The organism is Carnobacterium sp., from assembly GCF_040274945.1.
GTDB lineage: Bacteria > Bacillota > Bacilli > Lactobacillales > Carnobacteriaceae > Carnobacterium_B.
Window position 1 is genome coordinate 115,344 of the sequence record NZ_JBEMAR010000002.1, and the last position, 57,671, is coordinate 173,014.

Consider the following 57,671-nt stretch of genomic DNA (forward strand, 5'->3'; position numbering starts at 1 on the left):
AATAAAACAGTCGTCACTCATCAAATGGATATGATTTTTACTCACTTTGGTATTTCAGGTCCAGCAGTCTTACGTTGCTCTATGTTTGTTCATCAAACGATGAAACGCGATAAAACAGAGGAAGTTACCATGAGTCTAGACGCCCTTCCAAATGTATCAAAAGGTGAATTAACGCAACAAATTCAGAAATTGATAAAAAATGATGGCGATAAAAGTGCAAAAAATGCTTTGAAAGGCCTTGTACCTGAACGTTATTTGCTATTCGCATTTGCCAAAGCTGGTTTGGATGAAAATGCTCCCTTAAAACAAGCTGCACCAGACAAAATAACTCAGTTTATTGAGTTCATTAAAGATTTTCAATTTACAGCCAATGGTACTCAGCCCATTGAAAAAGCCTTTGTTACTGGAGGTGGAATCCACACGAAAGAAGTAAATCCAAAAACGATGGAAAGCAAATTCACTCAGGGTCTTTACTTCACAGGTGAAATATTGGATTACAATGGCTATACAGGTGGCTACAATATTACGGGTGCTTTTATCACAGGTCGGATTGCAGGGATGCATGCTGCTGAGCTGGCTTTATCAAAATAAAGAATTTTTCAACATGAAAGGATGTTTTTTGTGAAAAAGAAAATTGCGATTGATATGGATCAAGTTATTGCGGATATGGAAATTAGTTTTATTGAATTATTCAAAAAGGAATACCAGGTCTCTTTTGAGTCTATTGAAGAGTATTTACAGGAAAATCCAAACTTTGATTTGGTTACAACGATTAAAGAACTCTATCCTATCATCAATACGTATGCCTTTTTCAGGAATATTCCAGTCATGAAAGATAGCCAAATGGTCTTACGTGAGTTGGCCGAAGAGTATGATTTGTATATTGCAACAGCGGCTATGGATGTACCTAAAACATTCACTGCCAAGTATGAATGGCTACAAGAACATTTTGATTTTATTGATCCTCAGCATTATATTTTTTGCGGCGATAAGAGCATTGTTCATACAGATTATTTGATTGATGATTCTATTCGTCAATTAGAACGCTTTTCTGGAACAGGCATCCTGTTTGTCAATTCATTAAATGAATCCGAAGATCGTTACATTCGTGCGAATAATTGGAAAGACATCCGCGATTACTTTTTGTCTATAAAAGATGAACTATAATTTATTTACTATTTTAACTTCCAACAAGAGGCTGGGACAAAATCCCAGCCTCTTTTCTGTATACGAATGTTTACTCTAAAACGTGCTTCAAAAAGCAGACCCGACGTCCACTTCACGAATAATGCTCGATGGTCGATGACCATACTGCGCTTATTCGTTCCAGTGATTCGGGTCTAAACGCTTTTTGTCCCACTCTCTTGTTTTTTGCCATCCATTCGTTTTCTAATATCACTCATGCATTAGGAAATAACTTGGTTGCATTTATTCTATTATCTAATCGTAGGTTGTAGCATAAACTACTTCTACAGACTGATTTTTATTATAAAAAAGTATAGTATGCTTTTATTATCTTACATATGAAAGAGGGTTTTAAACATGCAGATGACTTTGTCAGGCTTTATTCTAATTCCATTTTTTCTTTTAACGGTAGTCTATATCATGAGGAAGACGAGAAACAAATCTTTTACAATTTATCAAAAAATCACGATTTATTCTTTTGCTTTTTATTGTTTTGCCGTTCTATATTTGACTTTTTTCCCTTTCCAAATACAAACGGGGATGTATGCAAACCAAACTCCTTGGTTGAGTCGGATTAATTTTGATCCTGTTCTTGATTTGTCCGCTTTACCCAACTTGCTTATGTTGGCTCCTTTATCTGTTTATTATTATTTATTGAAAAAAAACTCCACCTTTTTTAGAGCAGTTCTCATAGGTTTCTCTATCAGTTTTGGTATTGAATTTGTTCAATTTTTAACCAACTACTTTTTAGGCGGCTGGCGTGGTGCTGATATTGCTGATATTGTAGTAAATACAATGGGAGCTGCTTTAGGGTATCTATTAGTTAAAATTGTATTTACTAATGAAACTTCTTCTTTCTTTCAAAAATTCAAACTCTATTCTTAAACATACAAAACCTCTTATCATTCAAAAGCAATGATAAGAGGTTTTGTACTCATTTTACTAGAGGTCTTCAGCCTTATAAGATTTTTTTAACATTAGCACCTTAAAATCCGTATTCTTCATCTTTCTTTTTACGCATTTCTTCAAATACATCATTGAACATAATTGTATCTTCAACCAATCGTTCAATCCGGAAAATAACGTCTTCATTGATGATTTCATTTCTATAAAAATCTTTTTCTTCAATAAACACATAGGTTGGAACAATCGTTGCCTTCATGTAAGCTAAAATGGGTTTTAGCTGTTGCTCCAGCATTAGAAAATGTTTAGGGGTTCCTGCAGTACCCACCATACTCACTACTTTGTCGCGAAATGCATTAACCGGCAATAGATCAAATACATTTTTTAAAGAAGCTGGAATAGACGCTTGAAAAGTCGGCGTTCCAATAATAAGAGCATCTGCAGCCATAATTTTTTCAGAAACGTATTTTGTATCTCCTTCATATTCCCAATAGTTTCTTCCATCACTAAAAATCATTTCATACTCTGCTAGATCGATTAATTCAAACTCTACCTCTAAATACTTCTCTTTTAAATTCGTTTCCACATAATTCATTGCTGTTCTTGTTTTCGTTCCTACAGTCGAACCCGAAATACCTACTATTTTCATTTATACTCACCTCTTTCTTAAACATTCGCTAGTTATTATGTGATTTCCTGTTTTTACTGTATGTCTTTCAGGGGTGTTCAGCATCCTTTATTTAGTTGTATATTTTTTTATGGCTGGGAGGATTTGGGTGGCAATAAGTTCGATATTTTTTTGAATTTTATCATAAGGAACTCCTCCGAAATCAATTTGGGCCATGAAGCGTTGTTGGCCGTATAGCTCGTATTGGTAAATCATCTTTTCAATGATTTGTTGTGGGCTGCCTACCATTAAAGCATCTCTGTAATCGGTGGATTGGGCAAATTGTTGTTTTGGATATCCTGCTCCATTGATAGCTTGCATACCATAATTTATGTGCGGATAATATTCTCGAAGGGCATCCTGAGAATTTTCAGATGTATAAAAAAGACTTGTTGTACCAATTGGTAAGGTATTCGGGTCAAATCCACTTCTTTGAGCAGCTTCACGGTAAACATCAACCGATACTTTAAAACTTGATGCTGGTCCTCCTAGGGTTGTCAACATCATTGGTACACCGGCGTATCCAGCTTTTATCGCACTAGCTGGCGGTCCACCTACAGCACGCCAAATAGGTAATTTCCCATTTTTAGGTTGCGGTAGAATCTGTGCATTTTTTAGTGGTGCACGATATTGACCTTCCCATGTTACGCTTTCTTTATTATTGATTTGCATTAATAACTCTAATTTTTCTTCAAATAATTCTTCGTAATCTCGAACATCATATCCTAATAAGCTATATGCTCCTAAACGCGACCCTCTACCGGCAACGATTTCTGCTCTTCCATGAGAAATTAAGTCTAAGGTAGCAAAATCTTCGTACACACGCACAGGATCAGAAACGCTTAAGACTGTTGAGGAACTAGCTATTTTGATTTTGCTGGTAGCTTGAGCTATTGCACCTAAAATGACTGTATGAGCTTGCGAGGTAAAATGTTCTTGGTGGCTTTCACCAAGTGCAAAAACATCTAGCCCAGCTTGCTCGGATAACTTAGCAGCTTCAATAAAATTTTCTATTCGTTGCTCGGCAGATATCATTTTTCCAGTATGGGGATTTCCCATATGATCTCCAAGAGAGTACAATCCAAATTCCATTCCTTTTGTTTCATCGATACGATATTCTTTCATCTCTGATTTCTCCTTTTTGATTGACTAGTCAAGTGATGGTTTAAAAAAATTATTCTGGTGGCAATTTTTTTCTTTCATTATTCTTATACAATCGGGTCAACATAGTATAAAGATTTTTCAGTTCTTCTTTAGTTAATGTATCTTCAAATAAAGATGTTTGAAAATCTAACTGCTCGGGCATTGCTTTCTCTAATACTTGTGATCCTTTTGACGAAAGACTGATGGTCTTTTGTTTCCATTCTTGCGTCCTCATAACATATCCTTCTTTTTCCAATCGAAATAACATTCTGGAAATGCCACCTTGAGTAACCGTAACTCTTTGAGCTAGTTCCGTTTGAGTCAAAGGTTGATAAACTTGAATTTGGACGAGCACATCAAATTGAGCACTTGTTAATTTAAAACGTTTCAAAAATTCATTGGATAACTGATTGTTTTGATTAGCGAAACGTATGAGTCTTAGCCAAGTTAGTGAAGCTAGCGTATTATTTTTCATACTGTCCCCCCTTTAGTCATTCTTTCACTTTACATGTCAAGTGACGGAAAGTCAACTTACTTTTTAAAAGTTTCCCACAAAAAAAGAACTCTGAACCAAGATTTTTCATCTTTGGTCTGGAGTTCAATTCTATTCTTGTATTTAATTTTAATTCGCTTCAATGGATGCAAATTCAGCTTTTATCAATTTTTGTAACTCATTAGGATTCACTTCAATCTGCATGCCCCTTTTCCCTGCTGAAACAATGATTTGTTCCATCGTTTTAGCTTGGATAGAGATAAAGGTTGGAAAAGATTTCTTCATTCCAATGGGTGAACAGCCTCCACGAACGTAACCTGTTGTTTTTTCTAGATCCGTTAAGGGAAGTAACTCTACTTTTTTGTTCCCGCTAACTTTAGCTAGTGCTTTCAAATCAAGTTCACTAGTGCCCGGTATACAAGCAACGATCACGCCTGTTTTGTCACCTAAAATAACTAAAGTTTTGTAAATTTGATCCCTCGCTACGTTTAACTGCTCAAAGACCGCATCTGCTCCTAATTGATCCTCGCTCCAAGGAAACTCATATACTTGATAAGGAATGCCACTGCTTTCCAATCGCCGAATAGCATTTGTTTTTTGTACTTTACTTTTTTTCATTTGTATCAAACTTTCTATTCAAAGTAGGTTGAATAAGATTAATATCCTTTTTGTATTACATAAACTTTCAAATAATCACTTTGTGGGTAATGAGGATTGATTTTGAAATCTTCTGGTAAAGTATGTTTTTCCAAAATTTCATAAGAAATCCCTTTATGATCAAATGCTGTTTCAATAAACTGCTCAAACTTTTCCGTTGATACATTTGCTGCATTTGTAGAAGCAATGATCACGCCATCTTCATTCGTAATATCAATGATATCTTCCAGTAATGCAGTGTAGTCTTTAGAAACACTAAATGTTCTTTTTTTCGAGCGTGCAAAGCTTGGCGGATCAACAATTACGGTATCAAATTTTAACTGTTTACGAATAGCATATCTAAAGTAATCAAACACATCCATTACTCGTATCGTTTGAAGTTCTGGATCTAATCCATTTACTTCAAATTGTTCTTTTGTCTTTTCTAGGCTACGATTGGCTAGATCCACACTTGTTGTATGGCTAGCGCCTCCCATTGCAGCAGCTACTGAAAAAGCTCCTGTGTAGCTGAACGTGTTTAAGACAGTTTTGTCCATAGAGTAATGTTCCAGAATACTGCGACGAACATTGCGTTGGTCTAAGAAAATCCCAGTCATTAATCCATCATTTAAATAAGTAGCAAAAGTTATGCCATTTTCTTTGATCAATAACGGTTCCGGTGCTTCTTCACCGTAAACGTGATTCGTTTCAGGCTTTGTTTTAGTTTGGTATCTTATTTTTTCGTATACCCCTTTGACATCTGAAACAACTGCAAGAAACGCTTTTAAAATCGTTTGTTGATGCTTGTAGATTCCTGCACTGTACCATGAGAAGACATAATAATCAGCATAGACATCAATTGTCAATCCACCAAGTCCATCACCTTCTCCATTGAAAAATCGGTAAGCATTCGTTTGGTCATTTGACTTAAGATTCGCACGTTCAGTCAATGCTTGATTGAATAAGTGTTCAAAAAAAGTTTGATCGATTTTTTCATTTTCATTCATGGTTAAGATCCAACCGTCTCCCTTATTTTGTTTAGCAAGATATGCCCGTGCAACAAATTTTTTGTTGTCGTCGAGTAATTCAACAATCGTTCCTTCAGATTCAATCGGCTCTTTCACAAAATCTTCTTTCAATAATACCGGGTATCCATCTCTAACCATTTGAGTTGCTCGTCTTTTTAATTTGTATTTTTCCACTATTTATAAACTCCTTTTTCCTTTTTATTTTATCTAGTATACCATAAGTTCAGTCTAATTAAGCTGTGAGAGCAATAAGAAAACCACTTGATTATGACTTTCAAGTGGTTTTCTTATTTTGCCATTTTTTATACAGCCATTGACTTATTTCAAACAGAACAATTCCAATCATTGTTCCAATAGTATTAAAGATTAAGTCATCAATATCCGACACGCCTGTAAAGAAAAGAAATTGCATCGTTTCAATTAAAAATGAAACAGCTATTCCAATACCTAAAGAGGGTAAAAACGTATACTTTCTTTTCATTAAATAAGCTGCACCAAACCCCATTGGAACAAACCAAAGAATATTCCCATATAAGTTATAATAGTAGTCAAACAACGATGTTCCCTGAGTTAATTTTGCTGTTTCTACAAACGGTATCCAATTGATCTCACTTAAGGGACGCATAACAATGGACACATTCATAATGGAATTATCTTCGCGAAAGACCGTTAAGTGAATCAAGAGAAGGATATAAAAAATAAACACATTTAAAACAATTTCTCTGCGCCATTTTATTGGCTGTTTCTTCTTTTTTTTGACAGCTAGAAAGACTCCACGTCCGATAAGCCAAAAAATAAAATAAACGAGGGTTTGGTCAATACTGTGAAAAATTAATTCTACTAATGGAAAGTGATTGATTGATTCGCCAAACCTCGATTCAATCCAATCAAAGAGGGGTTGCAAAAATACCATTAAAAAATCCTCCTCATTTGTCATTACGAATCAAGTATACATTATTATTAAGGGATAGTTTATTCGAAGTACCTAAATTTTACTTAAACTTTACTTTTTGAAACCTATCCCTGATACAATAGACATTCGATTAAATTATTCAACTATTTTAAAGCGAGTAAAATTGACTATAATGTAAATAAATTGTAAAATGTGTTATGATGCAGGATTATCGCAGGTTTCATCTAAAATTGAAATTTTCAAATTAAACTATCTATACTGTGGTCATTTATTTAAGGAGGATTCAACAGTGAACAACACAAAAAAATTACTACAAACGAGGCTGGGATTTTTTTCTTTAGTGGTTATCGTTTTTTGGATTAAAACTTATATAGGGTACCAAGCAGAGTTCTCTCTCGGTGTAGAAGGAATTATGCAACAATTTATTTTATTGATTAATCCAGTTGCGACAACGATTATCTTATTTTCAATTGCTCTTTATTTTAAGAGCTCAAAAAAGGCCTATATTGCCTTAATAACGGTCTACACATTAATGACCATTTTATTCTTTGCGAATATCCTCTACTATAGAGAATTTTCAGATTTCCTATCGGTCAGTACCATCTTGGGCGCTGGAAACGTTGCTGGAGGATTAGGAGCAAGTACTTTTGCTTTATTGCATGCAACTGATTTTCTTTATTTAGTTGATATTTTCATTTTGATTGCTTTATTAGCTACTAAGAAAGTAACAATGGATAAACGCCCATTCAAAAAACGTTATGCAGTTGCAGCTACGATTGTTGGGTTTACCTTATTTGCTGGTAACTTAGCTTTAGCTGAAAGTGATCGTCCCCAATTACTGGCTCGTACATTTGACCGTAATTATATTGTTAAATATCTTGGTATCAATTTCTTTACTGCTTATGACGGTTATCAAACTGCTCAAGCTAATCAAGTTAAAGCTAGTGCGGATGAATCAGATATTGAAGGTGTCTTGAGCTATGTGGATGACCATTTTGCTGGGGCTGATGCTGAGATGTTTGGTATTGCCGAAGACCGCAATGTTATCTATTTACATTTAGAAAGTTTCCAACAATTTCTTGTTGATTACAAATTAGAGACTGAACAAGGCGAAGCTCTTGAAGTTACGCCATTTATAAATAGTATCTACCACAATGAAGACACACAAAGTTTCAGTAACTTTTTCCATCAAGTAGGACAAGGTAAAACAGCTGATTCTGAGATGCTCCTTGAGAATTCTTTATTTGGATTATCCCAAGGTGGGGCCTTTACACAAGTTGGAGGTAGCAATACTTTCCAATCTGCTTCACAAATCTTAGGTTCAGAAAAAAATTATACGAGTGCTATGTTCCACGGTAACGTCGGTTCTTTCTGGAATAGAGACAACACCTATAAATCAATGGGTGTTGATTACTTCTTTGATGATGAATCTTACACATTCACTGAAGAAAATACGCTAGAGTATGGAATGAAAGATAAAATATTCTTTAAAGAATCTGTCCAATATCTAGAACAACTGCCACAACCATTTTATTCTAAATTTATCACAGTATCTAATCATTTTCCTTACCCATTGGACGAGGCAAATGTCGATTTTCCAGCTGCTACAACGGGGGATAATACAATTGATAATTACTTTGTGACTGCTCATTATTTAGATCAAGCTATTGAAGAATTTTTCACCTATTTAAAAGAGTCTGGTTTATATGATAATTCGATCATTGTTCTTTACGGTGATCATTATGGTATATCTAATTCAAGAAATGAAACATTAGCACCTTTACTTGGAAAAGATCCTGAAACTTGGTCAAGTTATGACAATACTATGATGCAAAGAGTTCCTTATATGGTTCACATTCCTGGAACAGGTAATGGAAAAATCCATGACGAATTCGGCGGTCAAATCGATAGTCTTCCTACTCTTCTTCATTTATTAGGAATTGATACAAAAGACAATGTTTTACTTGGAACAGATTTATTCTCTGAAAACCATGATGAAACAGTTGCTTTCCGTAACGGGAATTTTGTAACTCCTAAATACACAGTTGATGGTTCAACTATCTATGACACTGAAACAGGTGAATTAATTGTAGAACCTTCAGAAGAAGTTCTTGCAGAAGTTGAACAACTAAGAATAGACGTAAATACTCAATTAAGTTTATCTGACAGCATTTTGACAAGTGATTTACTGCGTTTCTATACTCCAGAAGGTCTTGTTACGACAAATCCAGCTGATTACGATTACCGTGACCAATTGGGACGTATGAAGGCTTTAAATGAAGGTTTAGGAACAGAAGATACAAGTATGTATAGTCAACATGGCGATCAATCTACTGTTGATCTATATAAAACAAATGCTCCAGAGTTGTTAGTCGATCCTGAATCAGTTGATGAAACACAACCAGCTGAAACAGAAGCTCCTGACGTTAAGGTTGCAGAGTAATAAACTATCTCTTAAATATTCGAAAAAGGTTGAATCCATTAGGATTCAACCTTTTTTGTTCTAAAAAAGCTCTTCGTCAAATGGTGTGGATGCTTCAAATAAACCCTATTCCTCCAGAAATTTTTGGTGAGTAGGTTGATTCATCTATCCACACTAAAAATTATAGAACCTCTAAAAATCATTTAACTAACATTCCCTCTTATTAATTGCTTCACAGTTTTTTCATATTTAATGATTACAATAAAAATAGAATCACTATTCAAGTAGAAAGGAGTACTGTGTTTGACAATTGCTAAACGTGCTTACCGTCATTTACAAAATCATCCTTATTGTTTACTGTTTATGCTTATCTTTTACCTAGTTTATTTTATCCTAGCTTTTGTAGTTGCATTATTGGCCAAACAGTTTTCAGATTCTTCCGTTCAGTTAAGCAAAATTATCGCTTCTTTAGACTCACAACACACTTCACTGTATGAGCCCTTTAAAGTCTTAGAATCGATTACAACTCACTATACAATGGAATATCAGTACCTTCTTCTTTTAATTGTATTTGCAGGTACGCTTAGTATGGTAGTGATCCAGTTATTTTTAAGTCGATTTAGAAAAAAAGAATACCAAACTTACCTTTTGATGGGAGAACGGGTTTACAAGCTAACAACCCAATTAATAGTGGAACAACTCCTTTTAATCAACACGATTATATTGGTACTTCTTTTCATTTACAGTTTATTTACAACACCTGTAATGACTAAAATTTCTCATTTGGAATCTGAAATTTTACAACAGGAATTAAAGCCAAGTGCCTCTCTAGTACACTTACAAAGGGATTCCCCTTTATCGAGTAGTGAGGATGGAGATTTAACACGCTTCAACATTAACACTTTTTTGATGGGAGAATCTATACACAACACCTTTACTCAAAATAATACCTTGCAAGCTTTTTTCTTAATGGGAATCATCAACTTTTATAGCTTTATAGTTATCGGTATTCCTAATTATCTGCTGCTATCACTGAAAAAAAACACCCTTTCCTAATTTAACCGTCATGACTAAGGAGGAAATATTATGTTTAAACAATCTTTAAAAAAAGCTGACAATCATCCTGTATTTTCAATCAAACCTAAAACGATTTATAGTTTATCAGCTGAGGAAGTTGATTTCCCTATTTTGATGAAGCAATTTAATAGACAGTTAGGCTCTTTTCCTGGGGTCATTACAAAGAATGAAACGTTTATTGATTACTTAACTGTCCGAGAAAACATGCTGCTTGTTTTGTCCTTAGCATCTAATCAAATGAAACGCTCACTTGATTTAGTAGTAAATGAAGTATTAGAAGAACTCGATCTATCTGATAACTTAGCTGATCAACCTTTTAAAGCATTGCCTTTAAACCTGTCCCTTCAGTTGCAATTACGGTTAAATGAACTATGTAATAAAAAAATCATTTTAGTAGAAGATTGTTTCAGGTTTGAATCTGCTTCTTCAAAACAAGATTGGCTATTGTCCCTTCGCTACTATGCACGTACAAAAGATTTTTCATTTATTTTAGTTACTTCCGATAATCAGCTTTTAGCTTCTGAGAAACCGTTTGATCTAAATCCTATCGCTTACTCTTCAAGAAAAGTCAGTTAAAATACAAAAGGTTATCAGAAGTTAGACAATTGTCATAACTTCCGATAACCTTTTGTATTATTTTACTTATAGCTATTTAACCTAATTCATTTAAATCAAGTGGAAAAGATAAGGTAAAAGTTGTTCCTTCGCCCGGTAAACTCTCTACTTCAACACTTGCACCATGAAGATTTACCAATTGCTGAACGATTGCTAGACCTAACCCAGATTCTCCATATTTAGTATTTTTTCTTGAAATATCTGCTTTATAGTAACGTTCCCATATATTTTTAATTTCTTCAGCAGTCATTCCAATACCAGAATCTTTGATTTTTATGATACTTTCATTCTCGCCATAATAGCCTATAATACTGATTTTTCCATTAGTTGTAAATTGAATAGCATTTTGGATAATATTTACAATAATTTGAGAGAATCGATCGTAATCCGCATATATTGCTAATTCTGTTGGACAGTCTAATATCAGTTCATCTCCTGAATCACGAGCTTTTCCTTTCAGTTGTTCAACAATCATTTCTAATGCTTCATGTGCATCAAAAGTTTGTTTTTGCAAAGTAATTTGGTTAGACCGAATTTTTTCATAATCTAAGTTCTCATTTACTAAGCGTATTAGACGACGTGTTTCATTTTGCATCAATTGGATACTTCTCTGTTTTTGACTTTCTGGAATCATATCGTGCTCTAAACCTTCTAATAGCCCATTGATCGTTGTCAATGGTGTGCGCATTTCATGTGCAGCATCAGCCATAAATTGTCTGCGTCGTTTCTCTTGACGTTCAATTTCTTCTTGAGAACTTTTTAAAGAGTCAACCATACTATTAAAATCAGCTGCTAAATCATCAAATTCATCCATTTCTTTGTTTTCTAGATGAACATTGAAATCTCCTTTTGATACTTTATGAGTCGCACTTCTAATACGATTGATCCTTTTTACCTGGAACTTAGCAAAAAGATAACTAGCTATAGTTGCACCCACAATTGAGAAAATAAATGCGCTAAACAAATTATTTCGGATATCCTTTAGATTTGCTTCTATTGTACTGATTGGCGCACTAACGGCTATAAATCCGTAGAACTCGCCCGTACTTTGAGTAAAAAAAGGTTGATAAACGATAGCAGTATTAATCTGATTACCAAAAAAATCTGTATTTCTTTGAGTTAATGAAATTGGCTCACCATTTTTCAACTTCTTAAGATCTTGATCTGAAATACCACTAATGTACTTTTCAGTTGTACTAGGGTAAATCATACTATCTGTACTATCAAATACAAAAATGGATACACCTTGATTTTTTAAAATAACTTGTCCATTTTCAAGTTTATCCATTTGAAGATCTTCATCAATTAAAGCTTCAGCGTACCCAAATAACTGAGTTTCAGTATTCTGATAAAGCGTGTTTCGGGCAAATTGTAAAAAAGAAAATCCTAGTATAATCAAGACGATCGTCACAACTGCAAAAAAGGCCAACATTTGTTGGTAAAAATAATTCAATCTCATGAGGAAACTCCAGAATCATCGTACTTATACCCTATTCCCCAAACGGTTTGAATCACTTGTGGACCAGTTTTATCAATCTTTTGACGCAATTTTTTGATGTGAGCATCAACTGTTCGCTCATCTCCAAAGTATTCATAATCCCAAACGATCGTTAACAACTGTTCTCTAGAAAAAACTTGCTTAGGACTTTTGGCTAGCGTATAAAGCAATTCGAATTCTTTTGGCGTCAAACTGTCGATAGGTTGATCATACAAAATGGCTTCACGCGTTCTCTTATCCATTTTAAGATACTTTGTTTCAACTTCATATGCTTTTTCATCTACTTTACCGGCTTCATCATGAATCAAATCTACTCGACGATATAAAGCTTTTATACGGGCAATTAAAGTTAATGGACTAAATGGCTTTGTAACATAATCATCCGCTCCAATCTCTAGTCCAATAACTTGGTCACTTTCAGAATCTTTAGCTGTTAGCATAATAATTGGTATTGTTTTTGAAACTTTTCGTATTTCACGACAAATTTGCATACCATCCATACTTGGCAAATTTAAATCTAACGTAATCAAATCCCAATTTTCGGAATCATTTAGAAAAGCATCTAATCCCTCTTTACCATCTTGGACAAATGTAGCTTTCCATTCTTCTTTCATGAAAAACATTTCCATCATTTCGCATACGGATTGATTATCTTCAATCATTAATATATTCATGAAATACCCTCTTTCTCAAAAAAATTCTCTACCTTATTATACTCTTTTTACCATTGCAACTAAAGCATCATGCCGAATCATCTCATATTCTTCACTATTTCGTCAAAAAAAGAGAGTCAAGATCATTGTCTCAACTCCCTTCTCTCTATTAATTTAAAATGGTTAGTTCAACTTCTTGAATACCCCATTTGAACGACTCATCTATACTATCCATATGCAAGTCTACTCGATTTCCAATAATTGCACTTCCTGTATCGCCAGCAATCGCTTCTCCATATCCTTCAACATAAACTTTAGTGCCCAATGGGATTACAGTAGGATCTACCGCAATAACTTGAGGGTTTTGACTTAAGTCTATTCCTGAAGCAGTGATATTCGTTAGAGAAGGCTGATTTCGACTATAAGCAGTAGCAACTACCGTCATCTTTTCCGTTGAAGCATCAGAAGAGCCTGTACTTGTTTCTTCTATAACTGTATCTTGTTGGTTTGATACTGGGAGAGCTTCTTCGTTTGTTTCAGTTTCCCATATAAGCTTTTCAGGTTTGATCGTTTCAGTAGTTAAATTTGTTTCAATTTGGATAACTTCATCAATCTGCAATGGTGAATCATTTGTTACGTGTTCATTCCATTTTATCAATTCACTTACGTCAACTTCAAAAGCAGTTGCGATATTGATTAATGTATCTCCAGATTCGACTGTGTAGTCAACTGTATTCTTCTCTTCATTTTTAGTTTTTTCCTGATCCTCTTCAATACTAACCGGTTCTAATAAGAGTTCTTCACTAGATGGACTAGTAACTAAAGTTTGAACAATTGCTTTACTATCTTCTCTTTCATCAATTAAATAATCTAAACCATTTTGTATTTCTAATTCATCCGATTGTTTAGTTTTTGTTTCTTTTGATGTATTTTCGCTTTTCTCATTCTGAGCAGCTAAAACAGTTGTGATTCCAGTTGTTCCTAATGCCAACATAAATAAGGCAATGATGGATAAAACTATTTTTTTCATTGGATTATTTTCCTCCTATTTCAGTACGAGAGATATCATATCACGTACGATATAGGCTAAGGTTACTTAGGAATTAAGGGTCTGTAACACAACAATTTTGATCACCGTTTTCAAAGAGACAACTGTAAAGATTCTGAATATTCAACCAAAATTTATTCTAGGTTATTTTCTCATAATGTATAAATTTTTTATGCTTAATGCTGACAGAACCAGTTTTAGAACCTAACATTTTTCTAATTAAATATTCATTTTGGGTGTTATTTAATTTTTCTTGTTGTGCATTTCCTTTGACTAATTATTACAAAACCGATCGCTTAATCCTCTTATTTTTAATCATTTTTTCTATTTCATCCTATTTTATGTGTTTTATTACAATTCTGTAACAATAAGTATTCCGTTTTCATTACTTTACAGCTGTTTCTAATTTTTTGTTTTGTAAAAAATGTACCTCGTCTACTACCATTTCAACCATAAAAACAGTTTCTTCTTCTTTATTGATGTAAGACCTTGACTGTATTCTTCCAGTAAGTCCTACCATATGCCCTTTCTCACAATAAAGTTGGATAAGTTTCGCTACTTGTCCCCATGCAACAATAGGAATAAAGTCAGTTGATGGACTATTTTCTTTCTTCCCTCTTCTTGCTACTGCTAAGGTATTATTAGTGACAACTTTGTCTTCACCAACTTCTTTAAGCTCTACTTCTCTTACTAAACGCCCAACTAATCCAATTTGATTCATTTTCTTTCCTCCTTTTGTTTTACTCTATTTACTATCTGCAATTCTAATGTTTTTACTTTTTTTTCGATCAATTAAATACTAAAAAGCAAAAAACAACACAAAGAAAATTACTTGTGTTGTTTTTTGCTTTCATTTAACTTCATATAAGGTTTACAATTAGTTGACTATTGTAGGTTTTGTAAAGTAACTAAAAATGTGCACCCATGTTTCCTTTTCAAAAATAGCAAATGGATTTCCATCGCCTAATACACCGTAACCGATCATCGCTCCAATAATAAAAGCGAGAGCAATCAAAACAATCACAAGTACTATTTTTAGAATAAATGTGGCGATTTGAAGTCCTATTTTTTCCTTAGTCATTGGTTCACCTCATTTTGGTCGACTATTTTCTAAAATTTACGCTTTTTTTTTGTCATATTTTCTAATAAGATTCCTGTTCCTAATGCAACAGAATCTAATGGTTGTTCAGCAGCAAATACAGGAACTCTCAATTGTTCAGAGAAGAGTAGATCAATACCATCTAATAATGCGCCACCACCTGTTAAAATTACTCCACGATCAATGATATCTGCAGACAATTCAGGAGGCGTTTGCTCTAACACATCTTTAGCTTGTTGAACGATCATCATCATAGATTCAGCTGTTGCTTTTTGAACTTCATCTGAAGTAATCGTGATTGTTCTAGGCAAGCCAGTAATCATATCACGGCCTCTAACTTCCATTGAATCATCGCGTTTACCAGGGAAAACTGTTCCAATCTCTTTCTTGATTGTTTCAGCTGTACGTTCACCAATCAATAACTTGTGAGTTTTCTTAACGAATTGTGTAATTTCATTATCCAATTGGTCTCCAGCTACTTTTAATGAACGACTAGTCACGATTCCACCCATAGAAAGAACGGCAATATCACTTGTTCCGCCACCGATATCAATAACCATATTTCCGCTTGGTTGGAAAATATCCATACCCGCTCCGATAGCTGCTACTTTAGGTTCTTCTTCAAGATAAACATTTTTTCCGCCGCTTTTCTCAGCTGCTTCAATAATCGCTTTTTGTTCAATTGTTGTTATATTTGTTGGGCAGCAAATCAAAATATTTGGTTTTGATAAAAAGCCCTTAACATTTAATTTATTAATAAAGTGAGTTAACATTGCTTCAGTTATGTCAAAATCAGCAATAACTCCTCCTTGTAATGGACGAATAGCACGAATGTTACCCGGTGTACGTCCGACCATTAAGTACGCTTCTTCTCCAACTGCTAAAACACGTTTTGTTGTAGTATCGATTGCAACGACTGAAGGCTCATTTAAAACAATGCCTTTTCCTTTTACATGAATCAATACATTGGCTGTACCTAAATCTATCCCTATATCTCTCGCCATTACTTGTTTCTCCTCTCAAGCTCTTGTTCGTTCATCATTGACTACTCTTTTAAAAAATAAAGTAGCCATCTAATTTACTATTATAGCATAACTTGTATCATTCTTAAATGTCGAATTAAAGACATTTAATTAAATTTAATGGTTTCTGTGACAGAAGTTTACACTCTACGCAGAAACAAAAAAAATAAATTTTATTGTTGCACCGATTGAGACAAGCTCTTACATTGAACTTTCTTTTGAAGTATCCGACTATTTGTGAACCAACTAAAATAAGCCCTCTGAAGCACCACTTCTTAAGTGTCTACTTCAAAAGGCTTAAATTAAACATACATCTTCTAAATACATTTCGAAAAATATAAAAGATTAGTTTTTATTACTTTATGCTTACGAAAACAATTGTTCAAGTTCAGTTTCTTCCATAGTGATTTCTACAGACTCTTCAATGCGTTCTACATCTGCACCTAAGGCTTGTAGCTTTTTATGGAATTCATAATAACCGCGATCTAGGTATTCTAAATGTGTTACTCTAGTATAACCTTTTGAAACCAAACCAGCGATGATTAAAGCTGCGGCTGCTCTAAGATCTGTGGCAGCAACTTCGGCTCCTTGTAACTCAGATTGGCCGTAGATGACTAATGTTTGACCTTCAATTTTAAACTCAGCATTCATGCGACGCAACTCTTCCATATGCATATAGCGGTTTTCAAATACAGTTTCTTTCATCGTACTTGTTCCTTCAGCAAAAACTTGAGCGATCGTCATTTGAGCTTGCATGTCTGTTGGAAAACCAGGATGCGGCATTGTTTTTACATCTGTTGCTTTTAATTTTTTAGGACCAATAACACGTAGTCCATTTTTTTCATCTTCGAATTGAACACCCATTTCTTTCAATTTTGAAATTAAAGGTTTATTGTGTTCAGCAACTGCATCCTCAATATAAACGTTTCCTTGAGTAACTGCTGCTGCAATCATGAATGTACCAGCTTCAATACGATCTGGTATAATACTATGTTCTACACCCGTTAACTCACTTACACCTTCTATACGGATACTTTCAGTACCGGCACCAATGACTTTAGCTCCCATACGATTTAAGAAGTTAGCTAAATCAACGATTTCAGGTTCTCGAGCAACGTTCTCAATGGTAGTTGTTCCTTTAGCTAGTGTGGCAGCCATCATAATATTTTGTGTAGCTCCAACACTTGGAAAATCTAAGTAGATGTGAGCTCCTTTTAATTGATCGGCGAATGCTTCGATATATCCATTTTCGATATGTACTTCCGCACCCATCGCTTCAAATCCTTTTAAATGTAAATCTATCGGACGTGTTCCTATAGCACATCCTCCAGGAAGAGCAACTTTTGCGTGTCCTAATCGAGCTAATAGAGGTCCCATTACAACGATTGATGCACGCATTTTACTTACATATTCAAAAGGAGCTTCATAATGTAATTCCTTTGTAGCGTCTAAAGTAATTTCTTTTTCAGTTTCGTTAAAATCAACAGTTAAATTTAAGTGGCTTAAAACTTCATTAATAGTGAATACATCAGATAGTATGGGAACATTCGTTAATTTACTTTGTCCCTTACTTGCTAAAATGGTAGCAGCTAAAATAGGCAATACGGCATTTTTTGCCCCTTCTACTTTCACTGTACCAGTTAGGTGTTTTCCACCTCGAACGATAATCTTTTCCATGTAGTATCCCTCCAAAATTTTCATTGCCTTTATCACAACTGTGTGAGGTAAATAGTACAAGACAACATTTAATAGTATAACACGAAGCCAAGTGAAGGTACAAACTTAAACGATATTTTGTCATAAATTTAGTTAATTCTTAATAAAACAAAAAGATCAAATTTTGTGATGTTAGCAAGAAATCCATAAAAAACGTACTTACCGTGTATCCTATGGTTATAGACACAAATAAGTAGAGCACACGAGCTTGGCCAATATTATTTTTTTTAATCAATTTTTCTATCCGTATTCCTTTTAGTGCCCAAAAAGTTAGCAAGACAAAAAACAAATGAGATACGATAGTGATAAGAGCCTGCACACCTAGAAAGTTCATATTTTTAGTTCTCTTCCCTTCTAAATCTTACCATTATACTAACATAAAAGAAGCCGAAAGAACATTCTCTTGACTTTAAATTGTAATATAACGGGCTCAGTAGTGCTATTTTCTTTTTTAGTCAAATAAAAAAGCTGGAATAAATACAGACTAGCTGCTTTATTCCAACTTTTACTTAATTTCTTTTATGCTTAGATACAGTGATTCTATTAACGGCTTTTCTTAAAGATATTTCTGCACGTTTTGAATGACTCTTATTCTCAATGGCTTCTGTTTTACGCAATTCTTCTTCTGCACGCTGTTTCGCTTCAAAAGCACGTTCAACATCAATATCTCTTGCACGTTCAGCACTATCCGCAATAATGGAACAAACGTTATCTCTAACTTCCATAACTCCACCATTTACAGCGATCCAGTCTTCAGTATCTATTGAAACACGTTTTACACGAACGGAATGAATAGTAAGAGGCACAATAATTGGCATATGATTTGGTAAAATACCAATTTCTCCATCTACTGCTTTAGCAATCACGCTACTTGCTCGATGATTGTAGACGATTCCAGCAGGCGTAACAATGTTTACTTGCATTTCACTCATCACGTTTACCTCCTAGTAACCCATTGACTCTGCTTTAGCCACAACTTCTTCGATTCTTCCTACATTACGGAATGCATCTTCTGGTAAGTGATCATAACGTCCATCAATAATTTCTTTAAATCCACGTACTGTTTCTTCAACAGGAACATATGAACCAGGCAAGCCAGTAAAGGCTTCAGCTACATGAAAGTTTTGCGATAAGAAGAATTGGATACGTCTCGCTCTAGATACCACGATTTTTTCATCTGTAGATAATTCATCCATTCCTAGAATAGCAATAATATCTTGCAATTCACGGTAACGTTGCAATAATTGTTGAACTTCTGTAGCAACTTTATAATGCTCTTCCCCAACAATTTCAGGAGATAACGCACTAGAAGTTGATGCTAAAGGATCTACCGCTGGATAAATCCCTTGTTCCGTTAATTTACGTTCCAAGTTGGTTGTTGCATCTAAATGAGCGAAAACTGTAGCTGGCGCTGGGTCAGTATAGTCATCCGCTGGTACATAGATCGCTTGAATAGATGTAATGGAACCTTTACTAGTTGAAGTGATTCGCTCTTGTAATTGTCCCATTTCTGTTGCTAAAGTGGGTTGATACCCAACTGCTGATGGCATACGACCTAGTAAGGCCGATACTTCTGATCCAGCTTGTGTAAATCGGAAAATATTGTCGATAAACAACAATACATCTTGTCCAACTTCATCTCTGAAGTATTCTGCAATCGTTAATCCCGTTAACGCCACACGCATTCTCGCACCAGGTGGCTCATTCATTTGACCGAATACCATCGCTGTACGTTTGATAACGCCAGAACCTTGCATTTCAAAATACAAGTCATTTCCTTCACGCGTACGTTCACCAACACCGGTAAACACAGATATCCCACCATGTTCTTCAGCAATATTATGGATCAATTCTTGAATCAGAACCGTTTTACCTACTCCTGCTCCACCGAATAGACCAATTTTACCACCTTTTAAATAAGGAGCTAATAAATCAATAACTTTAATTCCAGTTTCAAGAATTGCCGTATTGCTGCTTAATTCATCAAATACTGGAGCATTACGGTGGATTGGATGACGTTGTACATCCTCTGGAAACGGTTCTTTCTCATCGATTGTTTCTCCTAAAACGTTAAACATACGTCCTAGAGTTTCTTCACCGACTGGAACAGAAATCGCTTTTTCAGTATCAATAACACTCATACCACGTTGCAGTCCTTCTGTAGCTTCCATAGCAATTGTTCTAATGACACCATTTCCTAACAATAGTGCTGTCTCTAAGACAACCGTTTCATTCTTACTCTTGTTTTTTTCAACAATGAGAGCATTATTAATTTCAGGCATAGTATCATTTATTGGAAATTCTACATCCACAACAGGTCCTATAACTTGAACAATATGTCCAATACTCATTCGTTATTCCTCCCATTTACTTACTTAGACGCTGAAGCACCACTAATGATTTCTGTAATTTCTTCTGTTATAGCGGCTTGACGTGCTCGGTTATAACGAATCGTTAAATCATCAATAATATTTTTAGCGTTATCTGTCGCACCTTTCATAGCTGTCATACGTGCTGCATGTTCCGCAGCTTTAGCATCTAAAATCGCTCCGTATATTAAACTTTCAGCATATTGAGGCAATATAATATCTAGAATTTCTTCTTTAGAAGGTTCATAAATATAATCTTTTGCATAATCTTTTGTTTCTGCTACATCCAAATCGGATAACGGCAACATTTTTTCAGCTCTGTATTGAAACATGATCGTGTTTACATGATGATTGTAACAAACATACAACTCGTCAAAAACTTCATTTTTATACATTTCAGTCGCTGTTCTAGCAATTGTACGTACTTCCTCAAAAGATGGTTGATCACTGATATCATTTAATTCATAAGCAACATTCATCCCTCTAGCTTTAAAGAAATCCGCTGCTGTTGAACCCACAGCCATAAATACATACTCCTCTGGAGAAGTGTGATCTCTGGTGATCATATCAACAGTTGATTTAATAACCGAACTGTTGTATCCACCGGCCAACCCTTTATCTGAACTGATAACAATGTATCCAGTCTTTTTAATAGGACGTTCAACCAACATATCATGAAAATCAATATTGGATGGTGAATTCGTTCCAATCATGTCATTTTCAATCAAAGAAAGTTGGTTATGCGCTAGATGAGTAACAATTTCTCTTACCTTTTGAGAATACATTTGAAAACCAGCTGCTACATTTTCAGCTTTTGCCAATTTTGCACCAGATACCATTTGCATGGCATTCGTAATCTGACTCGTCTTTTTTGTTGAACTTATTTTTTTTGTGATTTCATTTAAAGAGGCTGCCATTCTTATTCACCGCCTTTAATTGGTTTGTCCGCCGTTTGCATCAGCTGAAGAGTCAATATAATTAGTGAAAAAATTAGTAATGAATTCAGTGATGATAGCATCTAGTTTCTCTGTTCTTGGCAAATCCTTAGTTTCAACAATTTCACTTAAGATTTCAGCATGTTGGTTATCTAAGAAGTCATAAAATTGATTTTCAAAACGACCTAATTCACTAACCGGAACTGTATCTAAGAAACCGTGTGTTAAAGCATATAAAATCATCACTTGTTTCTCAACAGCTATTGTTTGATGCAAGCCTTGTTTTAAAACTTCAACTGTTCTATGCCCACGATTTAATTTTGCTTGAGTAGCAGCATCTAAATCTGAACCAAATTGAGTAAAGGCTTCTAATTCACGGAAACTTGCTAAATCTAAACGCAATGTTCCAGAAACTTTTTTCATTGCTTTAATTTGAGCAGATCCTCCAACACGTGATACTGATAATCCAGCTGCAATCGCTGGTCGGATACCTGAGTAAAATAAGTCACTCTCTAAGAAAATCTGTCCATCTGTAATGGAAATAACATTTGTAGGAATATAAGCTGAAATATCGCCTGCTTGAGTTTCGACAAACGGAATAGCTGTCATAGAACCGCCACCTAATTTATCACTCAATTTTGCAGCACGTTCTAATAAACGTGAATGCAAGTAGAAAACATCTCCTGGATAAGCTTCACGACCTGGAGGACGACGCAACAAGAGAGACAGTTCACGGTAAGCAGCAGCTTGTTTTGTTAAATCATCAAAAATAATCAAAACATGTTTGCCGTTATACATGAATTCTTCTCCTATAGCTGATCCTGCATAAGGTGCGATATAAAGTAATGGAGCCGGTTGAGATGCACTTGCTGTCATAACGATCGTATAATCCATTGCGCCATATTTTTTCAATGTTTCAACTTGATTACGTACAGTTGATTCTTTTTGTCCAATTGCTACATAAATACAAATTGTATCTTGGCCTTTTTGATTTAAAATTGTATCAATTGCTAATGTTGTTTTTCCAGTTTTTCGGTCACCAATAACCAATTCCCTTTGCCCACGACCAATTGGAACTAATGCGTCAATCGCTTTGATTCCGGTTTGTAAAGGTTCATTAACTGAATGACGATCCATAACTCCTGGAGCTTCAGATTCAATTGGGCGAGTCTTAGTTGTAACAATCTCACCTAAACCATCAATTGGTTGTCCAAGAGGATTAACTACACGCCCAATCATTGCTTCTCCAACTGGAACTTGCATAATTCGACCAGTACGTTTAACAATATCGCCTTCACGAATTCCTGTAAATTCACCTAGGATAATAATCCCAACATCATTTACTTCTAAATTTTGTGCCATACCAAAAGTACCATCAGAAAATTCCAACAGTTCTCCTGACATTGCGTTTTCTAATCCATAAGCACGAGCGATTCCGTCACCTACGTAACTAACTGTACCTACTTCATCTATTACTAATTCACTTTGATAGCTTGCAATTTGCTTTTTGATCAGTGAACTAATTTCTTCTGCTTTTACGCCCATAAACGATTCACCTCATAACTTCTTTTATCGAATCAATTGTTTTTCTAATGCTTCCAAGTTAGAACGGATACTGCCATCATAAACTTGACTTTCGGCTTCTATAATTACTCCACCAAGAACATGTTCATCCACGATCGTATGCAATAATACTTTTTTCGCATCTAATTTTTGTTTCATAACGTCTATTAAACGATCCTTTTGACTACTGGTCAATTGAACTGCTGTAGTCACTTTAGCAACTACCGTCCTATTTTTGTAATCGTAAATTTTTTCAAACTCATTTACAACATCTCTAATATCACTGATCAAGTCATAGTCATAAAGCATATGCAAAAAACTTTGAGTGTTTATATCAAAATGCTTAATCAAGTCTGCCAGAAGATGGTCTCGTTTATATTTTTCCAAACGTGGATCAACTAAAATCGTTCCTAGATTAGGAATCGTTTCTAATACTTGACGAACGTCCATCATATTATCAAACGCAACGTCAACTATCCCTTTTTCTTTAGAGTCTTGATAAAAGGCATCTGCAAGTTGGCGATTGTTCATATTTCTATTTAATTTCATTATTATTCGCCAACCTTTCAATATACTCTTCGATTAGTTCAGCATGCCCTTCATTAGATAATTCTTTGCCAATCAATTTTTCTGCAATATCCATAGACAGACGACTAATATCATTTTGTGCACCTGCTAAAGCTTGTTTTCTTTCTAACTCAATGGCTTTTTTAGCTTCTTCTTTTAATCGTGCTATTTCTACTTTAGCGGATGCTATTTGTTCTCGTTCAACTTTATCAGCTGTGTCTCTTGCTTGTTCAATAATTGCACTCGCTTTGTTTCTTGTCTCTTCTAATTCTTGTTGTTGTTCAGTAAGCAATCGATCCGCTTCTAATTTTTTTGCTTCTGCGCTATCGATATTTCCTGCAATCAATTGTTCTCGTTTCTCCATCATTGCCATCAGAGGTTTCCAAGCAACCATCTTTAATGCTAGCATTAATAGTAAAAATGAGACCAAAGTGACAATAGAATCTCCAGCTGTTATTTGTCCTACAAACAATGGACTGACCATTCTCCACACTCCTTCACCTATACTTCAATGTTGCTTTAAAAGAACAGGTAGAGAGAATACTATTCTCTACCTGTCAATTTCTAATACTTCGTTTTGCTTGCTAGCTTTTATTGGAAAACTAAGATAAAGGCAATAACAACTGCCATGATAGGAATAGCTTCTACTAAACCAATCCCAATATACATCAATGTTTGTAATTGACCTTTCATTTCTGGTTGACGAGCAATTGATTCAATTGTTTTTGATACTACTCTACTTGAACCAAGTGCTGCTCCGATTGCTGCTCCTGCTACTGCGATTGCTGCTCCTATTAAACCCATAATTCATTTTCCTCCTAATATAGTCATCTTTTATTTTTCTTAATTGTAATGATTAATGTATATCCTACTAGCTTATAACTTGATTCGCTTACGTTGCTTCTTTAATGTGATCTGTACTTTCTTCGTGCTCAATTTTATGAGAAAGATAAACCATTGTCAGTGTTGTAAAAACAAAAGCCTGTATACTTCCGATAAATAATGAGAAGGCCTGCCAAGCCATTTCTAAAGGAATACCAATTACCCAAGTGAAGACCCCTCCGCTTTGAGCTAACGAAGCTATCAATCCAAGCAAGATTTCTCCTGCGTAAATATTTCCATAAAGACGAAGAGCTAAAGTCAATGTATTCGTAAACTCTTCAAAAATTTTGATTGGAAATAGGAATGGGACTGGTCTAACAAAACTATTCATAAAGTAGTTCTTGACCCCTTGCTCTTGTACACCAAAATAATGTGTCATAACAATTACCATAGCTGCTAAAGTTAAGGTAACCACCGGATCAGCAGTTGGACTTTTCCATACTTGATAAGGTTCAACAATTAAAATCAATGGCAATCCCATAATATTTGAAACAAATACAAAGGTTAAAATAGTAAAACCAAATAACTTAAACCGTTCTCCTTGTTGTTTAGACATTGCACTTGTAGCAATATTCCCTACAAAATCAACTACCCATTCTATAAAGTTCTGTTTACCTGTTGGCTTAATCTGTAGATTCCTCGTACAAATAAACGCAATCAAGAATACAATCACGCACGCTGATACTGTTACAAGATTATTGGTGACATTGAAATCTAAGCCAAAAAATGTAACAATCGGATTTTCGTGATCCACAACGTTCACCTCTTTCCATAATTAAAATCTATAATTGCAAACAGGAAAAAAATATATTTGTGAAACTCTCATCTATGTTAATTTCACACGCCCATTTTAGCATAGTTCTGCTTTCTTTCCTATCTAAATGGATTTAAGCACAATTTTGCTTTTATTTATTTAGCAATGTAAAAAATACTGACTAAGTTCTAAAACATTTCTTCTTTTTTCACTGGCATTCGTTATCATACCACCATTCGATTTAAAATACAAAAGAAAATGAAAAACAATCTTATTTTTCAATAAATCATTATTAAAACGGGTTTTTCAACTGTTTTATCCAAAAAAATGATAACACAGTTTCGCTTTCTGCTTTAAATCCCTAACACTAAAACCTGGTTTTGCATTTATTATCTCTTCTTCCAATGACAATTTTCCCGACTTTTATAGTACCTAAAATTCTTTATTGTTTTTATATAGCTTTGGCTTTATCGTTAAATCCTCTATTTTACCCTGTTTTTTCTATTCTAATTGCACTATTTTTACTTTTTTCCTAGAGAACGAAAAATACAACCTACTCATTTTTGTCATTTTGAAATTGGTTACTGTCTTTATTATTTATGTATCTCCTATAGCAAATAAGATTTATCTTATTTTTATCATCTAATTCTTAGCAAACAGAAAAATATAACTATCGTCCATACAAAAAGAGCCGTAAACCAAGAATTTTATCCTTTGGTTTACGGCTCTTTATTTAATTAATCTTACTAATTACATTGTACCAAATAATCTATCACCAGCATCGCCTAGACCAGGTAATATGTAGCCATTTTCATCTAAACGTTCATCTAGTGCTGCAGTATAGATATCTACATCAGGATGAGCTTGTTCTAACGCTTCTACGCCTTCTGGAGCTGCAACTAGACAAACAAATTTAATCGTTGTTGCACCGCGTTTTTTCAATGAATCAATAGCTGCAATAGCTGATCCGCCTGTAGCAAGCATTGGATCTACAACAAGCAATTGGCGTTCATTGATATCCGATGGCAATTTCACAAAATACTCTACCGGTTCAAACGTTTCATGATCACGATACATTCCTACGTGTCCAACTTTTGCTGCAGGAATTAAATCTAACATTCCATCGACCATACCTAAACCAGCTCTTAAAATTGGAATAATCGCAACTTTTTTTCCAGCTAATTCTTTTTGAATTGATTTTACTAAAGGAGTTTCGATTTCTACATCTTGTAAAGGCATATCTCTTGAAACCTCAAATGCCATTAAGCGTGCAATTTCATTAACTGCTTCTCTAAAATCTTTCGTTCCTGTATTCTTATCACGAAGAATAGTTAATTTGTGTTGGATTAATGGATGATCCATAACTTGAACTTTCGACATTGTATTCAGCCCTCATTTTTCATTATTTTTTAAACATTTCTATTGTAAAGGATATTAGCGTCTAGTGCTACCTTTTTAGTGTTTTTCTTTTTATTCTACCTTTTTTGTCTATTGTAGAAGGATTAATTACTGAATGATACTTTAGATTTATACAATGGATGTTTAGCAGTCAATTGATGAACTTGCGTTTGAATAGCCGCCATTTTTTCAACATCTCCATTACTTGTCAATGTTTCAATAATGAATTCGGCTACCTTTTTAGAATCGGCTTCATTAAATCCTCTTGTTGTAATAGCTGGCGTTCCAATTCGAATACCACTTGTTTTGAAAGGACTCAATGTTTCAAAAGGAATCGTATTTTTATTGACAGTAATGCCGACTTTATCTAATAGAACTTCTGCTTCTTTTCCATTTAATCCAAAGTTTGTCACATCAAACAACAAAAGATGATTATCTGTTCCGCCACTAATCAAATGACCAATTGATGCGTTCAAAACACTTTCCATGGCTTTTGCATTTTTAATGATTTGAGCAGCATATTCTTTAAATTCTGGAGTAGACGCTTCTTTTAAAGCCACTGCCTTAGCTGCTATAACATGTTCTAAAGGACCACCTTGAATACCTGGGAAAATAGCGCTATTTATTGCTTTTCCATACTTTTCTTTAGCTAGGATCATTCCACCACGTGGTCCTCTTAACGTTTTATGTGTAGTAGTTGTGACAACATCTGCATAAGGAACAGGATTTTGATGCAAACCTCCTGCAATCAATCCTGCTATATGAGCCATATCAACCATTAGGTAAGCTCCAACTTCATCCGCAATTGCTCTAAATCGTGCAAAATCTATTTTTCTAGAGTATGCACTAGCTCCTGCAATAATCAATTTAGGTTTATGTTGCTTAGCCAATTTTTGAACCACTTCATAATCCAACTCTTCTGTTTCTTTATCTACACCATAAGAGATAAAATGGTACGTTTTGCCACTGAAGTTTACGGGAGAACCATGTGTTAGATGACCACCATGTGTTAAATCCATGCCTAACACAGTGTCTCCTGGATTTATTAAAGCATTAAGAGCTGCCATATTTGCGCTAGAACCTGAATGTGGTTGAACATTTACATATTCTGCTCCAAAAAGTTTTTTTGCACGTTCAATAGCCAAATTTTCAATAACATCAATAAATTCACACCCGCCATAATATCTTTTACCGGGATAGCCTTCTGCGTACTTATTCGTTAAAATACTTCCTTGTGCAGTAAGTACAGCTTCAGATACAAAGTTTTCTGAAGCGATTAATTCAATATTTTGCTCTTGTCTTTTGCTTTCTTGTTCAATGGCATCAAAGATCTCTTTATCAAAATTTATGTTATTCATATCGGCCACACCCTTCAATAGTTATAATAAACGCTTTTTTATTAGTTAATTCTACTGATTTATGGTTAATCAAAAAAATGGTTACCTGCTGCTTTTTGGAGTCGATTCATATAGGCTTCGCCTAATCCTATTTTCTCATGAGATTCGGCTAAAATAAGTGTGGCATCTGTTGTTTCGAAGTATCTTAATCCTGAATACAATCGTCTTGAAGCATCATGGATATTTTTATTTTCTCCTAATGAATAGGCAGCTGTAATGCTGTCTTGGAATTGATTTAGAAGATCTTGATTGGCTAAAAGACCAATCTTTTCACCTTGTTGTTGATACGTTTTAATCGCTTTTTTCCAGGTTTCACTTTCTCCAGCAACAATAATAACAGGTTCATTAGGGCTATAATGCTTGTACTTCATACCAGGTGCTTTAGGAACTTCCTCGCTTGAAACCAAGTGACGATCAACAAAAACGGTTCCTATGACTTTTTCCAAAGCTTCTTTAGTTGTTGCCCCTGGTCTCAATATGGTGGGTAACTTTGGATCCGTAATATCTAAAACAGTTGATTCCAATCCTAACCCGGTGTCTCCATCATCCAGCACACCTGCTATTTTTCCTTTCAGATCGTGGTAAACATGATCTGCAGTTGTCGGACTTGGTTTACCAGATGTATTGGCGCTTGGCCCAACAAGGGGTTTACCTGATTCACGAATCAGCTGCAATGTTAGTTCATTATCGGGCATCCGAATGGCCACACTCGTTAGACCAGCCGTAACGGTTGGCGCAAAAACATGATCCTTCACTTTAAAAATCAGTGTCAATGGACCTGGCCAAAAGGTTTGCATCAGCTTATTAGCCACTTTAGGTACTTCCTGTACATACTGCTCAACTTCTTCTATCGTCGAGACATGCACAATTAATGGGTTGTCGCTTGGTCTCCCTTTTGCTGAATAAACCTTTTTAACTGCTGCTTCGTTCGTTGCATCAGCTCCTAATCCATAAACGGTTTCTGTGGGAAAAGAAATCAGTTCACCTTGTTGGATTTTTTGAGCTGCTTTAAGCACCTCAGATGGTCGATATATAATAGTCTCCACAGTTTTTCCTCCGTTCATTTCAAGAAAACTCATCACATTTAGTTAAATGGTGTTGAATCCTTATTTTGTTTTAACTTGGATCAAGCGGTCATTTCCACTCATATCTTTTTCAATGGTTACTTCAGCCATTGGGAAAGCCTCTTGAAAAAGCTCTTGAACTTTTTCTCCTTGCTTAAATCCAATTTCTAAAAATACTTCACCACCTGGATTTAAAATAGCTGGAATTTCTTTTGCTAATCTTTGGTACATAGCTAAACCATTGTTTTCAGCAAATAAAGCTAAATGCGGTTCGTAGTGCAAAACACTTTCATCCATATAACTGATTTCGTCATTAGATATATACGGAGGATTGGAAAGAATGACATCAAAAGTCTCAGTCTTTACAGGATCCGTTAAATCACCTTGCAGAAAGCGAACATCTGCCTCTAATGCTGTTGCATTTTCTTGAGCTACATTTAGAGCTTTAGATGAAATATCCGTTGCGGTTACTTCGTAAAGCGGTCGTTCTTTTTTTATGGTGATTGCAATGATTCCTGTCCCTGTTCCAATATCCAAAACAGTTCTCTTCTGTCCTGTAGAAGAGCTTTTTAAAAATACATCTACAATTTCTTCTGTTTCCGGTCGTGGAATCAACGTGTCTTTTGTAACTTTAAACTTTCGGTCATAGAACCAGCAGTAACCTAATAATTGTTGAATAGGGATACCAGACCCATGATTGGATACATCCTGTAAGAGTTGGTGTTTCACGTCCGAGGGCATTTCTTCATTTAAATGCATCATGATATCCGTTTTCGACCAGTCCAGACGTTCTCTTAGCAAAATCTCTGCAGCAATGGGTTCTCTTTTACATGTCTCTAAAAAAGAAGAAGCCCATTTCAGGACTTCTCTATAAGTTGTCTTACTCTTCATGTTGCAATTGCTCCATTTTAGCTGTTTGATCATTTAAAATCAAAGCATCAATAATTTCATCTAATTTACCAGATAAAATTTGATCTAACTTTTGAATGGTCAATCCAATACGATGATCGGTCACACGGCTTTGTGGAAAATTATACGTACGGATACGTTCTGAACGGTCTCCGGTTCCAACAGCTGATTTCCGTTCGGCATCATACTCGCTTTGAGCTGCTTGTTGGATATGATCATATACTCTAGCACGCAAAACTTTCATCGCTTTCTCACGGTTTTTGATTTGCGAACGTTCATCTTGCATCGCTACAGCAATTCCTGTAGGTAAATGAGTCAAACGAACGGCAGACGCTGTTTTATTAACGTGCTGTCCGCCGGCTCCACTTGCATGGTAGATATCTGTACGAATATCTTTATCCGGCAGATCCAATTCCACTTCTTCAGCTTCCGGCATAACCACTACAGTTGCAGTAGAAGTATGGATACGACCTTGTGATTCGGTTGCTGGAACACGTTGAACACGATGAGCGCCATTTTCATACTTCAATTTAGAATAAACATTGTCTCCAGTGATCATTAAGGTAATTTCTTTGTACCCACCGATGCCTGTAATATTGGCATCTAATACTTCAGTTTTCCAACCTTGTGCATCAGCGTATTTTTGATACATGTTAAACAAAGTTCCAGCAAATAATTGTGCTTCATCTCCGCCAGCTGCTCCACGAATTTCCATAATGATATTGCGGTCATCATTTTCATCTTTCGGCAACATTAACACTTTCATTTTTTCTTCAATTTCTGTTTTTTCTTTCTTTAAATCATTTAGTTCTTCTTTTGCCATTTCAGCCATCTCAGCGTCTAATTTTTCACCAAGCATTTCTTCTGTATCCGAAATGTCTTGACTGACTTCTTTGTAGCGACGGTAAGTTGCGACTGTTTCACGAATAGCAGCTTCTTCTTTAGTCAGTTTCATTAATCGTTTGGTATCGCTGACTACCTCTGGGTCACTCAGCAATTCATTTAGTTCTTCATAACGTCCTTCAACGCTTTCTAATCTATCAAACATAAGTTATTCTCCTTTTCTTCTAAGCCTATTGCGTCGTTGTGTCTTTAGTTGTCTTTCTTCACAACACTAAGAACGCTACAAGTCGTCCTTCAATAGCGGATTGAAGTAATGTTTGCGACAAACTGGGAAATAACTTTCATTGCCCCCTATTTGGATTTGAGCTCCTGCATAAACAGGCTTGTCATCAATCATACGCATGTTCATCGTTGCTTTTTTGTGGCAATACCAACAAATGGTTTTCATTTCTTCAATTTTATCCGCGTATAACAATAAGTACTCTGAACCTTCAAACAGTTCATTTTTAAAGTCATTTTTCAATCCAAATGCCATAACTGGGATATTTAATTCATCCACAATATGAGCCAATTGAAGAACATGCTCTTTTTTCAAAAATTGCGATTCATCAATTAATACACATGCCGGTACGTAATCCAATGCTTTTATCGTTTCAAAGACATTTGTTTCTTCAAATATTGCGATTCCTTCACGTCTTAAACCAATTCGACTAGATACTACACCAATCTCATCACGATCATCCAAACCGCTTGTCATAATTGCGACAGGTTTGTTTTGTTCTTCATAATTATATGCTACTTTTAAAATTTCAATCGTCTTTCCACTATTCATTGCTCCATATTTAAAAAAAAGTTGGGCCATCTTGTTTTTTCCTCATTTCTCTCGTAGGAATCCATTATGAATTATACGTTAAAACGATGTAAAAGTGAAGCCTCTCTCCCGATTTATAATAGAAGAATCTTACACCAATTGTGAGAAAAGAAATTAAGTTTGTCTTTAAAATGAACAAGTTAGGCAATTTTTAACAATTTCACAAGAAATATGTGCTAGAATATCAAAGTAGCAAAAAAAGTATTTTTAGTAATTGGAGGAAACTCAATTGAGTATACGTAGTGCATTTGCCATTGCAGTAGGAAGAACAACTAAATGGGGACTTCATACGTTCTTAAAAGGCGGAAGTAGTTATCCCGGTCAACTAACACAGAAGTTAGATCCTACCGTATTAGGTACGTTATCAAGAAATTACGATGTGGTTATCGTTACCGGAACGAATGGTAAAACATTAACGACCGCATTGACTTATCAAGTTTTAAAACAAAAATATCCTGAAATTATTACAAATCCTACTGGTGCAAATATGTTGCAAGGAATCATTTCAACTTTTCTTGAACATCATTCTTACACAAATAACACCGAGAAAAAGGCTGCTGTTCTTGAAGTAGATGAAGCTAGTTTGATCCATGTAACAAAATACATCAAACCAAAAGCGATTGTATTTACGAATGTTTTTCGTGATCAAATGGATCGCTATGGTGAAATTTATACGACTTATCAAATGATGTTGAATGGCGCAGCGTTAGCTCCTGAGGCTTTGATTGTTAGCAATGGGGACGCTCCAATTTTCAACTCAAAAGAAACCATTAATAAACGTGTGTACTTTGGTTTTGACCACCTTCCAGATGGTGAATTAAAAGCTCACTACAATACCGATGGTGTATTATGTCCACACTGCAACAATATCTTACATTACAAATTTTTAACATACAGCAATCTAGGGAAGTATTATTGTCCTAATTGTGATTTCAAACGTCCAGAATTGACGTATCGTTTAACGGACTTGACTCATATGGATCATGAATCGTCTAAATTTGAAATCGATGGAGAAGACTTTGAAATTAAGATTGGTGGACAGTACAATATTTATAATGCCTTAGCTGCTTATAGCGTTGGTCGGATATTGGATGTTTCTACTGATCAAATTCGTGCTGGATTTGCCGCATCAAAACGAGTTTTTGGTCGTCAAGAGGTTATTCAAATCGATGACAAAGAAATTACGATTAACTTAGTTAAGAATCCTGTTGGTTTGAATCAAGTCTTGGATATGATCAACTTAACTCCAGAACCGTTCTCGCTTGTTTCAATTTTAAATGCAAACTATGCGGATGGAACAGACGTCAGCTGGATCTGGGATGCAAATTATGAGATCGTTCCGAATATGAACATCAAACAAGTCACTGTTGGTGGTGAACGAGTAGAAGACATCACTGCTCGCTTAGAAGTTGCTGGAATTCCTGAAGAAGAACTTCAAGTTATCCCAAGCATACCTGAAATAATTAAGAGCTTTAAAAATGCGCCAACGAAAAAAATCTACGTCCTAGCTACTTATACTGCTGTCTTACAATTGCGTAAAGAGTTAGCAAACCAAGGCTATATTGAGGGAGGTATGTAAGATGATTGAATTAAATGTTTGTCATCTTTATGGTGATTTATTAAATACTTATGGAGATAACGGCAACTTGTTGATGTTAAAACACCGTGCTAAAAAAAGAGGCGTTCAGTTTAACATCGAGATCGTTAGTTTAAATGATTCCTTTGATGCAGATAAATACGATTTAATGTTCTTCGGTGGCGGGCAAGATTTTGAGCAAAGAATCGTTTCAAAAGATATCCAAGCTAAAAAAGAAGCTATTACTGAATACATCGAAAATGATGGCGTTACAGTCGGTATCTGTGGTGGGTTCCAATTATTAGGCCACTATTATGTAGATGCTGCAGGAAATAGAATCAACGGTATCGGTGCTTTGAACCACTATACCTTGAATCAAGACAACAATCGCTTTATTGGCGATATTGTCATCAAAAATGGTGAGTTTGGCGAAACTTATAAAGGTTTTGAAAATCATAATGGCCGTACTTTTCTTGGTGAAGGCGTTAAACCATTAGGTGTCGTTGAAATGGGTTATGGCAATAATGGCGAAGATAAAACGGAAGGTGCTCATTACAAGCAAACTTACTGTTCATACTTCCATGGACCATTATTAGTTAGAAATACAACATTAACCGATCGTATTTTGAAAGAAGCAGTAAAAAAACGATTCCCTAAAGAAGCAGAAGAATTATTTGCCTAATAAAAAAGAGCTCTATATTAGTTGGTGTGAAAAATTTACTCACCAACTAATATAGAGTTTTTTGCTTTGTGAGAGAACTAGCGACTAACGGGGATTTACTTGACACTCTGACCCGATTTCCTTCAAGGAATAGTAACTAAAGGGCCTCTACTCGAGATTCTCAGCTGATTCGCTTAAACAAATATACTATAGGCGGTCTCTTCTCGACATTTTGACTCGATTTTCCTTAAGAAATAGTAACTAGAGGGCCTCTACTCGACATTCTCAACTGATTCGCTTAACCATATATGCTATAGGCGGTCTCTTCTCGACATTTTGATCCGATTTTCCTTAAGGAATAGCAACTAGAAAGCTCTACTCGACATTCTCATCCGAATCTCCTCAAAAAAAGAGCTTTAAAAATGACTAAGTCATTTTTAAAGCTCTTTTTATTTCTATTAAACTATTTTATGGTAAAAACGATAGCTATAGTCTTCCAGTTGTGGAGCATTACCGCCGTTTTTCGCACCCTTATAGTTAAGGTGATTGTCCCACTTAGCTTTTATGCGTTTGATGCAATAATGTCTAATTTGCCTTCGATTGTCCATTTTTTAATGTCATTTGGTAAGATTAGGTGAGTTCCTTTTGTTAGATTATACTCTCCTGCTTCGACAATCAATTTACCGTTTCCATCTAATACACTAATAAGAGTGTAAGGAGCAGTTGCAACAAAGTCGGCTTTACCATTCACTTCCCATTTATAAACATCAAAAAATGGAGTCTTCACAAATGTTGTGATGGTTGCGTCTCCCTGTTTCACACTGTTCATTTCAGGAGTTGCATCAACGTGCGGAACAGTTGTCACATCAACTGATTGTTTGACATGCAATTCTCTTGTGTTTCCTTGCTCATCTTTACGGTCATAATCATACACTCGATAAGTTGTATCACTGGATTGTTGTGTTTCCAGAATGGTAATACCTCCACCAATCGCATGGATCGTTCCACTTGGTACAAAGAAGAAGTCTCCTTTCTTAACTTTAATACGACGCAATAACGCATCCCATTTTCCATCAAGAATCATTTGTTCTAGTTCTTCTTTTGTCTGAGCATGGTGTCCATAGATGATTTCTGAACCTTCATCTGCATCAATAACATACCAGCATTCTGTTTTGCCCAATTCACCTTCGTGTTCCATACCGTATTGATCATCCGGATGAACTTGAACCGATAAATCATCTGCTGCATCTAATATTTTCGTCAGTAAAGGAAACACTTCTCCTTTTGCGTTGCCGAACACTTCACGATGTTGGTCCCATACTTCAGCTAGAGTCATGCCTTGATAAGGTCCATTTTCCACTGTACTTGGTCCATTCGGATGTGCGCTGATGGCCCATGCTTCTCCAGTTTTATCACTTGGCAAATCATAGCCGAATACATCATGCAATTTTTTTCCGCCCCAAATTTTTTCTTGCAACACAGGCGCTAATATTAATGGTTCATTCATCACTTTACTCCTCCTAAAATATATTACTTATTCATGGCTTCCTTTTCTGCTAAGTAACACTTTATTAAATGGTCTCGTTGGCTAAGATATTCTGACTTGTTATCATTAGTTGGATGGACACGATTAGACAGAAAAACAAAGGCTTCTTTTTCTTTGATGTCTAATAGAATAAAGGTTCCTGTAAATCCAGTATGAAACAAATAGTTCTTATTGCCGCTTTTCTTAATATCCCATCCTAAAGACCGGTTTAACTTACCAGTTGGTGTCCAATCTGTTAATAATGATAGCACAGTTGTTTCATTAAGAATACGTTTTCCATTAAATTCTCCTTTATTCAACATCATGTGACTAAAGGTCAAACAATCTGTCAGTGTCGAAAATAATCCAGCACTTCCACAGTGGTCTCCTAATATATACGCTTTAGGATCGTGGACCTCTCCTCTTATCAGCCCTCTCTTTTTATCTACTTCTGTTGGAACACATTTTTGTAGATCAATAGGATGATAAGAAGTCGCCTTCAAATTTAACGGCACGCTAACTCGATCAGCAAATAGATTAGCCAAAGTGTCTTGCTCAATCTCTTCAATAATAAACCCTAATAAGATAAATCCTGTATCTGTGTAGCGTACTTCTTCTCCAAAGCTTTTTCCTACTGGCAACTGAAGAATAGCTTGCTTCAATTCATTTGCAGATAAAGAATCACGATTGGGAATATAACCTTCTAGTCCAGATGTATGAGTTAACAAATGTCTAATCGTTACCTCTTGGGCTGAAAAAGTTGTCAAATATTGGCTGACTTTATCATCAATGGCTAATTTCCCCTCTTGCCACAATTGCAAGATCATCGTTGTCGTTAAAACTACTTTTGTTAAAGAGGCAATATCGTAAATAGAATTTTCTCTAAGGGGTTCTTTTTTCGGAACAGTGGCAGATAAGCCTTCATAATATTCCAGTTGTTTACCGTCTTTAATAAAGCCAAAACTTGCTCCCGGAAGTAGTCCATCTTCAATTAATTGTTGAATAAATGCGTTTGTTTTTGGATACATTTTATTATCCTTTCTAGATCATTTTATACTTCTATTTCCTATTTCATCATTATAATGGAAGTTGCTGCTTTCTTCTATACTGACTTCTAATCGTTATTTTCATTACAACAAAAAAAAACCGGCAAGAAGTTTGCCGGTTTGATGACTTATTCGTTAGTTGTTGTTAGTTTCATCGTTATTCCGTTAGTATCTTCCAATGAAAGTGTTTGTGTTGCTTCATCTACTTGATAAACATATTCTTTTGTATCAAGGTTGTTTTTTATTTGTGTGAACTCGTCATCCGTAACAATAATGGTAAAGTAATCTAATCCTCTTAAACCTTTTTGAGCGGCTGGAATATTTTTACCGGCCCATACATTGGCTCCAATTTGGTGATGATACTCACCGGCCGCGAAGAATTTTGCTTGAGGTCCAAATTTAAATTTCAAATCAAACCCTAAAACGTCTTGATAAAATCTTTCAGTTTCTTCCAACTCAGCTACAAATAAATGAACATGTCCCATATACGTTCCCTTAGGCATTCCTTGGAATTCTTGTTTTGCTTCTCCTATTACACCTTCTGCATCCATCGGTTCTGTTACACCAGCTATTTGGCCATCTTCTCTAATATCCCACATTGATTTTGGTTTATCCGTATAAATTTCAATACCATTGCCTTCTGGATCGTCTAAATAAAGAGCTTCACTATAACCATGGTCGCTTGCTCCGGTTAACGGGTATTTAGATACTAAAAGGTGGTACAAAATTTCTCCTAAATCTTTACGTGATGGCAGTAAAAATGCCAGATGGTACAATCCAGTTGCATTTGGCTTTTCACCAGTTGGTGCAACAGGTTGTAATTCCAATAGAACTTGTTCATCACCAAAAGCACCTAGTTTAAGGCTTTGTTCCGTTTCATTTTTTATATCTAAACCAATTATAGAAGTATAAAAATTTTTCATATTCTCCATATTTTCAACGTTTAATACCACTTTTCCAATAATCGTTTTCTCTGATAGCATCATTTATTTATTCCTCTTTTCTTTTTAATAGTTTCATTTAATTACTCGTTATTTACTTACTTTTAATAAGTATACTAGGAATGACTTTTAGTTACAAGTCTTTTCCACAAACTTATTTTTAATTAAACGTATTACATCTCTTTTTAACCTGACAATTATCCGTTAAAAAGAAGATTTTCACTTAATTTCTATTTTTTCGTCACACTTTTTTCATAATTGCGTACTATACTATGTATATACCAAAACAACAAACCAACTTTTTCATATTTTCTTTTTTACTCCTCCAAAGTAAAAAGAAACCTTACCCTTTCCACTTTAGCGTTCCCCGCTAAAGTGGTTTTTTTTGTACCATAAAAAGCTGAGACGAAATCGTCCCAGCTTTCAAAAATTAATCTTCTTTAAAAAAAGGATTCGTTCTTTTTTCATAGCCGATGGTGGTTTCTTCACCATGGCCTGGGTAAACACGCAAGTCATCTGTTAGGCTAAATAACTGTTCTTTAATACCTTTTAATAAGGCTTCGGAATCACTCCCAGTCAAATCTGTTCTGCCAATACTCCCTTTGAATAATGCATCACCAGATACCACAAAGTCAGCGAAAATAAAACTGACACCACCCGGTGAATGTCCAGGAGTAGGTACTACTTTAAACTGAAATCCATCGATATCATACGTCTTAAATAATTCAAATTCAGTTTCAGCAGGTTCTGCTGTAATTGGATGTCCTGAGTGAATAGAAAGATTTAATATCGGATTGCCAAGCCATGCCTGTTCCAAATCACTGACATAAACAGGAATAGAATAGGTTTTTCTGACTTCTTCCAACGCACCAATATGATCATAATGCGTATGTGTCAATAAAATAGCAACTGGTGCTACTTTTAATTCATCTAAAATATTTTTTATCTTTACAAATTCATCCCCAGGATCAACGATCAACGCTTTTCCTTCTTGATAGATGACATAACAATTTTCTCCAATCATTCCAGTAACAACTTTTTTAATCTGTGTCATTGCTTAAACTCCTTTTCTTCCTAACGTATAGTGTTAGTTTAGCAGAATCTCTTAAAAATAAAAGTATTGTACGTTGATTCCAACGGTTCTTCATAGATAAAAAGAACCTCAACTTACTTCTTTCTGAACAAACTGACTATTATATAAATCAGCATAGAATCCATTTTGTGCCATCAATTCGTCATGTGTACCGGTCTCAATAACATCTCCATGATCCATTACAATAATATTGTCAGCATCACGAATAGTGGACAGACGGTGAGCAACTACGAAACTGGTTCTGCCCTTCAACAATTTTCTCATTGCTTTTTGAATCAATACTTCTGTTCTCGTATCTACACTTGAAGTGGCTTCATCTAGAATCAATATGTCTGGGTCAGCCAAGAAAGCACGTGCAATCGTAATCAACTGTCTTTGGCCTGAAGAGATGTTGCTCGCTTCTTCATTAAGAATCGTCTCGTATCCATGTGGCAGTTTGCGTACAAAGTCATCCACGTGAGCTGCTATAGCTGAATTGTAAACACGTTCATCATCTTGGCCATATTCAGCACTCCCGTAACGAATATTATCAAGAATCGTTCCATTAAATAACCATGTGTCTTGTAGAACCATAGCAAAATGAGAACGAACGTCTTCTCTTGAATAGTCTCGGATATCGACTCCATCAATTTTGATACTGCCGCTACTTACATCATAAAATCGTTCTAAAAGATTGATCAATGTAGATTTACCGGCACCAGTAGGCCCTACAATCGCGACCATTTGCCCTTCTGTAACGTTTAAATTAAAATCTTTCATTAGTAAAGGTGCATCTTCTCCACCGTAACCAAATTGGACATGATCAAATTGAACTTTATAAGGCGAATTTACAATAGGTTCAATTGCAGATGGTTCATCAGTCATTTCTGGTTCATCCAACACTTCAAAAACACGTTCAGCTGAAGCAATCGTTGCTTGAATCATATTAATCAAATTAGCCATTTCTCGAATTGGCTGATTGAATTGATTGGAATATTGCAACATGGCTTGTACATTTCCTAACGTCACTGTACCATTAGCAACAAAAATTCCACCTACAACTGCAACAACTAGATACCCTAAGTTACGGATAAAAGCCATTAAGGGCATGATGAGACCAGACAAAAACTGAGCTTTTCGTGAAGCTTGATAAAGTTGATCATTTTTTTCTTCAAAAGTTAAAATTTCTGTTTCTTCGTGATTATAAGTTTTTACTACAATATGCCCAGCATACGTTTCTTCAACTTGATTATTTAAAATACCTAAACGTTTTTGTTGAGCTGCAAATGATTTTTGTGAGCGTGGAGCAATCAATACAATGACTACCGCGCTTATCGGAACAGTAATCATGGTGACTAATGTCAAGGTACTGTTAATGGTCAGCATCATGTATAAGACAGCAAAAAATGTCACCACACTATTTACAAATTGAGTCAGTGTTTGCTGTAAAGTATTGGCAATTTGATCCATATCATTTACTGCACGAGACATAATATCTCCGTTTGAATGCGTATCGTAGTAATTCATAGGAACCCGATTCATCTTATCTTTTAAATCTTTTCGTAAGTCATATACGGTTCGTTGCGCTACACGAGTCATCGTAAATTGCTGGAAGTATCTGAAAATGGCAGATAGAACATAAAAAACAGCAACCGTTGCTAATATACCCGCAATCAAGTCAAAATCGATTGGCAAGACATCAACAGGTTGTCCAGCTTGCTGTAATTTCGTGCCTTCTACTACACCTTTAAAGATTTCTGTAGTTGCTTCTCCTAGAATTTTTGGCGTCTGCGTCTGTAATACGATTGCTATAATCGCTAAAATAAATACAGTAATGATAGCAATTAACCGAGTAGACATGTATCCTAACAATCTTTTCAATGTTCCCCAAAAGTTTTTCGGCTTAATTTTGCGAAGAGGTTCAGTAGAAACAGTACTATTCTTACTCATTACATCTCCTCCTCTTTCATTTGCGACCTCATGATCTCTTGGTAGGTTTCATTTGTATGTTTCAATTCTTCATGTGTTCCTTTACCAACCATTTTTCCCGCTTCTAAAACAATGATAGTGTCTGCTTCTATCACGGAACTAATGCGTTGAGCAATGATGACCACCACTGAATTTCTCGTTTCAGGAATCAAGGCTTTTCTTAAAGCAACATCGGTTTTGAAATCAAGTGCAGAGAAAGAATCATCAAAAATTAAAATATCGGCCTTTGTTACTAAGGCTCTAGCAATGTTTAATCGTTGCTTTTGTCCACCAGAGAAGTTCCCTCCACCCTGTTCCACTACCGCCTCTAACCTCTTCGGCAATGCCGAAACAAAATCATCTGCTTGAGCAATTTTTAATGCATGCCAGATTTCTTCATCGGTTGCAGTTGGTTTTCCATACTTTAGATTTTCGCGAATCGTGCCTGTAAATAATAATGCTTTTTGAGGGGCATAACCTGTAAAACTGCGCAGATCTGTTTGTTTCATCTCACGGATGTCTACACCGTTGATCTTGATACTTCCTGATTCAACATCGTAAAAGCGAGTAATTAAATTTGCAATAGTCGATTTTCCAGAACCCGTTCCTCCAATAATTGCGATCACTTCACCTTTTTTTCCTTCAAAATCAATGCCTTCCAGTGCTAATTTTTCTGCTCCTGAATACCGGTACGAAACGTTATCAAAGGATAACGAACCGACATTTTCTTTTTGGATCTTGAGTGGTTTCTCCGGATCTTTTATGATAGTTTCCATAGCTAAAACTTCATTGATACGTGCTGCGGAAACTTGACCACGAGGAATAAATACAAATACCATTGCTAACATCATGACACTCATTAAGATTTGCATAGCATAGGTCATGAAGGTAACTAAATTTCCAACTTCCATACCTCCAACACTAATATACTGTCCACCAAACCAAATGATCGATATATTGGTGGCGCTGATAATCAGTGTCATAATTGGCAGCATAAAGCTCAGAATCGTTTGGGCTTTGATAGAAGTATCTGCATAGTCTTTATTGGCTTCATCAAAGCGTCTTGTTTCAGAATCATTTCGATTAAATGCACGAATCACACGAATACCCGTTAGTCCTTCACGAAAAACCAAATTAAGGCGATCCGTTTTCTTTTGCAGTGATTTGAAATAGGGAACAGCAAAATACATAATGATTCCAATAAAAATAGCCAATACTGGAATCACATAAATAAAAATTTCTGCTAGTTTCGGCTCGCGATTGTAAGCTAGTATTCCTGCTCCAATTAGCATGATTGGAGACATAATCATCATTCTTAACATCATCATAGTGACTAATTGAATTTGCTCAACATCATTCGTTGTTCTGGTAAGCAAAGAAGACGTCCCTAGCTTATCTATTTCATCATTTGAAAAATAAGTAACTTTTCGGTAAATCTCACTACGTAATTTTTTGCCTAATTGTTGCGATTGCTGTGCAGCAAAATAAACATTTGCAATTGCTGCTAAGATACTAAGGAAAGAAAAGCCCAGCATCTTTACTCCTACAGAAATAATGTAGTCTACATTTCCTGTGGCTACTCCATTATCAATAATATCTGCTGTTAAGGTTGGAAGATACAAATCACCAATAACTTGAATGATCATGAAGATGACAGCACCCAAAACAGCCCAATAATTTAGTTTCCTTATTAATTTGAGCATTTGTTGTCCTCCTTTTGTCATTACTTTTATACTGGATTCAATTTAATAGGCCTTATTTTATAAAATGGTTCTTTTGTAACCGTTTATCAATTATATGTGACCACCTATTTTTTTTCAAATTTCTGATACCTTTATTACTAACACAAGTTATATTAACTAGTTTTGTTTCTTGCTGTTTAAGAGTAACTTTAGTAAAATTGCTACAGAGGCCATTAAGAAAAGGCTCTCAAAAAAATCGAAAGAAGGATTTTATTTATGACAAAATTATTAGTGGTTCGTGCTCACCCATTAGACGAAGAAACCTCTCGTTCAATGCAAGTTACAAATGCTTTCGTAAAATCATATATTGAAAGCCACTCAGAAGACACTATTGAAGATATTAATTTATATGATCTAGCTGTTCCAGACATCGACCGTGACTTATTACAAGCTTGGTCAGAACTTGGCAGCGGCATAGCATTTGATGAATTATCTGAAGTTAAACAACAAAAAATCACCTTGTTTAATGGTTATACGGATGGCTTTTTGAACGCTGACAAAGTTGTTATCGCAAATCCTTTATGGAATTTAAATGTACCTGCTCGTTTAAAGGCTTGGGTGGATACAATCACTGTTGGTGGAAAAACGTTTAAATACAATGAAAAAGGCGAAGCCGTAGGGCTAGCTGGCGATAAAAAAGTCTTACATATTCAAGCAAATGGCGGCGTTTATGGCGGAAAAGATCCAGCCAACCAATATTTGAAAACGATTCTGAATTATATCGGCATTACTGATTTCCAAGAATTATTTGTTGAAGGTATGGATTATGCTCCTGATAAAGCAGCAGATATTGTAGCTGAAGGAATTGAAAAGGCAACTGCATTAGGTAAAACATTTTAGTTAGTTGGATTAATCTAAAAATAGACTGGAAATCAGCTGTAGCAGCTTATTTCCAGTCTATTTTTACTTATATATATTTATTAAAACTAGTCTTTTTTTGATTTTTTCTTTACTGCTACAACTGGTAGTGGGGCCGGATTTTCATCATTGTCATATAAACCAGTGTAGTCTTTATACCATCTAAAGAAATGAACAACGATAACTTTTAAAACGGCATATCCAGGAATACCTAGAATTACACCAGGAACACCAAAAATTTTCCCAGCGGATAATAAGACGATGATAATCGTAAGGGGATGAACTTCTAAGTTATTCCCTAAAATTTGCGGTTGGATCACTCTTCCTTCAATTGTCTGTTCAATAGCAAATACGATCAATACCTTAATCAACATACTTGGTGAGTCTACCAAAGCAATCACAATAGCTGGAACAGTCGCTAAAAATGAACCTAGATAAGGAATCAAATTTAAGAATCCAGCCAGTACGCCTAAGGTTATAGCATACTCCAATCCAATAACAGCAAATCCTATCCAAAACATTAAACCAACAAAAAATGCTACCATTAATTGGCCACGTATATACTGACTAATTTGCATATTGATTTCGGATAACAATTGATACGTACTAACTCTCATTTTTGAAGGAATGATTTTCATCACGTGATAAGGAAGATTTTTTCCATCTTTCAGTAAGTAAAACAAGATAAAAGGCATTGTGATAATTGCAATGACGATATTTGTCACTGCACCTACTACGCTTCCAATACTGGCAAAAGTTGAATTTACAACCCCATCTGCTTGTTCAGAGACATTGGACATTATATTTGTATTGAAATCAGATAATCTTGTTTGAAATTCAGACAACACATCACTTCTTAACCAACTATCTATTTGAGAAACAATATTATCCCAATAAACTGGCCAATTTCCAATAATACTAATAGTCTGTTCCTGAATGATTGGAATCAACGTTGTAATTCCCCAAACAATTAAAGCTCCTATAACAATAAATATCCAAGTTATACCTAACAAACGAGGAATTTTTTTTCGTTCCATCCAATCTACCAAAGGGTTAACTAAGTAATATAATACTCCTGCTAAAATAACCGGTAACCCAATAATACTCAAAAAATCTCTAATTGGTGAAAACACATACTCAACTTTTGGAAACACTAATAGATTTAAAAAAACCAAAAGGGAAATCAATAAAATTGAAACGACTTTATTATTTAAAAACCATCTCCAAAACCACGTTGCTTTCTCACTGGTTTTGCTTTTTATTTTTTCTTCGCCCATATCTTCACCTCTCTCATCCGTCCCTATACACTTATAAAACTAATGGTTGTAACTTATTTTAGTCCCTACAGATACTTCAGGCAATTCATGTGGCGATAAATAAATGCCGCTTTCAATTCGATCATCTTCTGGAACTTCTGAAAACGAAAGGGTAATGTGTCCAATAGTATTCAAATTTTCATTTGCTAAACTTCCGACTGTTTCAATGGTATACACTTGTTCATCAAAAGAAATCGTGTCCCCTGATTGTAATTTTACTGTTTCTTTATCTTTTTCAAAAGACTGAATAATCGCTACAGTACGAATTTCCTCTGTAGCTTGCTCTCCAAATAAAATTATCATTGGATCTTTTTTGCTAATAGCATTTTCTCCGATTGCAGTTATTGTTCCAGTTAACATATTATCCATTCCTTTCTCATTTTCAAATTCTTCTATTCTTATTTTATTTTACCATATTCTCTCTTCTAAAGGTTACTAAATGGTAACTGCCCAATAAACAAAAAATTACTCATTCCGTTAAAAATGCTTATAGTGATTGCTACCTGTTGGCGAGACTGGTATGATAAATTAAACTAGACTATCCAATAATGGAGGTGGATTTTATGAATTCTACTACTAATGAACAACATTTAAAAATAGAACAAGCTGAAAAAATAATTAAAGAGCTTCGTCATCCATCATTTAGTATCACAAAACAAGATGATGACTTAGTTACCACTATCACTCTAACAAAAGATATTTCAACGGAATTCAAAGAATTTTTCATATTACATAGAGAAACCGGAAAAAAATATTCTTTTAAAGCAGATAATACTAATGGATTATCTACTTTCTCCGTTGATATACGCTCTTTTATCAAAAAACATGTTCCCGAGGATCCAAAAGAACACTTTGAATTTTATTTTACTGTTCGTTATATAATAGACGGTCATGAAATCGAAAAAGATGAACCTTTATCTCTGAACCGTTTTACTCATTATGAATCCTATGGGTTGACGGAAGTACAAGATAGCGGTCATCATCTTTATCCTTATTTTAGTCGTAAAACGCAAGGATTTTGTTTTACCATCAATATTCCAGTACGCAGTGTACGCTATATTCAAGATTCAAAAATAGATACGGTTCAATTGAAAAAAGACACACTAGCACTAACAGGTACAATTGTAACAAAAGCGATGCCTATTAATCGTGTCGATACTGTGATGGTGGGAAGAAAATTCGGCCATCGCCAAGTCATCCATTCGGATCATCAGCTTACGGACTCAACAGACGGAACACATCTCCATTATTATGATTATCAAATTAATATAGATTTAGAAGAGTGTGCGCGCGATTTTTTTATCAGCAATACAAATGACGAAGATTTTGATTTATACTTCGAATTGTACTTAAATGGATTTTTTGATCCAACTATTATTCGTGTCTCTAATCCCAGCGATGCAAATGCTAAGAAAAATTACACTAGTTTTTCTTATTCTTATGGAAAAAACACTAAGTTTTTAGCTCCTAATTTTACTGGACAATCAAATAACTTTATTCTTTCTGTGACAAATTTTGAAAATGAAACTGTCGAATATATGAAAGAACTCCTCCCCTTTGCGCCTGTTTTACGCCCTTTTTATAGTAATCGGGGTATTTGGATTATCGGTGAAACTCCTATGGAAGCTAAAAATAATGGTTGGGCTTTTTATCGTTACATGAGACAACACCATCCAGAAAAAGAAGTTTATTATGTCATTGACAAAACTTCGCCTGATTACGCTAAAGCTGCAGATTTAGGAGAAGATCACCTCTTAATTTATAAATCGAAAAAATACATTTGGACGTTATTAATGGCACAATTACTAATCACAACTGAAGAACCTTATGCTATCTTGCCCACACGTAATCCTTTGTGGTTAGATGAATTGAGCGCTAAGAAAGTTGTTTTGCAGAAAAATGTCCTTGGATTGCAAGATAGTAAAGCTAGTTTAGAATACAGTGCTAAGCGATTCAAAGCAGATTTATTTTTTGTCAGTTCAAAAACGGAGAAACGACTAGCGATTGAAACCTTAAACTTTCCTGAAGATAAACTTTCTATCACTGGCTTACCTCGTTTTGATGAGCTACTAAAGGATGAGTCTCTTTCAGCAAATAAACGTCAGCTGCTTATTTTTCCGATGAATCACGATTCTGGTTTGTACTACCAATCAGATGTCATTGAACATATGGCCTTATCGTTTATTTCACTATTAAAAAATCCTACATTTTTAGACTTTGTTCAGCAGTACCAACTAGAGGTTGTAACAGCTCTTCCTACTTCAATGCTTCATTATGTAGCAGCCTTTACTGACTGTAATTGTACTGTGTTGCTTCAAAGTCAAGAAGACATCCAACAGTTGATTAAAGAAAGCAGTCTTTTGATCACGGATGCAGATCCTATTGCTTTTGATTTTAGTTTCCTACTAAAACCAGTTTTATTTTATCAACCAGATATTAAAACATTGGCTTCTGAAGTGCCGTTTAATTCAACCCATACTTATTTAAATGAGCTACCGGGTGAAATTACAACTTCTGAAGAAAGTTTGATTCATTTGCTGGAACAAATCGGTATGAATCAATTTCAAGTTTCTCGTAAAAACCAACAAAAAGCAGATGCATTGCTTTACTATCATGATACTCAATCAAACCAGCGAATTTATGAAGCGATTATAGATCTTCTTCATTAATAGAATGATTCCAATCATTGCAAAAAGACACTTTTTTTTCTAAAAAGTGTCTTTTTGCTTTAAATCTTTAATCAGCAAGTGCTATACTTGAAATTGAAACCTGTTACATAAAACCAAGGAGGCTTTATCAATGAAAGAAACCATTTATTTAGGAACCTATACTAAAGGAAACAGTGAAGGCATTTATGAAATCATCTTAAACACTCAGACAAAACAATTAGAAGAAGCAAAACTTTTAGCCAAAGTAGGCAATCCTACTTATTTAGCTTTATCAAATGGAAAAGACATTATTTATTCTGTTAGTAAAACGGCTACTGGTGGCGGGCTTGCTGCATTTAAGAAAAAACCAGCAACCTCTTATGAAAATACAGCTACTTTTTTTGAAAAAACAAGCGAATTAATTGAAGAAAATGCTGCTCCACCGTGTTACGTCGCTTACGATGCCGATCGCTCATTAGTTTATACAACCAGCTATCATGATGGCTTTGTTTCTGTTTACAAAACAGATAATAAAGGCGGTTTAACTTTAACAGATGTTAAACAACATGAAGGATCCAGCGTTCATGAAAACCAAGAAAAAGCTCATGCACATTACTTGAATCTTACACCAGATCGTAATTATGTCGTAGCTTGTGATTTAGGGACAGACAAAGTTTACACTTACAAAGTTTCTGAAGATGGAAAATTAGATTTAGCATCTACGTATACGGCTAAGCCTGGTACAGGTCCTCGTCACTTAGTTTTTCATCCAAATGGTAAATTTGCTTACCTTGTCGGAGAGTTAACGAGCGAAATTGTTGTATTAGCTTACAATGCTGCTGATGGTTCATTTGAAACTCTACAAACGGTTTCTTCTATTCCAGACACACATACTACTTTCAATAGTGGATCAGCTGTGCGCGTTACTGAAGACGGTCGTTTCTTGTATTCTTCTAATCGTGGCCATAATTCAATTGCGGTATATGCAATTAATGAAACGGGAGATTCTATTGAGCGTATTCAGTTGATTCCGTCTGAAGGAGATACTCCTCGTGATTTCGCACTAGACCCTTCTGAGCAATTTGTCGTCGTTGGCCATCAAAATTCTGATAAATTGACTTTATTTGAAAGAGATGCAGAAACTGGTCTACTGTCTCTGCTTCAAAAAGATGTTTATGCTCCAGAATGTGTTTGTGTCGCATTTGAATAACACCAAATAAAAACTAATCTGAACCTGCTTATAGGTTCAGATTAGTTTTTTGCTTTTATCTCAGTATAATTTATCTCTAATTGAACTTATTTATTGTAAGTATTTTTGCGATATGTTATAGTTACGTTATAGATTCATTTCAATGATCCATTTTTTGACGAGAGGAGATTTTATTCCGTGATTAAAGGCATCCATCATATCTCAGCTTTCACTAAATCAGCTAGGGAGAACCATTTTTTCTATACCTCTGTTCTTGGATTGCGTTTTGTGAAAAATACAGTCAATCAAGAAAATACAGCTGTACGCCATTTATTTTATGGAGATTATCAAGGAAACCCTGGTACTCTACTAACTTTTTTTGAATTAAAGAATGTTGGCAGTGCTTATCCTGAAAATAATTATTTCTCCACAGTTGCTTTAAAAATTCCTAAAGGCACGTTATCTTATTGGGAATCTCGTTTAACGCATTATTCAATTGAAACTACATTAGATCAGAACGAATCCTCTCTATTCTTTAAAGATCCTGATCACTTTGAACTCTCCCTAATAGAAGTTGATGACGTGATCCTATCTGAAAATGCGACTAAACATTCAGATATTCCACCCACAAATCAAATCATAGGGATTTTTGAAAGTTTCCTTAAAGTTGAGCGTCCTGAAGAAACACTTTCCTTTTTAACCGATTATTTAGGTCTATCTTTATCGAATCAAAGTCATCGCGTTCAAATTGATCAGCAAGAAATTTTCACATCTGTTGCTCCTAGCGGAAAGACAACTTCCTCTCGAATGGGCAGAGGATCAATTGATCATATTGCTTATACCGTTCATTCATCTAAAGAGCTAGAAGAGATGTATCAAAAAGCAATACGAATGGGACTACCGATTGATCACTATGTTGAACGCGGCTATTTTAAAAGCTTATATGTAAAAGAACCAAACAGTCTACGAATTGAATTAGCCATTGAAACTCCTGGCTTTATACTTGATGAACCAATTGATACATTAGGAACAATACTAGCACTACCTGCTTTCTTAGAAAATAAACGAGCTGCAATTGAAGCTCAACTGGAGGATTTTTAATATGACTGGACTAAAAGGGATTCACCACGTAACAGCTATTACAAGCAGCGCGGAAAAAATTTATGACTTCTTTACGAACGTTTTAGGTGTCCGCTTAGTAAAAAAAACAGTGAACCAAGATGACATTCAAACGTATCACCTTTTCTTTTCAGATGATAAAGGCAGCGCAGGTACAGATATGACATTTTTTGATTTCCCTGGTATTCCTAAAGGATCAAAAGGAACCAATGATATCTCAAAGACTTCTTTACGCGTGCCAAGTGATGCTGCTTTATACTATTGGGTCAAACGATTTGATAAATATAATGTAGCTCATAAAGAAATCTCAGAACAATTTGGAGTCAAAGTGTTGGCTTTTCATGATTTTGATGATCAACACTATCAATTGATCTCAGATGAAAACAATGTAGGTATAGCCTCTGGTATTCCATGGCATAAAGGCCCAGTTCCAGATGAATTTGCCATTACTGGTTTAGGTCCTATCTTTTTACGTGTGAAAAATTTTGACTTTATGAAAGAAATTTTGGAAAAAGTCTTGCTGTTTAAAGAAGTAGCTAAAGAAGGCAATTATCACCAATTTGAAGTTGGCGAAGGCGGAAATGGCGCGCAAGTGATCGTTGAATACAGCGCTCTGCTTCCTGATGCACGACAAGGTTATGGAAATGTGCATCACGTTGCATTTCGTGTAGAAGATCGTGCTGTTTTAGAAGAATGGATTCAACGAATAAACCAATTTGGGTTGCCAACTTCTGGTTATGTCGATCGTTTTTATTTTGAATCTCTTTATGCCCGTGTATCTCCAGGTATTTTGTTTGAATTTGCAACAGATGGTCCCGGTTTTATCGACGATGAAGAACATTACGAAATATTGGGTGAAACCTTAGCCTTACCACCAAAATTCAGGAATCAACGTGCTGAGATAGAAAAATTGGTTCGGCCGATAGATACCGTTCGCAGTACAAAAATAGTTAAAAAAGAATATTTAGATTAAAATCTATTTTTATAGTTAAAATTAACCCTTAGGAAGTGACTAATTATGTTTCACTATACAGCAGAACAATTAAACAAAAAACAGCAGTACAAATTTGTTAGCGGAAGTGTGATTCCACGCCCAATCGCTTGGGTTACAACATTATCAAAGGATGGTTCAGTGGTAAATGCTGCTCCTTTCAGCTTTTTCAGTGCAGCATCCAATGAATTACCTTTATTAACCGTTGCTATCTTAAGAAAAGATGGCGTTAGTAAAGATACCGCTCGCAATATTCTTGATCGAAAAGAAGCGGTTGTACACATTGTTGATCAAACTGTCGTTGAAGATATGAATCAAACATCTGCCCCACTCTCACCAGACGAAAGTGAGTTGGACCAAACAAACTTAACGTTGATCGATAGTCTAAGCGTACAAGTTCCTTCTATCGTAGAAGCTAAAATTCGTTTTGAAGGTGTCTTACATCAATACGTACCGATTAAAGATGAGCACGACAATATTGTAACGGACTTCTTTTTTATTCGAGTAACAGATTTCTTTTTTGATGAGACAGTCTTTGATCAAGAAAAAGAATATATTTTAACGGATAAATTAAATCCCGTTGCACGGCTTGCCGGTAACCAATACGCTACACTAAATGAAGAATTCACTATTGTACGTCCAACATAAACTAAAAAAGAGTCGCTCAACAAGAAAAACATTCTTGAGCGACTCTTTCTTTTTGGATTATTATTGTTTTATTGGACGATTGCATTCATGCAAATACAATAAGACTGTAACTATTAAAATAAATAGATTTATAATTAATGTAATGGTTTTGATTTCTAGTGGTAAAATGCCTACATTAGCTATCACCCCGAAAAATACAGTGATCATCATGCCGCCTAACATTCCTATTAAGCTCATCATACTCTGTTTAACAAGTTGTGTCTCATCCTGCCAGTCATAATAAGCCATTCGATTTCCAATAAAAATGCCTGCTACTGCTGTAAATAGTAAAAAGCTAAGTGGTGTAACGATTACCAAAATTGTTTCAATGAAGCTCATTTTTAAAGAGATACTAAACAACAGTGAACAGATAATCGATGTTGGAATAGTAAACGTCAGATTGGTTAATAAATAACTGTCATACAGGGTCTTTGGAGAAACTGGCAATGATTTGATCAACCAGACATTTTTCCCTTCTAATGCAAGTGAGATAGTAGCCGTATTCGTCATAGAAACCATAGCCGCAATGACATAACCAGCAACATTTTTTAAGATTGGAAAGTACTCAGCTAAATCAAGACTCTGTAGTATTTTTTCTGGCCCAATAATGAATGTACTAATGGCCAATAGAATTGCCATTACACAACCAACCAATAAATTTGTGGCAGCTACTGTTGACTTTAAGATTCGCATCAGCGTCTTTTTATACAATGCCAAAAGCATTCCCCTCTGACGCAACACCCCAATTTTATAATTCCCCTTGCTATTATGTGAAGTCAGTGCTGTGTTGATTTTTTTGTATTTTATAGACAATAGCTGTAAAAAGAGGAAGTACAAACCAATAGAAACAACCGCAAAGATCAGAAAAGAAAGGGATTTCCCATCCACTACTGCTTCCTTGAACAATTTTGTGGGTAGGTATAATTGGTTCAATCGATCCGAAACAAAAGGAGCTAAGTTTGAAATTGCATCAGTATTTATGTTTCCTGTTTGTGAATCAATGAGTTCTCCAAACCCGAAATTCGTTGTTGAAGCAGCCATAAGAAAAATCAAGAATACGACTACTAATCCGATAGAAAGGACTGTAGCTATTGCATTTGTGTATCTGAATTTAGATGAAATTGCTGTAATCACTGTTCCAAAAATAGCCGCAATAATAGTAGGAATCAGACTGACTAAAAAGATGCTGAGAAACCAAATAAGATAAGTTATAAAATCAGGCTGTTCAAACAATAAATAAGTTATTCCCATTGGAAACATAACGAGAAAAGCAATAAAAGTATTCCAAATATACATATTCAAAAAACGGCTGCTAATAATTGTCTTTACAGCTATTGGCAAAGACATTATTAGATCATAATCACTAAAATTAAAGAATTCTCCATTTGATTTAAATAATGAAAAAGTTAAAGTGAGCAAGCTGCTGATAAAGATAGCAATACTAGGAATTAGGTCTGTCATTCCTAAATAAATATAACCGTACGCCACCCCACCACTATAAGAAATAATCATAAGTAAAACAATGCCAATAGCTACGGCTACTGTAATTTTACTATTTCTTTTACGTTTATCCTTTTCATAACGAAAAACATTCAGACCAAGTTGCTCTATTAATCTATTTTTAGCAAGAAGCCAACTTAAATTTTTCCGCTTTATTTTCACGTCTTTAGTATTCATACCTTAAAGTGCTCTCCTCTTTTTTTATTATTCTTGATTCAAAATGTCTATAAAGATTTCCTCTAAAGAACTTCCCTTTTTCTCCTTTAACATGTCTTCCATCGTTCCTGAAAAAACAAGTTTCCCATGATTAATCATCGCAACTTTATTGCAAAGTTTTTCTGCAGTATCCAGTACATGTGTTGAAAAGAAGACGGAACTTCCCTGTGCACACAGTTCGTGCATGATTTCTTTTAGTACAACAGCAGCTTTAGGATCTAGACCAACAAAAGGTTCATCTAATACAAGTAGCTTTGGCTTATGAATCACAGCCGAAATAATAGCAAGCTTTTGCTTCATGCCATGTGAGTAGGAAGAAATTAGATCTCCCAGATTTCCAGTGATTTCAAATAAATCTGCATATTTTTTCACGTTTTCTTCTCGAATAGCTGTAGGAATTTTAAAGATATCTGCTATAAAACTCAGATACTGAATACCCGTCATATGTTCATATAAATCTGGATTGTCTGGTATATAGGCAATAACTTGCTTGCATAAAAGCGGTTCTGTTTTCATTGAATGACCATCAATGAAAATTTCTCCTTCTTCATAATCAAGGATACCCACTATCGATTTGATTGTGGTACTTTTCCCAGCTCCATTATGACCTATGAAACTAAAAATATCCCCTTCCTCTACTTTAAGGCTGATATCATCTACTGCCTTTTTTTCACCTTTATAGGTTTTACTGAAATGATTTATTGTTAACATTTCATACTTCCTCTCTGATTTAAATGCTTCGCTGATGCTTTAAATTTTTATAGTACCTTCTCTTTTTATTCTGTAGTATGTAATATTAATCTTTCATTCGTTTCCTATAGATAATCATAATCCTTTTTGTTCTACTTTACAGCAATTTTTATAAGCAAATAAACTCACCCAACTGTTTCCAAAAAAACTAGCGAATAGTTTTATTCGCATTAGTTTATTTAATGACACAAATACACCCCGAAAACTAGAATTCACTCTAGCTTTCGAGGTGTAGATTGCATCAAATTTGATTTCAAAAAACTTATTACAGTTCTTTTTATGCTTTAGCTGTAAGTGTTCCAATTTCTGCTGAAGCAGATGCTTGTCCTTTTCCACTTAAAGTGAAATCAGCTACTTTATCCATGTTTGTAAAGACAACAACCATTGCGCTATCTTTTCCAGCAGCTTCAAGAGCAACTAAGTCAACTGTAGAAACTAATGTTTCAGGTGTTACTTGGTCTCCTTCAACTACTGAATTAGTAAACGGTCCACCATTTAATTCAACAGTATCTAGACCCATGTGTAAAAGTACTTCTACTCCATTTGGAAGTTCAATTCCAATGGCATGCTTAGTTGGAAATACACTGACAATTTTCCCAGTTACTGGAGAATAAATTTTTCCGTCTGTTGGGATAACTGCAAATCCGTCACCCATCATTTTTTGTGAAAAAACTGGATCTGCTACATCTTCAATAGCTACAACTGTACCATTTGCAGGTGCAAATAATTTTGCTGCTGCATTGTTTTCCTTTTTAGTATCTTTTTTCAAAAAATCGAACATTCCCATTTCAATTCCTACTTTCTTTATTTTATAGTCTGCTTCTTATCATCGAAACAATAAGAAGTTTGCACCTTATGATACCATAAAAGATACCTTGAAGAGAACAAAAATGGCTGTTAATGAACTATTTAATGCATTTTTATTCATTTCTTTTGAAAATCTAAATAAATTGTCTCAATTTCTAGCTCTTCGCTATTAGAGCCTACCATTAAATCAAACTCTCCAGCTTCAACGGATACAGATAAATCTTGATGCACATATTCAAAGTCTTGTTCTTGCAAATGAAATAAAACTTTAACTGATTGATCTGGTTCTAAAAATACTTTTTTAAATCTTTTTAATTCTTTAACTGGACGAACGACTTCGCCTACTTTATCTCTAACATATAGCTGAACGATTTCAGTACCTGACAGGTTCCCATTATTTGTAATGGTAACTTCTATAGTGACCTCGTCCTTAGATTCAGCTACAGTAACCTGCATTGGACTATACTTAAATTGCGTATAACTTAATCCAAAACCAAAAGGAAAAAGTGGACTGTTCTCTACATCCAGATATCTTGAAAGATACTTATCTTCTTGATTATACGGTGTCAACGGGCGTCCAGTGCTGTCTTGATTGTAATAAAGAGGAACTTGCCCAACTGCTCTTGGAAAAGACATCGTTAATTTGCCACTCGGATTTTTCAGTCCAAATAGAAGATTCGCGACTGCAGATCCAGCTTCTGTACCTGGAAACCAGGCTTCTATCATGCTGTCCACATCTTGAATAATATCCGTCAAATCTAAAGGTCTGCCATTGAATAGAATCAAACTAATGGGCTTAGCAATCGTGCGAAGCTTCTTGATTAATTGAATCTGTTCTGCTGGTAATTTAAGATTGCTTCGGCTAGCTCCTTCTCCACTCATATAGGAAGATTCTCCACCTACAATTATCACCACATCAACAGTTTCAACGTCTGTTAGCCAGTCATTTTGATTTTCATTTTTCAAGGTAGAATAAGTTTTCAGCATTATCGATTCTTTTGAAACGTGTTGCAACAATCCTTCATAGACAGACACGCTTTCCTTTTGCTGTCCTTTCCAAGACCATGCACCTAGAACATCTCTGGATTGTTCTTCTGGAACAAATAATGCAATTTTTTGTTGGTTGTTTAAAGGTAAAACTTGTTTCTCATTTTTCAATAATACCATTGATTCCTCAGCTATTTTCCTAGCTTTTTCTCGATGCTCTAAACTAAATACGATTGTTTTTTCTTCTTTACTATTTGCACCGCGATAAGGATCTTCAAATAGACCCAACTCATTTTTTAACGTTAATATTCGCCATACTGCTTCATCAAGAAGAGCTTCAGAAATTTCCCCTTCCTCTATCAGATCATGTAAATAATTCAAGTATCCGCCTGTCATCATCTCGATATCTACACCTGCTTTTATTGCTAACTCAGCAGCTTGCTTTAAATTAGCTGCAACTCCATGTGGAATCATTTCGCCAACTGAAGCCCAATCTGATATCAGAACACCTTGAAAGCCAAATTCTTTTCGTAGAATATCCCGCATCAAAGGTTTATTGGCAGTAGCTGGAACACCATCAAGTGAATTAAATGCCGTCATAACTAGTTTACTGCCTTCATCGATTCCTGCTTGATAAGCGGGCAGGTACATTTCTCTTAACGTTCGTTCGGACAATTCAACGGTATTGTATTCACGGCCAGCTACGGGCGCACCATATCCAGCAAAGTGTTTGATACAAGCTGCTACACTCAGTTTATTATTCACTAAATCTTTCCCTTGGTAGCCTCTGACAAAAGCACGTGCATATAGTTGATTCAGATAAGAATCTTCTCCAGTAGATTCTATGACTCTTCCCCAGCGAGCATCACGAACTAAGTCGACCATGGGCGCAAAGGTAACATGTAATCCTGAAACAGCTGCTTCCTTTGCGGATAGAATAGCACTTTCTTCAGCCAAATCAGGATCCCATGTGCTAGCTATACCTAAAGGAATTGGAAAAATTGTACGATATCCATGAATGACATCCGCCATAAACAATAGCGGTATTCCTAGACGACTTTTTGCTAAATGTTCCTTTTGGATGTCTATTAATGTTTGAGCACCAGATATGCCAAGTACTGAACCAATTGTAGTCATCTTCTCTGGAGATAAATTCATTTCATGCATGGGACCAGTGTTTTCACTATCTTCTTCTTTATAAAATTCGCCTGCTAATTGAACCATTTGACCAACTTTTTCTTCTCTTGTCATTTTACTTAGCAAATGATGAAGGTGATTCGAGTCCATAGAAATCCTCCTTATTAATTTTTTTATCTGCAAGGAATAGTTTCGTCAAAATCGAGTAACCACATTAAATAAATCGTTTTCACAACATCACTGTATCATCATTTTTTTTCTTTCTCAAACGATACCTGTTTAAAAATATGCTATAGTTAAAATAAATCTTAGAGAAAGGACGATCAATACATGAAAAAAATTAATAAAGGGCTTTTTCTTTCCATTGCAATTGCACTTATTGCTACGCTATTGGGAAATGTATTTCCGATTATTGGCAGTGCTGTATTTGCTATTCTAATAGGTTTATTAGTGAACAACACAATCGGTACTCCTGCTGACTTTCAGCCGGGTATCAAATTTTCTTCAAAAAAAATCTTACAAGCTTCGATTGTCTTATTAGGTTTTAGTTTATCTATTCAAGATATCCAATCAACAGGACTTTCATCTCTAAGCGTTACGCTTATTACGATTGCTGTAGCTTTTATCAGTGCTTTTTTAATAGGAAAATGGTTACATATTCCGATGAACACGACAACTTTAATAGGAGTAGGAACGGCCATCTGTGGAGGTTCAGCAATTGCCGCTGTTTCACCCATCATTGACGCAAAAGATGAAGAGGTAGCTTTATCCATCTCGACCATCTTCTTATTTAATATTGTAGCCGTCTTTCTGTTTCCTTTTATAGGGCATTTGATGAATTTAACGGATAGCGGCTTTGGTTTATGGGCAGGGACAGCTATTAATGACACTTCTTCGGTTGTAGCTGCAGGTTACAGTTATAGTGAATCTGCTGGAGATTATGCTACAATTGTAAAATTGACTAGAGCTACGTTGATCATACCTGTTTCATTACTAATTGCTGGCATCCAACTTTATAAGAAGCGTCGTAATGCTGAGAAAGTCTCGTTAAAGCAAATATTCCCATGGTTTATCTTATGGTTCCTAGTTGCTTCTGTGATCAGCAGTACAGGCATACTTCCTGAAGTTTTCGTCACTTCTGCCAAATGGCTTTCACGTTTCATGATTGCAATGGCACTAGCTTCAATCGGTTTATCTGCTAATTTTAAAGAGCTCTTAAAGACAGGCGTGAAACCTGTTTTACTTGGTCTGATCACCTGGTTCTT

Annotated in this window: 55 protein-coding genes (2 of these 55 cut by a window edge); 15 read left to right on the forward strand and 40 right to left on the reverse strand. The window is 35.2% G+C overall.

Annotated elements, in window-relative coordinates:
* The 3 genes from ABS916_RS02955 to ABS916_RS02965 all read left to right on the forward strand — a co-directional run.
* On the forward strand, positions 1 to 591 hold the 3' portion of the coding sequence (locus ABS916_RS02955; protein WP_350450488.1) for a BaiN/RdsA family NAD(P)/FAD-dependent oxidoreductase. Its footprint begins 714 nt before the window's first position; only the last 591 of its 1,305 coding nucleotides appear in the window; the start codon falls outside the window, past its left edge; the stop codon is at positions 589 to 591.
* 21 nt (positions 592 to 612) lie between these two features.
* Complete coding sequence (locus tag ABS916_RS02960; RefSeq protein ID WP_350450489.1) at positions 613 to 1,167, forward strand: 5' nucleotidase, NT5C type; 555 nt, start codon at positions 613 to 615, stop codon at positions 1,165 to 1,167.
* Positions 1,168 to 1,605: 438 nt separating this feature from the next.
* Positions 1,606 to 2,070 (forward strand): VanZ family protein, encoded by a 465-nt coding sequence (locus tag ABS916_RS02965; protein ID WP_350450661.1) that lies wholly within the window; start codon positions 1,606 to 1,608, stop codon positions 2,068 to 2,070.
* A 100-nt stretch (positions 2,071 to 2,170) separates the two neighbouring features.
* On the opposite strand, the gene ABS916_RS02970 is transcribed toward ABS916_RS02965, so the two are convergent.
* The 6 genes from ABS916_RS02970 to ABS916_RS02995 all read right to left on the reverse strand — a co-directional run bounded on the left by ABS916_RS02970 (position 2,171) and on the right by ABS916_RS02995 (position 6,968).
* Entirely contained in the window at positions 2,171 to 2,737 is a 567-nt protein-coding gene (locus ABS916_RS02970) for an NADPH-dependent FMN reductase (protein ID WP_035023739.1), read from the reverse strand.
* Positions 2,738 to 2,824: 87 nt separating this feature from the next.
* Positions 2,825 to 3,880: an LLM class flavin-dependent oxidoreductase gene (locus tag ABS916_RS02975; protein WP_350450490.1), complete on the reverse strand. Its 1,056-nt coding sequence runs from the start codon at positions 3,878 to 3,880 to the stop codon at positions 2,825 to 2,827.
* A 49-nt stretch (positions 3,881 to 3,929) separates the two neighbouring features.
* The gene (locus tag ABS916_RS02980; protein WP_350450491.1) at positions 3,930 to 4,373 is read right to left on the reverse strand and encodes a MarR family winged helix-turn-helix transcriptional regulator; all 444 of its coding nucleotides are present in this window, start codon (positions 4,371 to 4,373) and stop codon (positions 3,930 to 3,932) included.
* Between the two features lie 147 nt (positions 4,374 to 4,520).
* On the reverse strand, positions 4,521 to 5,009 hold the full coding sequence (gene ybaK, locus ABS916_RS02985) for a Cys-tRNA(Pro) deacylase (RefSeq protein WP_350450492.1): 489 nt from the start codon (positions 5,007 to 5,009) through the stop codon (positions 4,521 to 4,523).
* Between the two features lie 38 nt (positions 5,010 to 5,047).
* The gene (locus tag ABS916_RS02990; protein ID WP_350450493.1) at positions 5,048 to 6,229 is read right to left on the reverse strand and encodes a class I SAM-dependent rRNA methyltransferase; all 1,182 of its coding nucleotides are present in this window, start codon (positions 6,227 to 6,229) and stop codon (positions 5,048 to 5,050) included.
* A gap of 100 nt (positions 6,230 to 6,329) precedes the next feature.
* A complete protein-coding gene (locus ABS916_RS02995; protein ID WP_350450494.1) occupies positions 6,330 to 6,968 on the reverse strand; it encodes a VanZ family protein in 639 nt (212 codons plus the stop codon).
* A 289-nt stretch (positions 6,969 to 7,257) separates the two neighbouring features.
* On the opposite strand from ABS916_RS02995, the gene ABS916_RS03000 reads away from it, so the two are divergent.
* The 3 genes from ABS916_RS03000 to ABS916_RS03010 all read left to right on the forward strand — a co-directional run bounded on the left by ABS916_RS03000 (position 7,258) and on the right by ABS916_RS03010 (position 11,043).
* A complete protein-coding gene (locus ABS916_RS03000; protein WP_350450495.1) occupies positions 7,258 to 9,411 on the forward strand; it encodes an LTA synthase family protein in 2,154 nt (717 codons plus the stop codon).
* A 282-nt stretch (positions 9,412 to 9,693) separates the two neighbouring features.
* Positions 9,694 to 10,446, forward strand: a complete 753-nt coding sequence (locus ABS916_RS03005; protein ID WP_350450496.1) for a hypothetical protein — start codon at positions 9,694 to 9,696, stop codon at positions 10,444 to 10,446.
* A gap of 30 nt (positions 10,447 to 10,476) precedes the next feature.
* Complete coding sequence (locus tag ABS916_RS03010; RefSeq protein WP_350450497.1) at positions 10,477 to 11,043, forward strand: hypothetical protein; 567 nt, start codon at positions 10,477 to 10,479, stop codon at positions 11,041 to 11,043.
* 76 nt (positions 11,044 to 11,119) lie between these two features.
* On the opposite strand, the gene ABS916_RS03015 is transcribed toward ABS916_RS03010, so the two are convergent.
* The 22 genes from ABS916_RS03015 to ABS916_RS03120 all read right to left on the reverse strand — a co-directional run bounded on the left by ABS916_RS03015 (position 11,120) and on the right by ABS916_RS03120 (position 31,661).
* On the reverse strand, positions 11,120 to 12,541 hold the full coding sequence (locus ABS916_RS03015) for an ATP-binding protein (RefSeq protein ID WP_350450498.1): 1,422 nt from the start codon (positions 12,539 to 12,541) through the stop codon (positions 11,120 to 11,122).
* Positions 12,538 to 13,254, reverse strand: a complete 717-nt coding sequence (locus ABS916_RS03020; protein ID WP_350450499.1) for a winged helix-turn-helix domain-containing protein — start codon at positions 13,252 to 13,254, stop codon at positions 12,538 to 12,540. The genes ABS916_RS03015 and ABS916_RS03020 overlap by 4 nt, the downstream gene beginning before the upstream one ends.
* A gap of 148 nt (positions 13,255 to 13,402) precedes the next feature.
* Complete coding sequence (locus ABS916_RS03025; RefSeq protein ID WP_350450500.1) at positions 13,403 to 14,263, reverse strand: 3D domain-containing protein; 861 nt, start codon at positions 14,261 to 14,263, stop codon at positions 13,403 to 13,405.
* A 403-nt stretch (positions 14,264 to 14,666) separates the two neighbouring features.
* Positions 14,667 to 15,002 carry a single-stranded DNA-binding protein gene (locus ABS916_RS03030; protein ID WP_350450501.1) on the reverse strand — a complete coding sequence of 112 codons (336 nt, stop codon included), beginning with the start codon at positions 15,000 to 15,002 and terminating at the stop codon, positions 14,667 to 14,669.
* A gap of 156 nt (positions 15,003 to 15,158) precedes the next feature.
* Positions 15,159 to 15,362 (reverse strand): DNA-directed RNA polymerase subunit beta, encoded by a 204-nt coding sequence (locus tag ABS916_RS03035; RefSeq protein ID WP_350450502.1) that lies wholly within the window; start codon positions 15,360 to 15,362, stop codon positions 15,159 to 15,161.
* A 29-nt stretch (positions 15,363 to 15,391) separates the two neighbouring features.
* Positions 15,392 to 16,384 carry a rod shape-determining protein MreB gene (gene mreB / locus ABS916_RS03040; protein ID WP_350450503.1) on the reverse strand — a complete coding sequence of 331 codons (993 nt, stop codon included), beginning with the start codon at positions 16,382 to 16,384 and terminating at the stop codon, positions 15,392 to 15,394.
* 384 nt (positions 16,385 to 16,768) lie between these two features.
* Positions 16,769 to 18,079, reverse strand: a complete 1,311-nt coding sequence (gene murA, locus ABS916_RS03045; RefSeq protein ID WP_350450504.1) for a UDP-N-acetylglucosamine 1-carboxyvinyltransferase — start codon at positions 18,077 to 18,079, stop codon at positions 16,769 to 16,771.
* Positions 18,080 to 18,218: 139 nt separating this feature from the next.
* Complete coding sequence (locus tag ABS916_RS03050) at positions 18,219 to 18,452, reverse strand: DUF1146 family protein (RefSeq protein WP_035023771.1); 234 nt, start codon at positions 18,450 to 18,452, stop codon at positions 18,219 to 18,221.
* 175 nt (positions 18,453 to 18,627) lie between these two features.
* Positions 18,628 to 19,050 (reverse strand): F0F1 ATP synthase subunit epsilon, encoded by a 423-nt coding sequence (locus tag ABS916_RS03055; protein WP_035023773.1) that lies wholly within the window; start codon positions 19,048 to 19,050, stop codon positions 18,628 to 18,630.
* Positions 19,051 to 19,062: 12 nt separating this feature from the next.
* Complete coding sequence (atpD, locus tag ABS916_RS03060; RefSeq protein ID WP_035023775.1) at positions 19,063 to 20,469, reverse strand: F0F1 ATP synthase subunit beta; 1,407 nt, start codon at positions 20,467 to 20,469, stop codon at positions 19,063 to 19,065.
* A gap of 20 nt (positions 20,470 to 20,489) precedes the next feature.
* Positions 20,490 to 21,404 carry a F0F1 ATP synthase subunit gamma gene (locus tag ABS916_RS03065; protein WP_350450505.1) on the reverse strand — a complete coding sequence of 305 codons (915 nt, stop codon included), beginning with the start codon at positions 21,402 to 21,404 and terminating at the stop codon, positions 20,490 to 20,492.
* Between the two features lie 15 nt (positions 21,405 to 21,419).
* Positions 21,420 to 22,967: a F0F1 ATP synthase subunit alpha gene (gene atpA, locus ABS916_RS03070; RefSeq protein ID WP_350450506.1), complete on the reverse strand. Its 1,548-nt coding sequence runs from the start codon at positions 22,965 to 22,967 to the stop codon at positions 21,420 to 21,422.
* Between the two features lie 24 nt (positions 22,968 to 22,991).
* Entirely contained in the window at positions 22,992 to 23,534 is a 543-nt protein-coding gene (atpH, locus tag ABS916_RS03075) for an ATP synthase F1 subunit delta (RefSeq protein ID WP_350450507.1), read from the reverse strand.
* Positions 23,521 to 24,036 (reverse strand): F0F1 ATP synthase subunit B, encoded by a 516-nt coding sequence (gene atpF / locus ABS916_RS03080; RefSeq protein ID WP_350450508.1) that lies wholly within the window; start codon positions 24,034 to 24,036, stop codon positions 23,521 to 23,523. Before atpF ends, atpH begins: the two co-directional genes overlap by 14 nt.
* Before the next feature lie 107 nt (positions 24,037 to 24,143).
* Positions 24,144 to 24,356 (reverse strand): F0F1 ATP synthase subunit C, encoded by a 213-nt coding sequence (gene atpE / locus ABS916_RS03085; protein WP_013711301.1) that lies wholly within the window; start codon positions 24,354 to 24,356, stop codon positions 24,144 to 24,146.
* 88 nt (positions 24,357 to 24,444) lie between these two features.
* Positions 24,445 to 25,188 carry a F0F1 ATP synthase subunit A gene (gene atpB / locus ABS916_RS03090; RefSeq protein WP_350450509.1) on the reverse strand — a complete coding sequence of 248 codons (744 nt, stop codon included), beginning with the start codon at positions 25,186 to 25,188 and terminating at the stop codon, positions 24,445 to 24,447.
* 750 nt (positions 25,189 to 25,938) lie between these two features.
* Positions 25,939 to 26,568 (reverse strand): uracil phosphoribosyltransferase, encoded by a 630-nt coding sequence (upp, locus tag ABS916_RS03095; RefSeq protein WP_350450510.1) that lies wholly within the window; start codon positions 26,566 to 26,568, stop codon positions 25,939 to 25,941.
* Between the two features lie 122 nt (positions 26,569 to 26,690).
* Positions 26,691 to 27,944 carry a serine hydroxymethyltransferase gene (glyA, locus tag ABS916_RS03100; RefSeq protein ID WP_350450511.1) on the reverse strand — a complete coding sequence of 418 codons (1,254 nt, stop codon included), beginning with the start codon at positions 27,942 to 27,944 and terminating at the stop codon, positions 26,691 to 26,693.
* A gap of 65 nt (positions 27,945 to 28,009) precedes the next feature.
* Positions 28,010 to 29,029: an L-threonylcarbamoyladenylate synthase gene (locus ABS916_RS03105; protein WP_502880575.1), complete on the reverse strand. Its 1,020-nt coding sequence runs from the start codon at positions 29,027 to 29,029 to the stop codon at positions 28,010 to 28,012.
* Positions 29,030 to 29,089: 60 nt separating this feature from the next.
* Complete coding sequence (prmC, locus tag ABS916_RS03110) at positions 29,090 to 29,938, reverse strand: peptide chain release factor N(5)-glutamine methyltransferase (RefSeq protein ID WP_350450513.1); 849 nt, start codon at positions 29,936 to 29,938, stop codon at positions 29,090 to 29,092.
* Entirely contained in the window at positions 29,928 to 31,004 is a 1,077-nt protein-coding gene (prfA, locus tag ABS916_RS03115) for a peptide chain release factor 1 (RefSeq protein ID WP_350450514.1), read from the reverse strand. Before prfA ends, prmC begins: the two co-directional genes overlap by 11 nt.
* Positions 31,005 to 31,079: 75 nt before the next feature.
* Positions 31,080 to 31,661, reverse strand: coding sequence for a thymidine kinase (locus ABS916_RS03120; protein WP_350450515.1), 582 nt, complete (start codon positions 31,659 to 31,661; stop codon positions 31,080 to 31,082).
* Positions 31,662 to 31,899: 238 nt separating this feature from the next.
* Between ABS916_RS03120 and ABS916_RS03125 the strand changes: the two genes are divergently transcribed.
* Both ABS916_RS03125 and ABS916_RS03130 read left to right on the forward strand, forming a co-directional pair.
* Positions 31,900 to 33,249, forward strand: coding sequence for a MurT ligase domain-containing protein (locus ABS916_RS03125; RefSeq protein WP_350450516.1), 1,350 nt, complete (start codon positions 31,900 to 31,902; stop codon positions 33,247 to 33,249).
* A 1-nt stretch (position 33,250) separates the two neighbouring features.
* Positions 33,251 to 33,928, forward strand: a complete 678-nt coding sequence (locus ABS916_RS03130; protein ID WP_350450517.1) for a type 1 glutamine amidotransferase — start codon at positions 33,251 to 33,253, stop codon at positions 33,926 to 33,928.
* Between the two features lie 541 nt (positions 33,929 to 34,469).
* Here ABS916_RS03130 and manA read toward each other — a convergent pair.
* The 6 genes from manA to ABS916_RS03160 all read right to left on the reverse strand — a co-directional run bounded on the left by manA (position 34,470) and on the right by ABS916_RS03160 (position 42,162).
* Positions 34,470 to 35,414 carry a mannose-6-phosphate isomerase, class I gene (gene manA, locus ABS916_RS03135; protein ID WP_350450518.1) on the reverse strand — a complete coding sequence of 315 codons (945 nt, stop codon included), beginning with the start codon at positions 35,412 to 35,414 and terminating at the stop codon, positions 34,470 to 34,472.
* Positions 35,415 to 35,437: 23 nt separating this feature from the next.
* Positions 35,438 to 36,460, reverse strand: coding sequence for a serine hydrolase domain-containing protein (locus ABS916_RS03140; RefSeq protein WP_350450519.1), 1,023 nt, complete (start codon positions 36,458 to 36,460; stop codon positions 35,438 to 35,440).
* 146 nt (positions 36,461 to 36,606) lie between these two features.
* Positions 36,607 to 37,464, reverse strand: a complete 858-nt coding sequence (locus tag ABS916_RS03145) for a VOC family protein (RefSeq protein WP_350450520.1) — start codon at positions 37,462 to 37,464, stop codon at positions 36,607 to 36,609.
* Positions 37,465 to 37,849: 385 nt separating this feature from the next.
* Positions 37,850 to 38,473 carry an MBL fold metallo-hydrolase gene (locus tag ABS916_RS03150; protein WP_350450521.1) on the reverse strand — a complete coding sequence of 208 codons (624 nt, stop codon included), beginning with the start codon at positions 38,471 to 38,473 and terminating at the stop codon, positions 37,850 to 37,852.
* Positions 38,474 to 38,581: 108 nt separating this feature from the next.
* A complete protein-coding gene (locus ABS916_RS03155) occupies positions 38,582 to 40,441 on the reverse strand; it encodes an ABC transporter ATP-binding protein (protein WP_350450522.1) in 1,860 nt (619 codons plus the stop codon).
* Positions 40,441 to 42,162, reverse strand: coding sequence for an ABC transporter ATP-binding protein (locus ABS916_RS03160; protein WP_350450523.1), 1,722 nt, complete (start codon positions 42,160 to 42,162; stop codon positions 40,441 to 40,443). The genes ABS916_RS03155 and ABS916_RS03160 overlap by 1 nt, the downstream gene beginning before the upstream one ends.
* Before the next feature lie 255 nt (positions 42,163 to 42,417).
* On the opposite strand from ABS916_RS03160, the gene ABS916_RS03165 reads away from it, so the two are divergent.
* The gene (locus ABS916_RS03165) at positions 42,418 to 43,041 is read left to right on the forward strand and encodes an NAD(P)H-dependent oxidoreductase (RefSeq protein ID WP_350450524.1); all 624 of its coding nucleotides are present in this window, start codon (positions 42,418 to 42,420) and stop codon (positions 43,039 to 43,041) included.
* Between the two features lie 86 nt (positions 43,042 to 43,127).
* Here the strand turns inward: ABS916_RS03165 and ABS916_RS03170 are convergent, their stop codons facing one another.
* Together ABS916_RS03170 and ABS916_RS03175 are read right to left on the reverse strand one after the other, a co-directional pair.
* Positions 43,128 to 44,336: an AI-2E family transporter gene (locus ABS916_RS03170; RefSeq protein WP_350450525.1), complete on the reverse strand. Its 1,209-nt coding sequence runs from the start codon at positions 44,334 to 44,336 to the stop codon at positions 43,128 to 43,130.
* A gap of 39 nt (positions 44,337 to 44,375) precedes the next feature.
* On the reverse strand, positions 44,376 to 44,744 hold the full coding sequence (locus ABS916_RS03175; protein ID WP_350450526.1) for a PTS glucitol/sorbitol transporter subunit IIA: 369 nt from the start codon (positions 44,742 to 44,744) through the stop codon (positions 44,376 to 44,378).
* A 194-nt stretch (positions 44,745 to 44,938) separates the two neighbouring features.
* Between ABS916_RS03175 and ABS916_RS03180 the strand changes: the two genes are divergently transcribed.
* From ABS916_RS03180 to ABS916_RS03200, 5 genes are all read left to right on the forward strand, one after another.
* Complete coding sequence (locus tag ABS916_RS03180; RefSeq protein WP_350450527.1) at positions 44,939 to 47,044, forward strand: CDP-glycerol glycerophosphotransferase family protein; 2,106 nt, start codon at positions 44,939 to 44,941, stop codon at positions 47,042 to 47,044.
* 130 nt (positions 47,045 to 47,174) lie between these two features.
* A complete protein-coding gene (locus ABS916_RS03185) occupies positions 47,175 to 48,233 on the forward strand; it encodes a lactonase family protein (RefSeq protein ID WP_350450528.1) in 1,059 nt (352 codons plus the stop codon).
* 177 nt (positions 48,234 to 48,410) lie between these two features.
* Complete coding sequence (locus ABS916_RS03190; protein ID WP_350450529.1) at positions 48,411 to 49,313, forward strand: VOC family protein; 903 nt, start codon at positions 48,411 to 48,413, stop codon at positions 49,311 to 49,313.
* Position 49,314: 1 nt separating this feature from the next.
* Complete coding sequence (locus tag ABS916_RS03195; RefSeq protein WP_350450530.1) at positions 49,315 to 50,304, forward strand: ring-cleaving dioxygenase; 990 nt, start codon at positions 49,315 to 49,317, stop codon at positions 50,302 to 50,304.
* Between the two features lie 45 nt (positions 50,305 to 50,349).
* Entirely contained in the window at positions 50,350 to 50,970 is a 621-nt protein-coding gene (locus ABS916_RS03200; RefSeq protein ID WP_350450531.1) for a flavin reductase family protein, read from the forward strand.
* 60 nt (positions 50,971 to 51,030) lie between these two features.
* On the opposite strand, the gene ABS916_RS03205 is transcribed toward ABS916_RS03200, so the two are convergent.
* The 4 genes from ABS916_RS03205 to ABS916_RS03220 form a co-directional block, all read right to left on the reverse strand.
* Complete coding sequence (locus ABS916_RS03205) at positions 51,031 to 52,686, reverse strand: ABC transporter permease (protein ID WP_350450532.1); 1,656 nt, start codon at positions 52,684 to 52,686, stop codon at positions 51,031 to 51,033.
* 27 nt (positions 52,687 to 52,713) lie between these two features.
* Complete coding sequence (locus ABS916_RS03210) at positions 52,714 to 53,436, reverse strand: ABC transporter ATP-binding protein (protein ID WP_350450533.1); 723 nt, start codon at positions 53,434 to 53,436, stop codon at positions 52,714 to 52,716.
* A gap of 316 nt (positions 53,437 to 53,752) precedes the next feature.
* Entirely contained in the window at positions 53,753 to 54,262 is a 510-nt protein-coding gene (locus ABS916_RS03215; RefSeq protein WP_502880576.1) for a PTS sugar transporter subunit IIA, read from the reverse strand.
* Positions 54,263 to 54,399: 137 nt separating this feature from the next.
* Entirely contained in the window at positions 54,400 to 56,556 is a 2,157-nt protein-coding gene (locus ABS916_RS03220; RefSeq protein ID WP_350450534.1) for a glycoside hydrolase family 3 N-terminal domain-containing protein, read from the reverse strand.
* Between the two features lie 180 nt (positions 56,557 to 56,736).
* On the opposite strand from ABS916_RS03220, the gene ABS916_RS03225 reads away from it, so the two are divergent.
* Positions 56,737 to 57,671 carry the 5' portion of a YeiH family protein gene (locus tag ABS916_RS03225; RefSeq protein WP_350450535.1) on the forward strand. It continues 49 nt past the right edge of the window, so only the first 935 of its 984 coding nucleotides appear in the window; its start codon is at positions 56,737 to 56,739; the stop codon falls past the right edge of the window.

Coding starts and splice junctions, on each gene's coding strand:
- ABS916_RS02960 (WP_350450489.1), top strand. CDS start 613: ATGTTTTTTGTGAAAAAGAAAATTGCGATTGATATGGATCAAGTTATT.
- ABS916_RS02965 (WP_350450661.1), top strand. CDS start 1,606: ATGAGGAAGACGAGAAACAAATCTTTTACAATTTATCAAAAAATCACG.
- ABS916_RS02970 (WP_035023739.1), bottom strand. CDS start 2,737: ATGAAAATAGTAGGTATTTCGGGTTCGACTGTAGGAACGAAAACAAGA.
- ABS916_RS02975 (WP_350450490.1), bottom strand. CDS start 3,880: ATGAAAGAATATCGTATCGATGAAACAAAAGGAATGGAATTTGGATTG.
- ABS916_RS02980 (WP_350450491.1), bottom strand. CDS start 4,373: ATGAAAAATAATACGCTAGCTTCACTAACTTGGCTAAGACTCATACGT.
- ybaK (WP_350450492.1), bottom strand. CDS start 5,009: ATGAAAAAAAGTAAAGTACAAAAAACAAATGCTATTCGGCGATTGGAA.
- ABS916_RS02995 (WP_350450494.1), bottom strand. CDS start 6,968: ATGGTATTTTTGCAACCCCTCTTTGATTGGATTGAATCGAGGTTTGGC.
- ABS916_RS03010 (WP_350450497.1), top strand. CDS start 10,477: ATGTTTAAACAATCTTTAAAAAAAGCTGACAATCATCCTGTATTTTCA.
- ABS916_RS03015 (WP_350450498.1), bottom strand. CDS start 12,541: ATGAGATTGAATTATTTTTACCAACAAATGTTGGCCTTTTTTGCAGTT.
- ABS916_RS03020 (WP_350450499.1), bottom strand. CDS start 13,254: ATGAATATATTAATGATTGAAGATAATCAATCCGTATGCGAAATGATG.
- ABS916_RS03025 (WP_350450500.1), bottom strand. CDS start 14,263: ATGAAAAAAATAGTTTTATCCATCATTGCCTTATTTATGTTGGCATTA.
- ABS916_RS03030 (WP_350450501.1), bottom strand. CDS start 15,002: ATGAATCAAATTGGATTAGTTGGGCGTTTAGTAAGAGAAGTAGAGCTT.
- ABS916_RS03035 (WP_350450502.1), bottom strand. CDS start 15,362: ATGACTAAGGAAAAAATAGGACTTCAAATCGCCACATTTATTCTAAAA.
- mreB (WP_350450503.1), bottom strand. CDS start 16,384: ATGGCGAGAGATATAGGGATAGATTTAGGTACAGCCAATGTATTGATT.
- murA (WP_350450504.1), bottom strand. CDS start 18,079: ATGGAAAAGATTATCGTTCGAGGTGGAAAACACCTAACTGGTACAGTG.
- ABS916_RS03050 (WP_035023771.1), bottom strand. CDS start 18,452: ATGAACTTTCTAGGTGTGCAGGCTCTTATCACTATCGTATCTCATTTG.
- ABS916_RS03055 (WP_035023773.1), bottom strand. CDS start 19,050: ATGAGTGAAATGCAAGTAAACATTGTTACGCCTGCTGGAATCGTCTAC.
- atpD (WP_035023775.1), bottom strand. CDS start 20,469: ATGAGTATTGGACATATTGTTCAAGTTATAGGACCTGTTGTGGATGTA.
- ABS916_RS03065 (WP_350450505.1), bottom strand. CDS start 21,404: ATGGCAGCCTCTTTAAATGAAATCACAAAAAAAATAAGTTCAACAAAA.
- atpA (WP_350450506.1), bottom strand. CDS start 22,967: ATGGGCGTAAAAGCAGAAGAAATTAGTTCACTGATCAAAAAGCAAATT.
- atpH (WP_350450507.1), bottom strand. CDS start 23,534: ATGAAATTAAATAGAAATATGAACAATCGCCAACTTGCAGATGCCTTT.
- atpF (WP_350450508.1), bottom strand. CDS start 24,036: ATGGTCAGTCCATTGTTTGTAGGACAAATAACAGCTGGAGATTCTATT.
- atpE (WP_013711301.1), bottom strand. CDS start 24,356: ATGGGTTTAATAGGAGCAGCAATCGCAGTAGCAGGAGCAGCAATCGGA.
- upp (WP_350450510.1), bottom strand. CDS start 26,568: ATGTCGAAAGTTCAAGTTATGGATCATCCATTAATCCAACACAAATTA.
- glyA (WP_350450511.1), bottom strand. CDS start 27,944: ATGAATAACATAAATTTTGATAAAGAGATCTTTGATGCCATTGAACAA.
- prmC (WP_350450513.1), bottom strand. CDS start 29,938: ATGAAGAGTAAGACAACTTATAGAGAAGTCCTGAAATGGGCTTCTTCT.
- prfA (WP_350450514.1), bottom strand. CDS start 31,004: ATGTTTGATAGATTAGAAAGCGTTGAAGGACGTTATGAAGAACTAAAT.
- ABS916_RS03120 (WP_350450515.1), bottom strand. CDS start 31,661: ATGGCCCAACTTTTTTTTAAATATGGAGCAATGAATAGTGGAAAGACG.
- ABS916_RS03130 (WP_350450517.1), top strand. CDS start 33,251: ATGATTGAATTAAATGTTTGTCATCTTTATGGTGATTTATTAAATACT.
- manA (WP_350450518.1), bottom strand. CDS start 35,414: ATGAATGAACCATTAATATTAGCGCCTGTGTTGCAAGAAAAAATTTGG.
- ABS916_RS03140 (WP_350450519.1), bottom strand. CDS start 36,460: ATGTATCCAAAAACAAACGCATTTATTCAACAATTAATTGAAGATGGA.
- ABS916_RS03145 (WP_350450520.1), bottom strand. CDS start 37,464: ATGATGCTATCAGAGAAAACGATTATTGGAAAAGTGGTATTAAACGTT.
- ABS916_RS03150 (WP_350450521.1), bottom strand. CDS start 38,473: ATGACACAGATTAAAAAAGTTGTTACTGGAATGATTGGAGAAAATTGT.
- ABS916_RS03155 (WP_350450522.1), bottom strand. CDS start 40,441: ATGAGTAAGAATAGTACTGTTTCTACTGAACCTCTTCGCAAAATTAAG.
- ABS916_RS03160 (WP_350450523.1), bottom strand. CDS start 42,162: ATGCTCAAATTAATAAGGAAACTAAATTATTGGGCTGTTTTGGGTGCT.
- ABS916_RS03165 (WP_350450524.1), top strand. CDS start 42,418: ATGACAAAATTATTAGTGGTTCGTGCTCACCCATTAGACGAAGAAACC.
- ABS916_RS03170 (WP_350450525.1), bottom strand. CDS start 44,336: ATGGGCGAAGAAAAAATAAAAAGCAAAACCAGTGAGAAAGCAACGTGG.
- ABS916_RS03175 (WP_350450526.1), bottom strand. CDS start 44,744: ATGGATAATATGTTAACTGGAACAATAACTGCAATCGGAGAAAATGCT.
- ABS916_RS03180 (WP_350450527.1), top strand. CDS start 44,939: ATGAATTCTACTACTAATGAACAACATTTAAAAATAGAACAAGCTGAA.
- ABS916_RS03185 (WP_350450528.1), top strand. CDS start 47,175: ATGAAAGAAACCATTTATTTAGGAACCTATACTAAAGGAAACAGTGAA.
- ABS916_RS03195 (WP_350450530.1), top strand. CDS start 49,315: ATGACTGGACTAAAAGGGATTCACCACGTAACAGCTATTACAAGCAGC.
- ABS916_RS03200 (WP_350450531.1), top strand. CDS start 50,350: ATGTTTCACTATACAGCAGAACAATTAAACAAAAAACAGCAGTACAAA.
- ABS916_RS03205 (WP_350450532.1), bottom strand. CDS start 52,686: ATGAATACTAAAGACGTGAAAATAAAGCGGAAAAATTTAAGTTGGCTT.
- ABS916_RS03210 (WP_350450533.1), bottom strand. CDS start 53,436: ATGTTAACAATAAATCATTTCAGTAAAACCTATAAAGGTGAAAAAAAG.
- ABS916_RS03215 (WP_502880576.1), bottom strand. CDS start 54,262: ATGGGAATGTTCGATTTTTTGAAAAAAGATACTAAAAAGGAAAACAAT.
- ABS916_RS03220 (WP_350450534.1), bottom strand. CDS start 56,556: ATGGACTCGAATCACCTTCATCATTTGCTAAGTAAAATGACAAGAGAA.